The organism is Spongiactinospora sp. TRM90649, assembly GCF_029382225.1.
Taxonomy (GTDB): domain Bacteria; phylum Actinomycetota; class Actinomycetes; order Streptosporangiales; family Streptosporangiaceae; genus Spongiactinospora.
Genome location: NZ_JARLTC010000017.1, coordinates 55,812 through 112,836, shown reverse-complemented (window position 1 = coordinate 112,836; position 57,025 = coordinate 55,812). Strand labels below are relative to the sequence as shown.

General features: G+C 69.1%; 52 protein-coding genes (2 of these 52 only partly in view). 21 read left to right on the top strand and 31 right to left on the bottom strand.

Annotation, left to right across the window (positions count from 1 at the left end; all coding sequences use genetic code 11):
- Together P3X83_RS21620 and P3X83_RS21615 are read left to right on the top strand one after the other, a co-directional pair.
- Positions 1–1,142, top strand: the 3' portion of a protein-coding gene (locus tag P3X83_RS21620; protein WP_277306974.1) for an HAD-IC family P-type ATPase. 49 nt of this gene lie to the left of the window's left edge; the window shows 1,142 of its 1,191 coding nt (coding positions 50–1,191); the start codon falls outside the window, past its left edge; its stop codon occupies positions 1,140–1,142.
- Positions 1,027–1,971 carry an HAD-IC family P-type ATPase gene (locus P3X83_RS21615; protein ID WP_346742731.1) on the top strand — a complete coding sequence of 315 codons (945 nt, stop codon included), beginning with the start codon at positions 1,027–1,029 and terminating at the stop codon, positions 1,969–1,971. Before P3X83_RS21620 ends, P3X83_RS21615 begins: the two co-directional genes overlap by 116 nt.
- A 224-nt stretch (positions 1,972–2,195) precedes the next feature.
- On the opposite strand, the gene P3X83_RS21610 is transcribed toward P3X83_RS21615, so the two are convergent.
- The 4 genes from P3X83_RS21610 to P3X83_RS21595 all read right to left on the bottom strand — a co-directional run bounded on the left by P3X83_RS21610 (position 2,196) and on the right by P3X83_RS21595 (position 7,728).
- Entirely contained in the window at positions 2,196–3,266 is a 1,071-nt protein-coding gene (locus P3X83_RS21610; RefSeq protein ID WP_346742727.1) for a nitroreductase family protein, read from the bottom strand.
- A gap of 600 nt (positions 3,267–3,866) precedes the next feature.
- Positions 3,867–4,637, bottom strand: coding sequence for a pyruvate formate-lyase-activating protein (gene pflA / locus P3X83_RS21605; RefSeq protein WP_277306971.1), 771 nt, complete (start codon positions 4,635–4,637; stop codon positions 3,867–3,869).
- Positions 4,634–6,880, bottom strand: coding sequence for a formate C-acetyltransferase (gene pflB, locus P3X83_RS21600; protein ID WP_277306970.1), 2,247 nt, complete (start codon positions 6,878–6,880; stop codon positions 4,634–4,636). The genes pflA and pflB overlap by 4 nt, the downstream gene beginning before the upstream one ends.
- Positions 6,881–7,029: 149 nt before the next feature.
- Positions 7,030–7,728: a CBS domain-containing protein gene (locus tag P3X83_RS21595; protein WP_277306969.1), complete on the bottom strand. Its 699-nt coding sequence runs from the start codon at positions 7,726–7,728 to the stop codon at positions 7,030–7,032.
- 786 nt (positions 7,729–8,514) lie between these two features.
- On the opposite strand from P3X83_RS21595, the gene P3X83_RS21590 reads away from it, so the two are divergent.
- Positions 8,515–9,111, top strand: coding sequence for a CBS domain-containing protein (locus P3X83_RS21590; protein ID WP_277306968.1), 597 nt, complete (start codon positions 8,515–8,517; stop codon positions 9,109–9,111).
- 32 nt (positions 9,112–9,143) lie between these two features.
- Here P3X83_RS21590 and P3X83_RS21585 read toward each other — a convergent pair whose 3' ends face one another.
- Genes P3X83_RS21585 through P3X83_RS21565 form a run of 5 tightly spaced genes read right to left on the bottom strand, consistent with a single transcriptional unit; the run spans position 9,144 to position 13,541 of the window.
- Entirely contained in the window at positions 9,144–9,599 is a 456-nt protein-coding gene (locus P3X83_RS21585; RefSeq protein WP_277306967.1) for a hydrogenase maturation protease, read from the bottom strand.
- Complete coding sequence (locus P3X83_RS21580; RefSeq protein WP_277306966.1) at positions 9,589–10,878, bottom strand: nickel-dependent hydrogenase large subunit; 1,290 nt, start codon at positions 10,876–10,878, stop codon at positions 9,589–9,591. The genes P3X83_RS21585 and P3X83_RS21580 overlap by 11 nt, the downstream gene beginning before the upstream one ends.
- The gene (locus tag P3X83_RS21575) at positions 10,868–11,680 is read right to left on the bottom strand and encodes an oxidoreductase (protein WP_277306965.1); all 813 of its coding nucleotides are present in this window, start codon (positions 11,678–11,680) and stop codon (positions 10,868–10,870) included. Before P3X83_RS21575 ends, P3X83_RS21580 begins: the two co-directional genes overlap by 11 nt.
- Complete coding sequence (locus tag P3X83_RS21570) at positions 11,677–12,483, bottom strand: FAD/NAD(P)-binding protein (RefSeq protein ID WP_277306989.1); 807 nt, start codon at positions 12,481–12,483, stop codon at positions 11,677–11,679. The genes P3X83_RS21575 and P3X83_RS21570 overlap by 4 nt, the downstream gene beginning before the upstream one ends.
- Positions 12,480–13,541: a 4Fe-4S dicluster domain-containing protein gene (locus P3X83_RS21565; RefSeq protein WP_277306964.1), complete on the bottom strand. Its 1,062-nt coding sequence runs from the start codon at positions 13,539–13,541 to the stop codon at positions 12,480–12,482. The genes P3X83_RS21570 and P3X83_RS21565 overlap by 4 nt, the downstream gene beginning before the upstream one ends.
- A 198-nt stretch (positions 13,542–13,739) precedes the next feature.
- Here P3X83_RS21565 and P3X83_RS21560 point away from each other — a divergent pair, with 198 nt between their 5' ends.
- Both P3X83_RS21560 and P3X83_RS21555 read left to right on the top strand, forming a co-directional pair.
- Positions 13,740–16,502, top strand: a complete 2,763-nt coding sequence (locus tag P3X83_RS21560; protein ID WP_277306963.1) for a cation-transporting P-type ATPase — start codon at positions 13,740–13,742, stop codon at positions 16,500–16,502.
- Positions 16,503–16,539: 37 nt separating this feature from the next.
- Positions 16,540–17,406 (top strand): universal stress protein, encoded by an 867-nt coding sequence (locus P3X83_RS21555; protein WP_277306962.1) that lies wholly within the window; start codon positions 16,540–16,542, stop codon positions 17,404–17,406.
- A gap of 196 nt (positions 17,407–17,602) precedes the next feature.
- On the opposite strand, the gene P3X83_RS21550 is transcribed toward P3X83_RS21555, so the two are convergent.
- Entirely contained in the window at positions 17,603–18,268 is a 666-nt protein-coding gene (locus P3X83_RS21550) for a TetR/AcrR family transcriptional regulator C-terminal domain-containing protein (RefSeq protein WP_277306961.1), read from the bottom strand.
- A gap of 88 nt (positions 18,269–18,356) precedes the next feature.
- On the opposite strand from P3X83_RS21550, the gene P3X83_RS21545 reads away from it, so the two are divergent.
- The 3 genes from P3X83_RS21545 (at position 18,357) to P3X83_RS21535 (ending at position 21,022) form a co-directional block, all read left to right on the top strand.
- Positions 18,357–18,854, top strand: coding sequence for a hypothetical protein (locus P3X83_RS21545; protein WP_277306960.1), 498 nt, complete (start codon positions 18,357–18,359; stop codon positions 18,852–18,854).
- Between the two features lie 406 nt (positions 18,855–19,260).
- A complete protein-coding gene (locus P3X83_RS21540) occupies positions 19,261–20,250 on the top strand; it encodes an ABC transporter ATP-binding protein (RefSeq protein WP_277306959.1) in 990 nt (329 codons plus the stop codon).
- Positions 20,243–21,022, top strand: a complete 780-nt coding sequence (locus P3X83_RS21535; RefSeq protein WP_277306958.1) for an ABC transporter permease — start codon at positions 20,243–20,245, stop codon at positions 21,020–21,022. Before P3X83_RS21540 ends, P3X83_RS21535 begins: the two co-directional genes overlap by 8 nt.
- A 27-nt stretch (positions 21,023–21,049) precedes the next feature.
- Here the strand turns inward: P3X83_RS21535 and P3X83_RS21530 are convergent, their stop codons facing one another.
- The 7 genes from P3X83_RS21530 to P3X83_RS21500 form a co-directional block, all read right to left on the bottom strand.
- Positions 21,050–22,264: a cation:proton antiporter gene (locus P3X83_RS21530; RefSeq protein WP_277306957.1), complete on the bottom strand. Its 1,215-nt coding sequence runs from the start codon at positions 22,262–22,264 to the stop codon at positions 21,050–21,052.
- 13 nt (positions 22,265–22,277) lie between these two features.
- On the bottom strand, positions 22,278–23,570 hold the full coding sequence (locus P3X83_RS21525) for an ArsB/NhaD family transporter (RefSeq protein ID WP_277306956.1): 1,293 nt from the start codon (positions 23,568–23,570) through the stop codon (positions 22,278–22,280).
- Complete coding sequence (locus P3X83_RS21520; protein WP_277306955.1) at positions 23,567–24,010, bottom strand: CBS domain-containing protein; 444 nt, start codon at positions 24,008–24,010, stop codon at positions 23,567–23,569. Before P3X83_RS21520 ends, P3X83_RS21525 begins: the two co-directional genes overlap by 4 nt.
- 188 nt (positions 24,011–24,198) lie before the next feature.
- The gene (locus P3X83_RS21515; protein WP_277306954.1) at positions 24,199–24,663 is read right to left on the bottom strand and encodes a MarR family transcriptional regulator; all 465 of its coding nucleotides are present in this window, start codon (positions 24,661–24,663) and stop codon (positions 24,199–24,201) included.
- A gap of 14 nt (positions 24,664–24,677) precedes the next feature.
- Positions 24,678–25,025, bottom strand: a complete 348-nt coding sequence (locus P3X83_RS21510; protein WP_277306953.1) for an STAS domain-containing protein — start codon at positions 25,023–25,025, stop codon at positions 24,678–24,680.
- 11 nt (positions 25,026–25,036) lie between these two features.
- The gene (locus P3X83_RS21505; RefSeq protein WP_277306952.1) at positions 25,037–26,104 is read right to left on the bottom strand and encodes a PP2C family protein-serine/threonine phosphatase; all 1,068 of its coding nucleotides are present in this window, start codon (positions 26,102–26,104) and stop codon (positions 25,037–25,039) included.
- Between the two features lie 363 nt (positions 26,105–26,467).
- Positions 26,468–26,980 carry a class I SAM-dependent methyltransferase gene (locus P3X83_RS21500; protein ID WP_277306951.1) on the bottom strand — a complete coding sequence of 171 codons (513 nt, stop codon included), beginning with the start codon at positions 26,978–26,980 and terminating at the stop codon, positions 26,468–26,470.
- Positions 26,981–27,034: 54 nt separating this feature from the next.
- On the opposite strand from P3X83_RS21500, the gene P3X83_RS21495 reads away from it, so the two are divergent.
- From P3X83_RS21495 to P3X83_RS21485, 3 genes are read left to right on the top strand one after another with little or no spacing between them, the layout of a single operon-like run.
- On the top strand, positions 27,035–27,250 hold the full coding sequence (locus P3X83_RS21495) for a hypothetical protein (RefSeq protein WP_277306950.1): 216 nt from the start codon (positions 27,035–27,037) through the stop codon (positions 27,248–27,250).
- A gap of 17 nt (positions 27,251–27,267) precedes the next feature.
- Positions 27,268–28,719, top strand: coding sequence for an FAD-dependent oxidoreductase (locus tag P3X83_RS21490; RefSeq protein WP_277306949.1), 1,452 nt, complete (start codon positions 27,268–27,270; stop codon positions 28,717–28,719).
- Positions 28,716–29,321, top strand: a complete 606-nt coding sequence (locus P3X83_RS21485; RefSeq protein ID WP_277306948.1) for a TetR/AcrR family transcriptional regulator — start codon at positions 28,716–28,718, stop codon at positions 29,319–29,321. The genes P3X83_RS21490 and P3X83_RS21485 overlap by 4 nt, the downstream gene beginning before the upstream one ends.
- 128 nt (positions 29,322–29,449) lie before the next feature.
- On the opposite strand, the gene P3X83_RS21480 is transcribed toward P3X83_RS21485, so the two are convergent.
- Both P3X83_RS21480 and P3X83_RS21475 read right to left on the bottom strand, forming a co-directional pair.
- Entirely contained in the window at positions 29,450–30,595 is a 1,146-nt protein-coding gene (locus P3X83_RS21480; RefSeq protein ID WP_277306947.1) for an FAD-dependent monooxygenase, read from the bottom strand.
- Positions 30,592–31,065 (bottom strand): transcriptional regulator, encoded by a 474-nt coding sequence (locus P3X83_RS21475; protein WP_277306946.1) that lies wholly within the window; start codon positions 31,063–31,065, stop codon positions 30,592–30,594. Before P3X83_RS21475 ends, P3X83_RS21480 begins: the two co-directional genes overlap by 4 nt.
- Before the next feature lie 373 nt (positions 31,066–31,438).
- On the opposite strand from P3X83_RS21475, the gene P3X83_RS21470 reads away from it, so the two are divergent.
- On the top strand, positions 31,439–32,806 hold the full coding sequence (locus P3X83_RS21470; protein WP_277306945.1) for a potassium transporter TrkG: 1,368 nt from the start codon (positions 31,439–31,441) through the stop codon (positions 32,804–32,806).
- 257 nt (positions 32,807–33,063) lie between these two features.
- On the opposite strand, the gene P3X83_RS21465 is transcribed toward P3X83_RS21470, so the two are convergent.
- Genes P3X83_RS21465 through P3X83_RS21455 form a run of 3 tightly spaced genes read right to left on the bottom strand, consistent with a single transcriptional unit; the run spans position 33,064 to position 36,857 of the window.
- Entirely contained in the window at positions 33,064–34,209 is a 1,146-nt protein-coding gene (locus tag P3X83_RS21465) for an FAD-dependent monooxygenase (RefSeq protein WP_277306944.1), read from the bottom strand.
- 18 nt (positions 34,210–34,227) lie between these two features.
- A complete protein-coding gene (locus P3X83_RS21460) occupies positions 34,228–35,235 on the bottom strand; it encodes an NAD-dependent epimerase/dehydratase family protein (RefSeq protein ID WP_277306943.1) in 1,008 nt (335 codons plus the stop codon).
- Positions 35,229–36,857, bottom strand: a complete 1,629-nt coding sequence (locus P3X83_RS21455; protein WP_277306942.1) for a CocE/NonD family hydrolase — start codon at positions 36,855–36,857, stop codon at positions 35,229–35,231. Before P3X83_RS21455 ends, P3X83_RS21460 begins: the two co-directional genes overlap by 7 nt.
- A gap of 171 nt (positions 36,858–37,028) precedes the next feature.
- On the opposite strand from P3X83_RS21455, the gene P3X83_RS21450 reads away from it, so the two are divergent.
- Together P3X83_RS21450 and P3X83_RS21445 are read left to right on the top strand one after the other, a co-directional pair.
- Positions 37,029–37,487: a helix-turn-helix domain-containing protein gene (locus tag P3X83_RS21450; RefSeq protein WP_277306941.1), complete on the top strand. Its 459-nt coding sequence runs from the start codon at positions 37,029–37,031 to the stop codon at positions 37,485–37,487.
- Between the two features lie 1,082 nt (positions 37,488–38,569).
- A complete protein-coding gene (locus tag P3X83_RS21445) occupies positions 38,570–38,830 on the top strand; it encodes a MerR family transcriptional regulator (protein ID WP_277306988.1) in 261 nt (86 codons plus the stop codon).
- 115 nt (positions 38,831–38,945) lie between these two features.
- Here the strand turns inward: P3X83_RS21445 and P3X83_RS21440 are convergent, their stop codons facing one another.
- Positions 38,946–39,329, bottom strand: coding sequence for an STAS domain-containing protein (locus tag P3X83_RS21440; RefSeq protein WP_277306940.1), 384 nt, complete (start codon positions 39,327–39,329; stop codon positions 38,946–38,948).
- A 347-nt stretch (positions 39,330–39,676) separates the two neighbouring features.
- A complete protein-coding gene (locus P3X83_RS21435) occupies positions 39,677–40,651 on the bottom strand; it encodes a helix-turn-helix domain-containing protein (protein ID WP_277306939.1) in 975 nt (324 codons plus the stop codon).
- Positions 40,652–40,961: 310 nt separating this feature from the next.
- On the opposite strand from P3X83_RS21435, the gene P3X83_RS21430 reads away from it, so the two are divergent.
- Both P3X83_RS21430 and P3X83_RS21425 read left to right on the top strand, forming a co-directional pair.
- Positions 40,962–43,142 carry a S8 family serine peptidase gene (locus tag P3X83_RS21430; protein ID WP_277306938.1) on the top strand — a complete coding sequence of 727 codons (2,181 nt, stop codon included), beginning with the start codon at positions 40,962–40,964 and terminating at the stop codon, positions 43,140–43,142.
- A gap of 906 nt (positions 43,143–44,048) precedes the next feature.
- Positions 44,049–47,525, top strand: coding sequence for a TIR domain-containing protein (locus tag P3X83_RS21425; protein WP_277306937.1), 3,477 nt, complete (start codon positions 44,049–44,051; stop codon positions 47,523–47,525).
- 328 nt (positions 47,526–47,853) lie between these two features.
- Here P3X83_RS21425 and P3X83_RS21420 read toward each other — a convergent pair whose 3' ends face one another.
- Positions 47,854–48,294: a hypothetical protein gene (locus P3X83_RS21420; RefSeq protein ID WP_277306936.1), complete on the bottom strand. Its 441-nt coding sequence runs from the start codon at positions 48,292–48,294 to the stop codon at positions 47,854–47,856.
- Between the two features lie 473 nt (positions 48,295–48,767).
- On the opposite strand from P3X83_RS21420, the gene P3X83_RS21415 reads away from it, so the two are divergent.
- Positions 48,768–49,001: a hypothetical protein gene (locus tag P3X83_RS21415; protein ID WP_277306935.1), complete on the top strand. Its 234-nt coding sequence runs from the start codon at positions 48,768–48,770 to the stop codon at positions 48,999–49,001.
- A 44-nt stretch (positions 49,002–49,045) separates the two neighbouring features.
- On the opposite strand, the gene P3X83_RS21410 is transcribed toward P3X83_RS21415, so the two are convergent.
- The 3 genes from P3X83_RS21410 to P3X83_RS21400 are packed head-to-tail and all read right to left on the bottom strand — an operon-like array spanning position 49,046 to position 50,139.
- Positions 49,046–49,420, bottom strand: a complete 375-nt coding sequence (locus P3X83_RS21410) for a pentapeptide repeat-containing protein (RefSeq protein WP_277306934.1) — start codon at positions 49,418–49,420, stop codon at positions 49,046–49,048.
- Between the two features lie 48 nt (positions 49,421–49,468).
- Positions 49,469–49,888 (bottom strand): hypothetical protein, encoded by a 420-nt coding sequence (locus tag P3X83_RS21405; protein ID WP_277306933.1) that lies wholly within the window; start codon positions 49,886–49,888, stop codon positions 49,469–49,471.
- Positions 49,885–50,139, bottom strand: a complete 255-nt coding sequence (locus P3X83_RS21400; protein WP_277306932.1) for a type II toxin-antitoxin system CcdA family antitoxin — start codon at positions 50,137–50,139, stop codon at positions 49,885–49,887. Before P3X83_RS21400 ends, P3X83_RS21405 begins: the two co-directional genes overlap by 4 nt.
- 170 nt (positions 50,140–50,309) lie before the next feature.
- Between P3X83_RS21400 and P3X83_RS21395 the strand changes: the two genes are divergently transcribed.
- The gene (locus tag P3X83_RS21395; RefSeq protein WP_277306931.1) at positions 50,310–50,852 is read left to right on the top strand and encodes a hypothetical protein; all 543 of its coding nucleotides are present in this window, start codon (positions 50,310–50,312) and stop codon (positions 50,850–50,852) included.
- Positions 50,853–51,306: 454 nt separating this feature from the next.
- On the opposite strand, the gene chrA is transcribed toward P3X83_RS21395, so the two are convergent.
- The 3 genes from chrA to P3X83_RS21380 form a co-directional block, all read right to left on the bottom strand.
- Positions 51,307–52,638: a chromate efflux transporter gene (gene chrA, locus P3X83_RS21390; protein WP_277306930.1), complete on the bottom strand. Its 1,332-nt coding sequence runs from the start codon at positions 52,636–52,638 to the stop codon at positions 51,307–51,309.
- A gap of 83 nt (positions 52,639–52,721) precedes the next feature.
- A complete protein-coding gene (locus P3X83_RS21385) occupies positions 52,722–53,153 on the bottom strand; it encodes a chromate resistance protein ChrB domain-containing protein (RefSeq protein ID WP_277306929.1) in 432 nt (143 codons plus the stop codon).
- Positions 53,150–53,593: a Chromate resistance protein ChrB gene (locus P3X83_RS21380; RefSeq protein ID WP_277306928.1), complete on the bottom strand. Its 444-nt coding sequence runs from the start codon at positions 53,591–53,593 to the stop codon at positions 53,150–53,152. Before P3X83_RS21380 ends, P3X83_RS21385 begins: the two co-directional genes overlap by 4 nt.
- 287 nt (positions 53,594–53,880) lie before the next feature.
- Between P3X83_RS21380 and P3X83_RS21375 the strand changes: the two genes are divergently transcribed.
- The 3 genes from P3X83_RS21375 to P3X83_RS21365 all read left to right on the top strand — a co-directional run.
- Complete coding sequence (locus P3X83_RS21375; RefSeq protein ID WP_277306927.1) at positions 53,881–55,812, top strand: amino acid transporter; 1,932 nt, start codon at positions 53,881–53,883, stop codon at positions 55,810–55,812.
- A 285-nt stretch (positions 55,813–56,097) separates the two neighbouring features.
- Positions 56,098–56,412 carry a hypothetical protein gene (locus tag P3X83_RS21370; RefSeq protein ID WP_277306926.1) on the top strand — a complete coding sequence of 105 codons (315 nt, stop codon included), beginning with the start codon at positions 56,098–56,100 and terminating at the stop codon, positions 56,410–56,412.
- 171 nt (positions 56,413–56,583) lie between these two features.
- Positions 56,584–57,025: the start of a PP2C family protein-serine/threonine phosphatase gene (locus P3X83_RS21365; RefSeq protein WP_277306925.1), read on the top strand. Its footprint extends 809 nt past the window's final position; the window shows 442 of its 1,251 coding nt (coding positions 1–442); it begins with the start codon at positions 56,584–56,586; the stop codon falls past the right edge of the window.

The following is a 57,025-nucleotide window of genomic DNA, read 5'->3' as shown; positions in this document are numbered from 1 at the left end:
TCCGGCTGCGGCTGGTCTTCGACCGGCGCGAGAGCGGCGAGTGCACCTCCCGGGTGGTCTTCCCCGACTTCGGCATCAGCCGGTCGCTGCCCGCCTTCGCCAGGAGCGTCGTGGAGCTGGATCCCCGGCAGGCCGGGGAGTACCGCTTCTCCTGCGGTGAGAATATGGTGCACGGCCGGTTGATCGTCGAACCGGACGACAGCCGCTCGCCCACGCCACCCCAGTCGCCACAAGCGCCGTCCCGCGTGCCCGAGCCGGCCCCGCCGCCTGTCTCGGCGGTTTCCCCGCCTGGGCACGAGCCGCCAGACACCGAGGCTGCCGAGCGGCGTGCCGAGATCGGTGACCTGTCCCGGCGCGTGCTGGCCGGCGCGGTGCTCACCCTACCGGTGGCCTTCGCCGTCATGGCGCACGAGGTCTTCGGCGCGACCTGGCTGCCGGCCCTGCTGCTGAACCGCTGGACGCAGCTCGTCCTGATCACGCCGGTGATGTTCTACACCGGATGGCCGATCCACACGGTGGGCTGGCTGGCCCTGCGCCACCGCTCGGCGGAGATGAACAGCCTGATCACGCTTGGCACGAGCGCCGCCTACGGCTACAGCCTGCTGGTCACCCTCGCGCCGGGCGTGCTGCCCGAGCAGGCGCGCGAGGTCTACTTCGAGGCGGTCGGGGTCATTCTCACGCTGATCCTGCTCGGCCGGCTGCTGGAGACGAGGGCCAGGGCGGGCACCGGCGAAGCCATCCGCAAGCTGATCGGCCTGCAGGCGCGCACCGCCCGGGTCCGCCGTGAGGGCGGCGAGGCCGAGATCGGCATCGACCAGGTGCTGCCCGGGGACGTGGTGGTCGTGCGGCCGGGCGAGAAGGTCCCGGTCGACGGGGTGATCCTGACCGGCCGCTCGACACTGGACGAGTCGATGGTCACCGGCGAGTCCATCCCGGTCGACAAGGGGCCTGGGGATGAGGTGGTGGGCGCCACGGTGAACCAGAGGGCGCCTTCACGACACCCACCCACAGGCCGACCCACACGGCATCTGGACGGCGCAGGAACTGCTACGCCTGGCCGCCACGGCCGAACGCGTCTCGGAACATCCCCTCGCACGCGCGATAGTGGACGCGGCCACCGGACGCGGCCTGTCGCTCGATGACCCCGCCGACTTCGAATCGGTCACCGGACAGGGCATCAGTGCCACGGTGGACGGCTGCCACGTGCTGGTCGGCGGCCCCCGCCTGCTGGCCGTCCACGGCATCGACGCCAGCGTACTCGCCCCGGCCGCCGAGCGGCTGGCCCGCGGCGGCCGCACTCCGATCCTCGTCGCCGTGGACGGCCGGCCCGCCGGCCTGCTCGGCGTGGCCGACACCGTCAAGGACGACTCGGCGGCCGCCGTCGCCGCGCTCCAGCGGCTCGGCCTGCACGTCGCGATGATCACCGGGGACAACCGGCGCACCGCCGAGGCCATCGCCCGCCAGGTCGGCATCACCGCCGTGCTCGCCGAGGTGCTGCCCGATCGCAAGGCGGCCGAGATAGCCCGCCTCCAGGAGCAGGGCAAGAAGGTGGGCATGGTCGGCGACGGCCTCAACGACGCCCCGGCGCTGGCGCAGGCCGACATCGGCTTCGCCATCGGCACCGGCACCGACGTGGCCATCGAGGCATCCGACATCACGCTCATCTCCGGCGCCCTGTCCGGCGTGGTGACCGCGGTACGGCTGTCACGGGCCACGATGCGCAACATCCGGCAGAACCTGTTCCTGGCCTTCGTCTACGACATGATCGGCATCCCCATCGCGGCCGGCGTCCTGTACCCGCTCCTGGGACTACGGCTGTCACCCGTCATCGCCGCCGCCGCGATGGCCGCATCCTCACTGTCGGTCGTCGGCAACGCCAACCGGCTACGCCGCTTCACCCCGCCGGCCCCGCATCCCACGCCACAGCTCCCGGCCGATCCGGCCGCTGATCGCCATACTGACAGGCAGTGACCAGCGGACGAGCCAGACCGGCCCTCCGCTCGCAGGGTAGCCCCGGTGCATTGCCGCACCGGGGCCCCCTCAGAACGGTGCGTGCCACTCGTCGCGGCACACGGCTCAAGCAAGCCGCGACGAGCGGTTCAGCTGTGCTGTGCTCGGCTCCTGCGCAGGCGGGCGAGGTGGCCGCGACGGCAGGAGGCGTGAGCAAGGCGGGTCTGGCGTCAGATGGGTATGGTTCATGTGGGAAGACGCAGATCACCTACCGGGCGGCGTGGCGTGGCGGTGACCTGGGGGCCGTAACCCAGCCGGATGATCATTTGTGGGTGGCCGCGCCGGTGGTGGGGATCGGTGCGGCGGCGCATGTCGCGCAGATCCAAGGGCTGGTTGAGGAATGATGCCGAGACGCCGTACCGGGCCGCGGTGAGTAGTGTGCGCTGCAGCGCCTGGCCGGCCACCAGCCAGTCCAGTGGCCGGTTTCCGGGCGTGGTCAGTACCGCGAGCTGCGGCCGTGCCTCGAAGGCCATGCTGTGGTCGTGCGCTCCGTAATCGCGGATCGGCGGGGGATCGGTGAGCGGGCGCGGCCCGTGCGAGGCGAGGGGTACACCGTCGTATCGGGCCCTGCGCATCGTCCAGGCCGCCAGTTCGGCCCGATAGTCGAGGTCGGCCGCCAGTTCCTCCTCGGCGATCGCCACCTGTTCAAGGGTCTGCGCCGCGGCGTGCCTGCCCAGGAAGATCAGAGTCGCGCCCTCCCGGGAGGCTGCCGTGCGCAGCGCGGCCATGACCTCCGACGGCAGGCGCCGCTCATCGAACGGTTCCCGGCAGGTGTGCCGCAGCGGTATCAGGTCGTACAGCTCGCGGGTACGCCGCCCGGCGGGTTCCCGCTTCGCCAAGTGGACAACGGCCAGCAGATACGGATCGTCCTCGGATTCGGGCAGCAGCCGCAGAGCCGGCCGCGCCCCCGCTGTGCGGGCGGCGAGTCGTAGGTTGAGGAGGGCGGCCCCGCAGCTCACATGCATCGACCGGCCCCGCGGGTCACTCACCGGCAGTCGCCGGTCGAGATCGGCTGACAGCGACAGCAGCTCCCCGTGCAGCACGTCGAAGCGCCACGGCTGGGTGTTGTGCACCGACGGTGCTTGGCCGGCGGCGGTCAGCAACCGCCGCACCTGAGCTTCGGTGGCCGACGATGAACGCATGGCCCACCTCCTGGTCGTCCGGCTCCAGTTTTCCGCGCACGACGGCGCGACGGCAGAGCCGGACGACTCGTGGCTTCGGGACTTTCGCCATTCGAGTGGCGAAGGCACACTCATCCGATGTCGCGGTGCCGCAGCGCGAACAGGCCTGTGAGGATCCGAGCGTCACGGTGCCAGCGAAGGTGACACCGCCTCGGACTATCGAATCAGGAACCGCGCTACCGTCGGCGAAGGAAAAATACCGCCGACCAAGCCGACGATGAACCCAATAGCGACGATCAGTGCGATGCCTAGTGTGCGGATGATGTACTCGTTCGAGTTAGGTCCGGGCATGGCTGGGCCTTTTCAGATCGGCCTGAGGGGCCACGCGTCCAGATGGACACGGCCATGGTCTCACCTCGGGTGTCCGGTCGGCACTGGCACCGCTACCGCGTTGGTACACCCGTGCCTGGGCGCGGGTCAACGGAGGTGAGGGCCGCAGGTATCAATGGCTGCTGATCAGACGCAACCCGACCACCGGCGAACCGGCGTTTTGCCCCGTGACACTGTCCGAATCCGTCGGCTACTCACCGTCTTCACGTTGATCCAGCACCGCTCCATCGCGAATGTTCTGTGCTGGTCAGATTGGTGCCGCCGACATCAGACGGCAACTCGTCGCTGCCACTTTCAGCGCATATCCATGTCCTGGAGTGTTTGAAGGCGTTTTTCTGCGCGTGATCAGGCGGTGACAACTCCGTGGGCACGGAACTGGGCGTGGATGCGATTCAGCAGTACCTCGCAGGGCGGTGCGACGTCGGCGAGCGGAAAGCGCAGCCCCAGCCGCTGGTACTTGCCCATGGCCATGCGGTGGAAGGGCAGGATGTCGACGCGTTCGACGTTGGCCAGGGTGGAGACGAAGCGTGCGAGGCCGTCGACATCGTCGGGGGCGTCGGTGAGGCCGGGCACGACCACGAACCGGATCCAGACCGGCGTTCCGAGGTCGGCGAGGCGACGGGCGAAGCGGAGCGTCGGTTGGAGCGGGCCGCCGGTGAGGTGCCGATAGACGGCCGGGTCGAAGGACTTGATGTCGAGCAGCACGAGGTCGGTGTCGGCGAGCATGGCGTCGGTGGCGTTCGCGCCCAGCAGGCCGGAGGTGTCCAGGGCGGTGTGCAGGCCGGTGTCATGACAGCGGCGCAGGACTTCGGCGGTGAAACGCGGTTGCAGGAGCGGCTCACCGCCGCTGATGGTGATGCCACCGCGGGTGACCGAGATGAAGCGCCGGTAGCGGTCGATCTCGTTCATGACCGCATCGGCGGTGATCCGGCGGCCGTCGCGCATCCGCCAGGTCTCCGGGTTCTGGCAGTACAGGCAGCGCAGCGGGCAGCCGGCGGTGAAGATCACGAACCGGGTGCCGGGGCCGTCCACGCCGATGGACAGGTCCCATGAGCTGATGACGCCCTCGTCCGGCGCCCGTCGTGGGCACCGGACGAGGGGCCGGGTGGTGCTCATCGCGAGCCGTGGAATGTGCGGTTGACGACGTCGCGCTGTTGCTCGGGGGTGAGGCGGACGAAGTTGACGGCGTAGCCGGAGACGCGGATGGTCAGTTGCGGGTAGCGGTCGGGGTGCTCCATGGCGTCCAGCAGGACGGCTCGGTCGAGCACGTTGACGTTCATGTGGAAGCCGGCCGCGTCGAAGTAGCCGTCCAGCACCCCGACCAGGTTGGCCGTTCGTTCCTCGGGGGTACGGCCGAGGCCGTCGGGCGTGGTGGTGCTGGTCAGGGAAATCCCGTCCAGAGCCTGGTCATAAGGGAGTTTGGCGACGGACAGGGCGGAGGCGACGAGGCCATGCCGGTCGCGGCCGTTCATCGGGTTGGCGCCCGGAGCGAACGGCTCGCCCGCGCGGCGGCCGTCGGGGGTGTTTCCGGTGTGCTTGCCGTACACCACGTTGGAGGTGATCGTGAGCACCGACTGCGTGTGCTCGGCATCGCGGTAGGCGGGATGCTTGCGGATCTTGGACATGAACGACCGGACCAGCTCGACGGCGATGGCGTCGGCGCGGTCGTCGTTGTTGCCGTAGGTGGGGAAGTCGCCCTCGACCATATAGTCGACGGCCAGGCCGCTTTCGTCGCGGATCACCAGCACCTTGGCGTGCCTGATGGCCGACAGACTGTCGGCGGCCACGGACAGGCCCGCGATGCCGCAGGCCAGCGTGCGCTTGACCGGGTAGTCGTGCAGCGCCATCTCGATGCGCTCATAAGCGTACTTGTCGTGCATGTAGTGGATGATGTTGAGCGCGTTGACGTAGGTCCGCGCGAGCCATTCCAGCATTCGATCGAAGGCGGCGGCGACCTCGTCGTAGTCGAGGACATCGCCGCTCAGCGGTGGGTGGGCCGGGCCGACCTGATCGCCGGTCACCTCGTCGCGCCCGCCGTTGATCGCGTACAGCAGGGTCTTGGCCAGGTTGACACGGGCGCCGAAGAACTGCATCTGCCTTCCGACGGGAGCCGCCGACACGCAGCAGGCGATGGCGGTGTCATCGCCGAAGCGTGGACGCATCAGATCGTCGCTCTCATACTGGATCGAGCTGGTCTCTATCGACAGCGTCGCGCAGTACCGCTTGAACGGCTCTGGCAGGCGGGGGGACCACAAGACGGTCAGGTTCGGTTCGGGGGCGGGGCCGAGATTGCGCAGGGTCTGCAGGTAGCGGAAGCTGGTCCGGGACACCAGCGGGCGGCCGTCGGTCCCGATACCGCCGATCGACTCGGTCACCCAGGTGGGGTCACCCGAGAAGAGCTGGTCGTACTCCGGCGTGCGCAGGAAACGCACGATGCGCAGCTTGATCACGAAGTCGTCGATGAGCTCCTGCGCCCGTTCCTCGGTGATCCGGCCTTCGGCGATGTCACGTTCGAGGTAGATGTCGAGGAAGGTCGAGGTACGGCCGAGCGACATGGCCGCGCCGTTCTGCTCCTTGATCGCGGCCAGGTAGGCGAGGTAGAGCCACTGGACCGCCTCCTGGGCGGTGGCGGCCGGTCCGGAGATGTCGTGGCCATAGGAGGCGGCCATCCGCTTCAGCTCACCCAGCGCCCTGATCTGCTCGGCCAGTTCCTCCCGGTCGCGGATCGCCGAGTCAGTGGCATCGGCGTCGTCCAGGGAGCGGAGCTCGGCGTGCTTGGCCTGGACGAGACGGTCCACGCCGTACAAGGCGACGCGGCGATAGTCGCCGATGATCCGCCCCCGGCCGTAGGAGTCGGGCAGGCCGGTGATCACACCGGCCTTGCGGGCGCGCCGGATCTCCGGGGTGTAGGCGTCGAACACGGCGTCATTGTGGGTCTTGCGGTACTTGGTGAAGATCTCCTTGACCGCCGGGTCGAGTTTGTGACCGTAGGCTGCCAACCCTGTCTCCACCATGCGCAGCCCACCGGCGGGCATGATGGCCCGCTTCAAGGGGGCATCGGTCTGCAGGCCGACGATGAGTTCCCGGTCGGGGTCGATGTAGCCGGGCGCGTGTGCGGTGATGGACGACGGGGTGGCGGTGTCCACGTCGTAGATGCCACGCCGCCGCTCCTCGGGGAAGAGCGACGTCACCCTCGCCCACACGGCACGCGTTCGCTCGGTCGGCCCCGAAAGAAAGCGCTCATCACCGGTGTAGGGAACGTGGTTGCGCTGGATGAAGTCACGGACGTCCACCTTCGTTCGCCAGTCGTCGCCCAGAAAGCCGCGCCATGCCTCGAACCCGGTCGCCGTGGCCGTCATCGTTCCCCCTTCGCGTCTGATGTTCGATCCCAGGGTCCTTCGTACGGATGGCGCAGGCAGCGGCCGAAGGGCGTCCAAGTACGGGACCAAGGGCTCTCCCTTGCCCGCGCCGCGCCACCGCGGCCGGCCCGCGCTGTAAGGGTGACGGCTCACCGGGCCGTCACGGCGGCGGTGTCGTTCTCCTTCCACAACAGTTCGTCCATGACATCGACGACGCCGGCGACCTGCCGGGTCAACTGGACGGCGAGCCGAGCGTCACTCCGCAATTCGACCCATCCGCTCAGGGTCACCACACCCTTATGGACGGCGATACGGACCCCGGAGGAGTTCACCCACGGGATCTGTTTGAGAATGTCCCCGCGGATCTCGTCGGCGATGGCCGCGTCGTCACGGACGAACACCTTGAGCAGGTCGCGACGGCTGACAATCCCCGCCAGGCGCCCGTCCGCGTCCACGACGACCAGTCGTTTCACGCCGTGCTCGTCCATCAGCCGAGCGGCATGAGCGATGGTGCCATGCGGGCTGACGGTGCGGGCGGGTGAGGTCATCAGTTCCGCTGCGGTGTCGCCGGATGCCTTACGGCGGACGGAGCCCTCGGCCGACAGGCGATGGCGGAGCCGCGCGTGCAGCGGGGGTTGATATCCCTCTCGGTAGTACTGCTCGCGAAACTCCTCCTTGACCAGCAGATCGGCCTCGGAGATCACGCCGATGACACGGCGGTCGGTATCGATCACGGGAACCGCACTGATGCCGTGTCGCACGAGAATCTCGGCGATGTCCTTGAACCTGGTGCCGGCGCTCACCGAGACGACGTCGGCTGTCATCACGTTCTTGACCAGGGTACGCATGGGCTGCCCCTTCGGCGTGGACGGTTCCGGTACCTCCATGACATCTCGGACAGGCACACCCACGTAGAGGCGAAGGTCCCAGGCCGACCGGCCATTTGTTCACCCGTTCGGTCATCGTTCCCCAGCGCGGTTGCTCGAAGAACCCGTAGACGAGCAGGAAACCTCTACCTCGAAATGGACACCTGTGATTCCGTCACCGTTGGCCCCTTCGGGGAGGTCAGCGCCGTGTGGATGGCATCCGCCCGGATCGTGACGGAGGGATCGCCAGAGCGGCCAGCGCCCATCCCAGGGGGGCGGCAACGTGCTACCGAGCACCGCGACGATGGCCGCGACGGCGAGAACGACGGAGGCGAAGGCCGCCCGGAGGTCCGCCCCCAGCAGGGCAGGCCCGGGAGCGGTGCCGAACTGCCGGCCGACCAGCGACAGGACGCCAAGAAGTGCCCCATTTCGGCGAGTGCCTGTGCCGGACCGAGGACAACGAGGTCACGGACGAGCAGCTTCTTGTCGACAAGATCGCCGCTGCGCACGGAGCTCCGCATCGTACGCGGATTGGCCGGCGCCACCCAGGCGAGGGCAGACATCTAGAGAACACTCAGCGCCAGCGGGATGGCGCCGCCGGCCAGCGCCCAGACGCCGAACGGGGTCACCTCTGGACGAGATGGAAGGAGCCGACCTCGACCGCGCGTCGTGCCGTCGCTCCGTCACGAGGGTCCGGCCAGGGGCGGCGATCAGCGGACGTGGGTAGTTCCCAGGATGACGAAGGCGTTGTGCCGTGGGAGGCCGGACATGCTGGTTCGTGAAGTGATGACCACGCAGGTCATCATGCTCCACCGCGATGACGCGATCCGCCATGCAGTCCGGGTGCTCTATCGTCACGGCATCACTGCCGCGCCAGTGGTGAACGACGCCGGTGACCTGATCGGTATCGTCAGCGAACTGGACCTGCTCGGCGGCGAGTTCGAGCCGGACCCGCGCGCTCACGCCGTCCCGGTACATCCGGCCGGCACGCGCCCACCCCGGCGGGTCGCGGAGGTGATGAACCGTGATGTGGTGACCGTGATCGAGACGACGGACATCGTCGATCTCATCAACATCATGATCACTGAGCGGATCAAGAGCGTCCCCGTGCTCAGCGGCGAACGTGTGGCCGGGATCGTCAGCCGCCACGACGTGCTGGGCATGCTGGCGCGTTCCGATGACGAACTGCGCGACGACGTGGTGGCGGTGCTGCGTGAGCACTATCCGTCGGGGCCGGGCTGGCAGGTCGACGTGCGGGAGGGCATCGCCCGCCTGCACGGGCATGCCGCGGATCGTGTCGACGTCATCGCCGATCTTCTCACCCAGACCGTGCCGGGCGTCGTGCGCGTGGAACACACCGGCTGATCTTCGATTCCCGATGACGAGCGTCATCGGGGTCACCCCGCGGCGTCGTTCAGCCTCGCGCGGATGGCGACCGCCGTTTCGCGGATCGCCGTGCGTACCGGCGGAGTGATGGGGCCCTGCACGGAGAAGTCACCGCCCTCGATGCCGTATACGAGCAGCCGGCCGGGGAGCAGGCCGAGCGCGGTGGCCAGGTCGAGGGCGTCGGTCAGGCCCAGTGCGTGCGTACTGCCGCGCCGGAGCTGGGCGCGGCGGGGGTCGATGTCGTGGTGGACGGTGCCGGGCGGCGCTCCCGAGGAGACGGCGTCGATCACGATCGCCAGCCGGGTGCCGCTCCACGTGCTGATCAGGTGCATCGGGTCGCCGGAGCTCTCCGTGATGAGCACCCCTGCCGGCGCCCGCACCAGCAGTCGCCGGACCACCTCCAGTCCGGCCGCGTCGTCGCCGCGGGCGTCGCTGCCGAGCCCGATGACCACCCTTTCAGCGGGCATCGAGGCGCAGGTCGAGGAAATGGGCCGAGCATGAGATGCAGGGATCGTGGTTGCGTATCGCGCGTTCGCACAGCCCGGTCAGCTCGGGGAGGGGGAGGTCGAGCCGGGGTCCGATGAGTTCGCGCAGGTCCAACTCGATGCGGGTCTGGTTCTGCGAGGTCGGTGGCACGATGTCGGCTTCGCCGATCAGGCCGTCCGCGTCGAGACGGTAGCGGTGGTAGAGCACCCCGCGCGGTGCCTCCGACGCGCCGTGCCCGACGCCCGGGACGGGCTCGACGGGTACGGCGGGCGCATCCGGCTCGGTGTAGCCCTCGATGATCCGCAGTGCCTCGTCGCAGGCGTGCACGACCTCTACCGCCCGGACCACGATGCTCTGGAACGGGTTGCGGCAGACGCCGTCCAGGCCCGCGTCCCGCGCGGTCGCCTTGGCCAGCGGCGAAAGCCGGTCGAAGTTGATCGCGTACCGGGCGAGCGCGCCGACCAGATAGCCGGGTGCGCCATCCAGCCGGGCCTTGCGCGCCGTCGAGTACGACACCTGCTCCTCCACCACCCGTGTGGGCCATTCCCACAGGTCGAAGCTGGTGCCATCACTGATCGTCGGTCTGCCCGACAGGATGGCGTACTCCTGCGGATGCCTAAGGGCGAAGAACCGGTAGTCGTACTCCACATCGGGGAAGTCGAAGGCGGCCACCCAGGCGGCGGTGGCCAGGGCGTGTTCGCGCGCCCGCCGCAGCCCTTCCGCCACCGGTATCAGTTCCCGGGGGTGGGGCACCCGATAGAAGCCCCCCAGGCGCACGTTGACCGGGTGGATGGCGCGACCGCCCAGAGCCGCCACCAGGTCGTTGCCCGCCTTCTTGAGAGCCAGGCCGCGCTCCAGGTGTTCCCGGTGAGACGTGGCCATCGCGAAGCCGCTGTCGAATCCCAGGAAGTCGGGTGCGTGCATGAGGAAGATGTGCAGGGTGTGCGACTCGATCCATTCGCCGTAGTACAGCAGCAGGCGCAGGTCGCGGAGCGGTCCCGTCACCTCAACCCCACAGGCCGCCTCGATGGCCTGACAAGCGCTCATCTGGTACGCCACAGGGCAGATGCCGCAGATGCGGGCCGTGATGTCCGGCGGCTCGCTGTAGGACCGGCCGCGCAGCAACGCCTCGAAGAAGCGCGGTGGTTCGTAGACGCGCAGTTCCAGGTCGGTGACACGCCCGTCGCGGGCGCGTACCAGCAGTGTGCCTTCCCCCTCGACCCGGGCGAGCCCGCCGAGCCGGATCGTCTTATGCGTCACCTTCGGTCCCCACTGCCTCTTCGGCTTCTTCCGACGCGCGGAGGAACGGCTCCTCGGTTGCGTTGAAGGTGCGGTAGACACGCACCAGATCGGCATCGCTCATGCCCAGTTCCCGCAGCCGGGCGTCCAGGGCCCTGCTGTTGGGCGTCTCGGTGGGGCCGAAGCAGCCGTAGCAGCCCCGGTCGCTGGCCGGGCAGAGCGCGCCGCAGCCCGCCTGGGTGACCGGGCCGAGGCAGGGCGTGCCGTGCGCCACCAGAACGCAGACATTGCCGCGGATCTTGCACTCGACGCACACGCTGTGACCTGGGACGACGGGACGCCGACCGGCCAGGAACGCGGTGATGACCTCGATGAGCTGCCGTTTGTCGATCGGGCATCCGCGAAGTTCGAAGTCGACCGGTACGTGGGCGGATATCGGAGTTGAGCGGTCGAGCGTGGCGATGTACTCCGGGGCGGCGTACACGACGGCCGCGAACTCCCGCACGTCGGCGAAGTCGCGCAGCGCCTGGACACCACCCGCCGTGGCACAGGCCCCGATCGTGACCAGCCGCCGCGAGACACGGCGCACGTGCTGAATACGCTGCGCGTCCTGCGGCGTGGTGATCGAACCTTCCACCAGCGACAGGTCGTAGGGGCCCGGCCCGACGGCGCTCGACGCCTCCAGGAAGTAGGCGATGTCCATGGCGGACGCCAGTGGCAGCAGGTCCTCCTCGCAGTCGAGCAGGGTGAGCTGGCAGCCGTCGCAGGAGGCGAACTTCCACACCGCCAGCCGGGGTGTCGCACCTGGCGCGGTCCGTTTCACAGCTCGCTCACCGAGAGCAGAGCGGCCGCCCGGTCGTACGTGACCACGGGGCCGTCGAGGCACAGCAGCAGTGGTCCGAGCTGGCAGTGACCGCAGCGGCCGACACCGCACTTCATGTTGCGCTCCAGCGACATCGCCACCCTCGCGGGTGACACGCCGCGTCGCACCAGGTCGGCGGCGATGGCGCGCATCATCACCTCGGGCCCGCACACGTAGGCGGCGGTACGGCGCGGCTCGAAGACGATCCGGCCGACGAGCGCGGTGACCATGCCGACGGGCCCCTCCCAGGCGTGGTCGGGGTGGTCCACGATCACCTGGACGTCGATCCCCGCGCGCCGCCAGGCGTCCAGCTCACGCGGGTAGAGCAACGTCATCGGAGTCCGGGTGCCGACGATCAGGCTGACCCGGCCGTAGCGCGAACGGCGCGCGGCCAGTTCCCGGACGACGGGCCGCAGTGCCGCCAGCCCGAGCCCGCCCGCCGCGACGATGACGTCCATCCCGGCCGCGCCCGGTACGTCCCAAGCGGTGCCGTAGGGTCCCCGGAGTCCGACGAGGTCACCGCGACGGGCATGGCACAGAGCGCGGCTGACCGCCCCCACTGCTCGGATCGTCTGCTGGTAGCCGCCCGAACGGGCCCACCCGCTGATCGACACCGGGATCTCGCCCACGCCCCTCGCGTAGATCATCGTGAACTGGCCCGGCAGGAACGGCGGGCACGCGCCTTCGACGGGGGCCAGCGTCAGGCTGACCGTGTCGGCCCGCACCGGACGGCGTGACCGCACCCGGTACGGCAGCGGCGTCATCGGATGCACGCCAGTTCCTCGGTGACGTCGATGCCGGTCGGGCACCAGGTGATGCATCGGCCGCAGCCCACGCACCCCGACATGCCGAACTGGTCGTACCAGGTCGCGAACTTGTGGGTCAGCCACTGCCGGTAGCGGGCGAGTCCCGACCCGCGCACGTGGGTGCCGCTGACCTCGGAGAAGTCCAGGGTGAAGCACGAGTCCCAGCGTTCGGAGCGTTCGACGACCTCTCCGGTGAGGTCGGTGACGTCCTCGACCGTGCTGCAGAAGCAGGTGGGGCAGGCCATCGTGCAGTTGGTGCAGCTCAGGCAGCGTGCCGCCACGTCCGTCCAGCGTGGGTGGTCGTGGGCGGCGGGGAGCCAGTCCTGGATTCCCTCGGTGTCCACGTGGCGTCCCATGCGGGCGGTCGCCGTCCGGGAGACCTCCCGTGCGGCTTCCACGTCGGCGTCCGTGGCGCCGCCGGTGGGGATGCGCGCGATGATCTCGGCGCCGCGTTCGCTTCCCGTCTCGATCAGGAACCGGTGCGGCGCCGACAGTTCCGTCAGGGCCAGGTCGTAGTGGCTCATGGCCCTGGGACCGGTGCCCATGGAGGCGCAGAAACAGGTGCCCCCGGGCACCGCGCAGTTGACCGCGACGAGGAACAGCGCCTCGCGCCTTTTGCGGTAGACGGGGTCGGGATGTCTTCCCCCAAGGAAGACCCGGTCCTGCACGCCGATGGCGGCCAGATCGCAGGCACGGATCCCCAGCAGTGCGATTCTGGGGGGTTCGGGCTGGTCCTCCTCGAAGTCCTCACCGTGCGTCCGGACCAGCGGCTGCCGCGGCGGCTGAGTGTAGCGCTTGGCCGAGTCGGGACTGGCCGCGAAACCGAACAGCATGTCGTCGCCGCTCGCCGTCAAACCGTAGCGGCCGGGCTCCTGCACGTCCGTGACCCCGGCCGGTAGTTCCGCGGCCGAGGACAGCTCTGCCATCCGGATCGCCCCGGACCTGACGGTCGGACCCACCACGGCATATCCCGCCGACAGCAGCGCCTCGATGAGCGGCTGGATCGACGGTGTCACGACGGTCTCCACGAGCGGCCCCCTCCGCCTTCGGACAACGGCTTCGGTATTCCCTGTTCGGCCAGTCTGGATGCGGTGACCTGCGGTGATTCGAAGCTTTGACGCTTCCAAGGGGTCGCTGAGGGATTCTCCGTGATTGCGCGGGGCGATACAAGAGACCGCGATGTTCTGCACGGTGTACGGCGGGGGCGATTCGCGATGCGCAGCCGGCACCGGTCATGGGCCGACCCCCCGGGAGTGGACCCCGAGGAGGCGGCCGAGTCGCTCCTTCGGGATCTGCGCACCTCGTCGCGAGGGCTTTCCGGCATGGAGGCGCGGCGGCGGCTGCTCCAATTCGGCCCCAACGAACTGCGCAGGCGCGGTGCCCGGCGACTGCCGCGCGAGCTGGCCCGCCAGCTGACTCATCCACTGGCCGTGCTGTTGTGGGTGGCCGCGGCACTGCTGCTGATCGTCGGATCGAAGGTGGTCGCGGCGGCCGTCGTCACGATCATCGTGCTGAACGCCGCCTTCGCCTTCGCGCAGGAGCTCCAGGCCGAACGGGCGGTGGAGGCGCTGGCGGAGTACATCCCCCAACGCGCGAAAGCGGTACGCGACGGCAAAGTCAGTGAGATCGACGCGACCGAACTGGTGCCGGGCGACATCGTCGTCATCGCGGAGGGCGATAAGGTCGCGGCCGACGTACGGCTGCTTTCGGGCGCCGTCGAAGTGGACATGGCCGCGTTGACCGGAGAGTCCGTCCCCACCCTGCGCTCGGCCGCCGAACAGGACGTCGGGGTGCCTCCGCTGAGCGCGCACGACCTGGTCTTCAGCGGTACGGCGTGCACGGGCGGCGAGGCGCGCGGGGTGGTGTTCGCCACGGGTATGGCGACCGAACTCGGCCGCATCGCGGCTCTGTCCGAACGGGGCGAACAGGAACCCAGTCCGCTCGAACGACAGGTCAGGCGGGCCGCATGGCTCATCGCCGCGGCCTCGGTGGCACTGGCGGCGGCGTTCGTCCCGCTGGCCGTCTTCAGCGCGCACCTGCCTCCGGTCGACTCCCTGGTCTTCGCGGCCGGATTGCTGGCCGGGATGGTCCCGGAGGGGCTGCTGCCCGTCATCACGCTGGCACTGGCGGTGGCGGTGAAGGCCCTCGCCGCGCGCGGGGCCCTGGTCAAGCGGCTGAGTGCGGTGGAGACCCTCGGGTCCACGGATGTCATCTGCACCGACAAGACGGGCACCCTCACCGAGAACCGCATGCGACCGACGGCCGTCTGGACCCTGGCGGAGACTCGGGAGTTCGACGCTGACCAGGACTCGCCGCCGACCCCGCCGGGCGGTTGCCTGCGATCGGCGGCCCTGATCGCCATGGCCTGCAACAACGCCCGCCGCGAGCCGGACGGCCGGCTCGTCGGCGATCCGACCGAAGCGGCGGTGCTGCTGGCCGCCCGCGAACTGGGAGCCGATCCCGACCCGGCGCGGCGGGAGGCCGCGCGCCGCTGGCAGTTCCACTTCGATCCCCAGCTCAAACTGATGTCGACCGTGGATCAGCACGGCGAGTCCGTCGCCGTGCACACCAAAGGCGCCCCCGAGGCGCTGCTGCCCAGATGCGCGACCTTCCTCGACGCGGGAGGGCGCGTCTCACTTCTGAGTGAACACGATCACGACGTCATCTCCCGCAAGGTCGTCGAGTTCGCCTCCAAGGGGCTTCGGGTCCTGGCCCTCGCCGAACGGACCATACCCGCCGGGGAGGAGCCGCCGCACCGTCGCGCTGACGCGGAACGCGACCTGTGCTTCGTCGGCCTGGTGACCATGCTGGATCCGCCGCGCCCCGAGGTGGCCGACGCCGTCTCCCGATGCAGGACGGCCGGAATCCGGATCATCGTGATCACCGGCGACCACCCGCTGACGGCCGCCGCCATCGCCAGGCGCGTCGGCATCGTGGGCGACCATCCCCGGATCGTCACCGGGGCCGAGCTCGACCGGCTGACCGAGCGGCAGATCGGCGACCTGGTGCGGGACGAGCCGGAAATCCTTTTCGCCAGGGCATCACCCGAGGCGAAACTGCACATCGCCGATGCCCTGCGCGAGCAGGGGCACGTCGTGGCGATGACCGGTGACGGTGTCAACGACGCCCCCGCCCTGCGCAGCGCCGACATCGGGGTCGCCATGGGGCGTTCCGGCACGGACGTCGCCAGGGAGGCCGCCACCATGGTGCTCACCGACGACAACTTCGCCTCTCTCGTGGTCGCCGTGGAGGCGGGGCGGCGCATCTACGACAACGTGCGCAAGTTCATCGTCTACATCTTCGCGCACGCGACACCCGAGGTCGTGGCCTTCGCCGTCTTCGCGCTGGGCGGGGGGCTGGTGCCGTTGCCGCTGACGATCATGCAGATCCTCGCCTTCGACGTGGGCACCGAGACGTTTCCGGCACTGGCGCTGAGTCGTGAGCCGGCCGAACCCGGGATCATGAACCGTCCGCCCCGGCCGAGGACCGAGGGAGTCATCCGCCGCTCGATGCTGCTGCGGGCTTGGTTCTTCCTCGGCGCCATAGTGGCCGTCCTGCAGCTTTGCGGCTTCTTCTATGTCCTCATCCGGGCGGGGTGGTATCCCGGAGCGCCGACGGGCCCGGGAACGCCTTTGCATCACGCGTATCGCCAGGCGACCACCATGGCTTTTCTCGGCATGATCGCCGGCCAGGTCGGCACGGCCTTCGCCGTCCGGACCGAGCACGCCGCACTGCGGTCGGTGGGCGTGCTGTCCAACCGCTACCTGCTGGCGGGCATAGCCGGTGGCCTCCTGCTCGCCGCCGGGTTCGTCTACCTTCCGCCCTTCCAGGCCCTGCTCGGCACCGCCGCCTTGCCGCCTGTCGACCTTGCGCTGCTCCTGCCGTACCCCTTTGTCGTGTGGGGCGCGGACGAGGTCAGGCGCCACCTGGTCCGTCGCAGGAAGGCACGGAGTTCCCAGGTGAGCGGGTGTGGGTAGCTAACGGAGTGCTGGGCATCGCATTCGGGGGACTGAGATGACTGGACATGTCACCGTGGGCACCGATGGCTCGCGGCAGGCGACGATCGCCGTCAAATGGGCGGTCGAGGACGCCGTACGGCGCGGAGTCGGGCTGCGGATCGTCCACGCCTGCGAAGACTGGGCGTATGACCTTCCCTACCGTCCCGTCCCGAAGGCCCCCACCGCGATGTCCACCTACTGCGAGGGGCTTCTCACCGTGGCCGCCGACCTGGCCCGCGGGCAGGCCCCGGGGCTGGAGGTGACGACCCGCCTGGTCGCCGGTCCCGTCGTCGGCGTCCTCGCCGAGGAGTCCGAGCGCGCCGCGCAGATCGTGGTCGGCGGCCGTGGGGCGGGCGGGTTCGTCGGCATGCTGCTCGGTTCGGTCGGCAACGGGCTCGCCGGGCACACCGTGTGCCCTCTGGTCGTGGTCCGTGGCGCCCAGGACAGCGTGCAGGGCCAGATCGTGGCGGGGTTCGACGGTACGGGACACTCCGAGGCCGCTCTGGAGTACGCCTATGAGGAGGCGGAGCGGCGGGGTGCGGGGCTGCGGGTGGTGTTCGCCTGGCAGGCCGCGATCCTGGCCCCCTACGCGAGCGGCTACGCGCGGTACCTCGACGACCTCTTCACCATGGGGGAGCGCACGATCAAGGAGAAGCTGGCCCCCTGGATCGAACGTCACCCCCGGGTGCCGACGATCATCACGGCGGTCTGCGATCATCCGGTCACGGCCATCTGCGCCGCGTCCAAGGAGGCCGATCTGGTCGTGGTGGGCACCCGCCAGATGGGCCGCTTCGGTTCGGCGCTGCTGGGCTCGGTGAGCCGTGGCGTCCTGCATCACACGAACTGCCCGGTCGCCGTGGTCCCGCACCAGCGTCCGAGCTGACCGCGCTCAGCCGACGATCATCCGCTGTTCGGGGTACTCCTGGCGGGGGACTGTCTTCGCCTCTGGCCCACGTCGGTGGTGACGTGTCGTGGTCAGCCGAGCAGGCATTCGGTGCCGTAGGATGGCGAATCCGGCGAGCGGCCGGAATGGCCCGCTGTCGCGCGACGGTGACGGCATAGAGATGCCATGACTGTCGTCACGGACCCGACGATGTCGGGGAGTGGATGTGCGTTTCCAGCCCGGCCAGCAGTGCTTGGAGTCCGAACTCGAACGGGTCCCCAGGCGGGGTCATGGCGGAGTCGATGCGGGCCCGCAGTCGGGGCAGGGTCTGGGCGATCGCCACTATTTCAGCCATGATCCCTTGGAGCTCTTTGTCGGCGTCAGCGCCGCTTCGTCGTAGGTGCGCCTCCCAGGCTGCCTGCGCCGCGTGGCCCTGCGCGGCGCCGATCACGAACATGAGCACGGTAGCGGCTGCCTGGTCGGCCTCGGCTTGGGTGAACCCAGCCGACTCGTAGATTGTCAGGGATTTCTCGTCGAAGCGGGCCTTGTTGGGGCCGTAGATGAGGTGCGTGCTCATCGCCGGGATCAACCAGTAGTGCCGCACGACCATGGTGTACGCTCCACGCGCCAGCGATGCGGCGGCTTCCCGCCATCCAACTCCGGCGGTTTCGGGCAGTGGAATCTCGCCGAACACGTGGTCGGCGGCGAGGACCACCAACTTGTCCTTGCTCTTGACGTGGTAATACATCGCCGATGCGGCCGACCCAAGGTGTGTGCCCAGACGGCGGATGTTCAGCCCGTTCACGCCTTCGGCGTCGAGTACCTCGACGGCTGCCCGGACGATCTGCTCCTTGGTCAGCATGCCACCCAGCCTAGCGATGGTTGATCTTAGATCGAGATCTCCGCTACGATGTTGAACTAAGTTCAAAAGCGCCGAGAGGAGATCTCCCGTGTTCCTCGTTGCCGCCCTGCAGTTCCTGCTGGCCCTGACGTACCTGGTCGTTCCGTTGGCTGGTCACAGGTATGGGGCCGCCGCCCAGAAGGCGGCTGATGCAGAGATCCAACGACAGGGCCACAGCCCCGCCGTATTGACCAAGCACGGCCTCGACTTCACCGCTGGCAACGCCAGCGTGATGGTGTCCGTGGCGATCGCCGTAGGTTTGGCGACGCTTGCCGTGCTGAATCTGTTCGATCGGCCAATGATCACCTGGATCCTTCAGCCCATCCTGCTGATCGCCGGCGGCTTCGTCACCACCGCCCAGGTTTTCGTCGTCCGCTATGTGGAGGCCGCCTTGCGCAAGTCCGGCACAACCGACATCGATGCCAAGTCGCTGATTGAGTCGGCGAAGGTCGCTTTTCCCGGCTGGTTCCATCCGCTAGTCCTGGCGCGATTCCTCCTCACGACCGCAGGCTCGCTGGTCATCCTGCTCTTGCTTGCTGTTTCCTGACTGGGGTTGAGGGGCCCTGCCGGCGAGTAGCAATTCTGTGGACTGCAACGCGGGTCGGACGCTCGGGCTACATGACGCGCGATCATCAAGGGCTGGACGCATCGCGCGTGGCCGGTCTGGCGGGCTGGTGCTACATTCCAGGCAGCAGAGAATCGCGCCCCTGCCGGGGCACAAATGTCGGTGAGCCGGGAAGCCTGGTCGGCCCGCGACCTGCACAGGTCGCGGAGCTAGGAGGTCACTTCCCGATGCGCAGGACCGCGATCTTTCTCACTCGCAGGGATACTCGCCCCGCTCAACGGCGGCACCCGGCCCCGTCGGCGCCTGCGGCGTCACAGGGGCGGACGAGTCGGCACCGGCGACTAGGGGGCCCGGCCCGGCACCCGGTACAGATCAGGGCGGGCGCACAATGAACGGCGCGGCAGGACCGGTCATCGAGGTGGCCGGGCTGAGCAAACGCTACGGGGACGTGCGCGCCGTCGTCGATGTCGGACTGACGGTGCAGGCGGGCCAGATCTATGCTCTGCTGGGCCTCAACGGCGCCGGCAAGACGACCTTGATCCGCATGCTGCTCGGCATGATCGCACCCACCACGGGAACGGTGCTGGTGCTGGGGGCCGATGTCCCGGCCAGGGACCGCTCCGCCTGGGCGAAGGTGGGATATGTGGTGGAGGCGGCCGCCGCCTATCCAGAGCTGACCGTGCGCGAGAACCTGGAGGTGGTTCGTCGGCTCCGCTGTCTGCCGGGCAGTGCCGATGACATCATCGAACGGCTGGCGCTCGCCCCGTACGCCGACCGCCGGGCCCGCACCCTGTCGCTCGGCAACCTGCAACGCCTGGCCCTGGGCAAGGCCCTCATCCACGCCCCCGCGTTGCTCATCCTCGACGAGCCCGTCAACGGCCTGGATCCCGCCGGCGTCGCCGAGATCCGTACCCTGCTCGCCGACCTGGCCCACCGGCACGGCACCACGGTTTTCCTGTCCAGCCACCTGCTGGCCGAGGTCGCCCGCCTGGCCACCCGCATCGGCATCCTGCACCACGGCCGCCTGCTAGGCGAGCACGACGCCGACCAATTGGACCGGCACCGCCGCCGTCACCTGCGCTTGGCCACCCGCGACGACGCCAAGGCCCAAGCGGTCCTGGCAGCGCACGGCTACCGGTCAGATTCCGCCGCCTCGGCCGGCCTGGTGATCACCGACCCACGCGCGCTGGCCGGGCCGGAGGTGATCGCCACCATCCTGGTGCAGGCGGGAGTGCCACCCACCGACCTCCACCTGCACGAGGAGGATCTCGAAACGTTCTTCCTGCGCACCATCGACCTGAACCCGCAGGCCGCACCCAGCCCAGGCACAAGCGCAGGCACTCGATCAGAGGATGGAAAGGGGGCCGCAGGTGCGTGAAGCACTGTGGGCGGAACTGCGCAAGGCACGGCGTAGCCGCCTGCCCTGGATCACCACGCTGGCCTTCACCATCGCCGCGCTGGTGTGCGGGATGTTCATGTTCATCCTGGCAGATCCCGCCCGGGCCCGGGCGCTCGGACTGCTGGGCGGCAAGGCCCAGCTGGCCGGGGCTGATGCCGACTGGCCCGGCTATCTCGCCCTGCTCGCCCAAGCCGTCGCGGTGGGCGGCCTGGGCGTCTACGGCCTGATCGCCATCTGGCTGTTCGGCCGAGAGTTCAGTGACCGCACCGCCACCGACCTGCTCGCCCTGCCCACCTCCCGGACCGCCATCGTTGCCGCCAAGTTCACCGTCGCCGCAATCTGGGCGCTGCTGCTGGCCTTCCTGCTCGCCGGGCTCGGCCTACTGATCGGCGCGCTGCTGGGCTTGCCCGCCTGGTCGGCGCCGACGGCGATCGACGGCCTCATGCGCCTCTTCGCGGCGGCCGCGCTCGCGGCGCTCACCACCACGCCGCTGGCCTTGGCCGCGAGCATGGGGCGCGGATATCTGGCCGCCGTCGGCGTCCTGTTCGGCCTCGTCTTCGCCTCCCAGGTGATCGCCGCGCTTGGCTACGGCGGTGTCTTCCCCTGGTCGGTGCCCGGCCTCTACGCCGGCATCACCGGATCCGGTCAGGACCCGCCGGGCCTGCTCGGACTGCTGCTGGTGGCGCTCACCGGAGCGGCCGGTGCCGTGGCGACGGCCGCGTGGTGGAACCGCGCCGACCATACCCGCTGACCCGGTGGCGGGCGCGGCCCTCTGACCTCAGCCGCGCCGGCGGATCCTGCGGGTGACGGTGCCGTACCAGGCCGGGACCTCACGCTCGTCGTCGAACCAGCGGGCCACCACGATGTCGGTGGAGGAGTGCAGCAGGATCGAGGCGACGATGGTGACGGCGACGACCTGGAAGACCTGCTGGGCGGTGGCGATGCCGGAGGCCAGGACGAGCAGGCCGTAGACGACGGACGCGAATCCCTTCGGGCCGAACCAGGCCACCGCCGCCTGTTCGCGGACCGACAGCCCCGAGCGCAGGAACGACAACCAGATCGCGGCGGGCCGGGCCACGATCAGCGCGCCGATGGCGAACAGCCAGCCCTGCCAGCCGACCGCGCCGAGCAGCGCGGGACTGATGAGCGCGCCGAACACCAGCAGCGCGGCGAGTTTGAACACTTCGGCGATGAGCTCGCCGAAGTGCTCGAACGACTGGCGCTGCCGTGGTCCGAAGGTGGCGACGGTGATACCGGCCGCGAACGCGGCCAGGAACAGGTTGCCGTGCGTGGCCTTGCCGAGCGCGAGCACGAGCAGCCCGATGGCCAGGGCGTTGAGCGGCTCGTACTGGGTGGAGGCGGAGAACCAGCGGGTCTGTTCCAGCTTGATCGCCGCCCACGGGACGGCGATGCCGATCACGATGCCGAGGCCGAGTTCCAGTCCCAGCTCGCCGAGGTGCAGGTCGGCCGAGCCGGAGGCGACGGCGAGGAAGAGGATGACGAACGGCAGGGCCAGGCCGTCGTTGACGCCGGATTCGACGTTGAGCAACTGCCGCAGCCGGGGCGGCACCTTCTCGTTGCCCACCAGGGCGGCGGCGAAGACCGGGTCGGTGGGGGCCAGGATGGCGCCGACGAGCAGCGACTCGATCCAGCCGAGGCCGAGCAGCCAGTGCGCGCCGAGGGCGGTGATGACCAGGGTGAGCGGCAGGCCCCAGCCGAGGGCGCGGCCGGGCAGCCGCCAGGCGCTGCGCAGATCGGCCCAGCCGACCCGCATGCCGTCGGTGAACAGCACGGTGAACAGCGCCAGTTCGGCCAGCGTGGCGACCAGGTCGTCGCCCGGTCGCAGAGAGATCAGGCCGAGCACGCCGTCGCCCAGGACGAACCCGGCGACCAGGAACAGCGCCGCGGTGGACAGGATGGTGCGGTGGGCCAGGCTCGACAGCAGCACCGCGACGAGCAGCAGTCCGGCGAAGGCCGTCAGCAGGGTGATCACAAGGGGTGTCCTTCTAGGCCAGGTAGCGGAACCACAGGTAGGGCACGCACATGGCGATGGTGATGGGGGTGATGATCAGTCCGTATCTGGTGAACTGCCAGAAGCTGATCGGGGTGCCGTTGCGCGCGGCGATGCCAAGTACCACCACGTTGGCCGCGGCGCCGACGGCGGTGGCGTTGCCGCCCAGGTCGGCGCCGAACGCCAGCGCCCACCACAACACCTGCGCCGGGCCGTCGCCGCCGTTGGCGCCGACCAGTTCGGCGACGATGGGGCTCATGGTGGCCACATACGGGATGTTGTCCACGATCGCCGACAGCCCGGCCGATGCTCCCAGCAGTCCCATGGTGGTCAGGCCCAGCCGGTCTTCGGTGGCGCCGGCGGCGGCTTGGGATATCTGGCCGATGACGCCGGTGTTGACCAGCGCTCCGACCATGACGAACAGCCCGGCGAAGAAGGTCAGGGTGGGCCACTCGACCTCGGCGATGGCCTCGTGGGTGGTGACCTTGGTGGCGGCCACCAGGATTCCGGCGCCCAGGACGGCCACCACGGAGGGCTCATAGTGCAGGACGGGGTGCAGCACGAACGCGGCCATGACGACGGCCAGCACGACCAGGGACTGCCACAGGAGCCGCCGGTCGCTGATCGCCTCCCGCTCGTTCAGCGTCATGATCTCGGCCGCCCGTTCCGGGTCGTAGCGGAACGCCTTGCGGAAGACGATCCGGCACAGTCCGATGAAGGCGGCCATCAGGACGATGACCATCGGCGTCATGTGGATGAGGAAGTCGTTGAAGCTCAGCCCGGCCCGGCTGGCGATGATGATGTTGGGCGGATCGCCGACGAGGGTGGCGGCCCCGCCGATGTTGGAGGCCATCACCTCGGCGATCAGGAACGGGGCGACCGGTACCCTCAACCGATCGCAGACCAGGAAGGTGACCGGCGCGATCAGCAGGACGGTCGTGACGTTGTCGAGCAGGGCCGAGGCGCTCGCGGTGATCACCACCAGGAGCACCATCAGCCGGTATGGCCGGCCGCGGGCCTTCTTGGCGGCCCAGATCGCCAGGTACTCGAAGACCCCGGTCTGCTTCAACACCCCGACGATGATCATCATGCCGAGGAGCAGGAAGATGACGTTCCAGTCGATGCCCGTGGACTCGGCGAAGAACGCGGTCTCGGCGTCGGTGGCGTGGATCAGCAGCATGAGGCCCGCGCCGCCGAGGGCCGCGGCCACGCGGTGGATCTTCTCGGTGGCGATCAGGGCGTAGGCGCACAGGAAGACGGCGATCGACAGCCAGGCGACCACGCTCACTGGGCGATGAGCCAGTCCATGAGGGCCTGCAGGGTGACCGCGCCGAGCAGCCGTCCGTCCTCGACGACGGCGACGAGCGGGCTGTGCGTGCGGGCCATCAGCGCCGCGAGCTCCAGGACGGTCGCGTCCGGGTCGGCGATCGGCAGCTTGCGTTTGTCGCGTGGCAACGCGGCGCTCACCTGCCGGTCGGCCAGGGCATCGAGGAAGCGGTCGGCATGCGCCTCGTCCACGACCCGGGCCAGCGCCGGATCGTCCAGGCAGTACTCGGGCACGGCCAGCCGCAGGACCTGGGGGCCGGGCAGGATGCTGACCGGGCGGCCGGCGCCGTCGACCACGATCAGGCCGGGCAGGTCCTGGTCGGCGAGTAAGCGGGCGGCCTCGATCACCGGGGTGTCGGGGGTGACCGTGGGGAAGTCGGACAGCAGCGCGCGTGCATGCATGACGGGTGTCCCTATGGGTCGACGGCATGATCGCCGACCAGACTTCCCGGCACACCTATCGATACCGTATCAAGACCCGCCACCATGCCAATGGTTCGCGCGGGCGATACTCGATCAAAGCCCGGGCCGCACCGCTGTCGCCGGATGGCGCGCTCTGGCCTGCGACGCCGAGTTCGACCAGGTCGAACCTACGGCCAGCCGAGCGGGTGGGAACCGTCCGCAGGCTGTTCACCTGCGGCTTCGTTGAAGGCGGCCATCGCCTCGATCAGCGCCGTGCGATGCTGTGGGGCCATCCGGGAGACGATCGAATCGATCTCCTCGCGGCGCCGGGTGGTGACCTCGTCGACCAGGCGCCGCCCATCGGCGGTGAGCCGCATCAGCGTTTCGCGGCGGTTTACCGGGTTCACTTCGCGGACGATCAGACCGGCCGAGGCGAGGCGATCGGCCATCCGCATGGCCGTCGAGGAATTGACGTCCAGCAGTTCCGCCATCGTGACGAGTTTGGTCTCGCCGTGCCCGGACAGCACCACCAGCATGCGGAACTGCGGCAGCGTCACTCTTCCCTCGACCGCCGCCAGGGAGCGGGCGGCGATGCCGACGAGCACCCGCGAGCCGGTCAGCACACCCGAGGTGACCTGGTCGAGCTCCCGCATGAGCCATTTCTATCTCATTCCATGCGGTCCAGGGCCTCCGGTGTGGTCGTGAAGATCTGGAATCGCGCGTTCAGGCCGGTGACGGCCAGCAGTCTGGCCAACTGGCCGCCGACCGCGGACAGCGCCAGGCTGCCGCCGGCGGATTCGGCCAGGGATAGGCCGCTGAGCAGGACCGACAGGCCGCTGGAGTCACAGAAGGTGAGGCCGCCGGTGTCGACCACCAGCGTCGGAGAGCCGAACTCGGCCAGCGCCACGCCCAGGCAGTCACGTAGCGTCGGCGCGGTGGCCAGGTCCAGTTCCCCGCTGAGGCGGATGACCACGGCGGTGCCGTGCCAGTCGATGTCGACGGTGAAGTTCTCCATGGTGGTGTCCTTCAGTAGCCTTGCCGCCGCAGGAACAGCATGGCCGCGTCATCGGCCAGCGGCCCGCCGGCATGATCGAGCAGGTCTTCGCGGAGCGCGTCGAGGGCCTGCTGGGGATCATCGCCGCCCAGCGGCCCAAGACGCTCGGTCAGCGGGTAGAACCGACCGGCCGGATCACGGGTCTCGATCACGCCGTCGGTGTAGAAGAGGATCTGGTCCTGCTCGCCGAAGCCGCAGTTGTACGGCTTGGGCGTCGCGGGGGCCAGCGAGGCGAGGCCGAGCGGCAGGTTCTCCTCCGGTGGGACGATCACGGTGATGTGCCCGTCGCTGCGCAGGAGGATCGGGGCGGGATGGCCGCAGTTGAGCAGAGTGATCTCATCCTCGGTGACCTCGGCCAGGATGGCGGTGACGAAGGATTCCGCGCCGAGGTGGCGGGCGAGGGTGGCCTCCAGGCGCTGGGCGACGCCGATCAGGTCGGCTTGGTCGTATGCGGCTTCGCGGAACGCGCCGAGCACCCACGCGGCGGTTTCGACGGCCTGCAGTCCCTTTCCCTGCACGTCGCCGACGATCAGCCGGACTCCGGCCGGGGTCGTGACCACTTCGTAGAGGTCGCCTCCGATCCGAGCCTCGGCGGAGGCGGAGGTGTAGGACAGGGCCAGCCGGAGATCCCCGGCGCGTCGCGGGACCGGTCGTAGCAGCACCCGCTGGGCGGCCTCGGCTACCAGCTTGAGGTTGGCCAGTTCCCGCTCACGCTGTAACCGCAGGTGGCTGGCGAGCATGCTGGCGCAGGTGACGCTGAGGATGGTGGCGATCGTCAGGTTGTTCTGCCACTTCAGTAGCGTGCCGTTGTAGGCGGCCAGCGGGATGCAGAGGGCCAGCGCCGTCGCGCCGATGAACGCGGTACGGCGGACGCTGCCGAACACGCACGCGAACGTCGGCCCCAGGATGAGCAGCGGCAGGAAACCCAGCGAGGGCCCGGCGATCAGGTCGCACGCCGCCACCGCCGCCATGGCGGCGAAGGGCAGGACGCGCAGCACCGTCTGCGACCGCGCCGGTCCGCGTCGCCTGGAGGTCGCCAAGATGATTAGCCCCTGCTCATCGCGGCCAACGCCTGCTCGACAGTGGAGCGGTCTTCAGGACGGTGGTACGGTCCACGGCTCTGCGTTCGACCGGACAGGAGTTGCCTCTGGCGGCGTCACGTGTCTTCGGGCGGCGTGGCGGGGGTGATTCCACCGGGAACCTCCGGGCTGCGGGCATGCTTCTGCGTCCGCCGACCAGACTTCCCGGCACCCCTTGGGGGTCTACCGTAGCGAATTATTGCCCAGTGCAACAGTTCACGCCGGGCGCCGCACCCGGTCTCGGACCGCGGTGTGGGGTGGCACCAGCCGGAGCCGTCCGATGCGGGCGCGCCTCAAGCGCCTCACCTCAGTCAGTACGTGGTTCTATCGGGCCGTGGCGGCTCCGACCACATGACTGAACCCGCGAAAGGAGCGGCGGTCCACCCGCTCGATGGCGAACCCGGCCGCCGATATGGCCCTTAGCGGGACACGGTCGAGGTGACACCCGCCTCCGGCCAGCGCCCACAACGGGCTGACCAGGCTCTGCGTCAACGCCAGGGGGGCGACGGCCGATCGTGCGTGCTCGTAAAAGCGCAGCTGCCCACCTTGCCGTAGCAGCCGGCGGACCTCCGCGAGGGTCTGAGCCACGGGCGCGCGGCACAGCACCAGCGAGCACACGACGGCGTCACACGACCCATCGGGCAGCGGCACCGCCGCCGGAGTGCCGTCGATGATCTGAACGGTACGCGGCAGGGTATCGGCGACCTGCTGGGCGGCGGATCGAAGGTAGAAGTCCGGCTCGACGAGGATGATCTCGTCGACGGCCTCCGGGTAGCACAGGAGCTTGACTCCGTCTCCCGCGCCGAGCTCGATCACCCGCCCGGCGAGACCTCGCATCAAGCCGTGTCGTTCGGCCGTCGGTGTGGTTCCGGCTCGAATCGGCCTGGGGTGGTGGAACTGCTCCATCCCGGCACCCATGACGGCACTTATGAGCGCACCGTCGTCCGACGGCTGAATGGGGGCGAACGCCATCATGGGTTCACTATCGGCCATGATCCTTTCGCGCGCCAGAGCCATGGCTCGATGGTGAAGATCGCGGCCATGTCGGCGGCCAGTGACCTGCCTGTGGACGGATCATTTTATTTACGATACCGTTTCGTAAAATAAAAAATGAGGTGAGGCCAGTGGACACGGATGTCCTGGTGGTGGGCGCGGGGCCGGTCGGCCTGGCGCTGGCGTGCGCTCTGCTGCAGCACGGCGTACGAGTGCGGGTGATCGACAAGGCCGCGGGGCCGGCGACCACTTCGCGGGCGAACTTCGTGCACGCGCGCGGCTCGGAGGTGCTGGACCGTCTGGGAGCCCTGAGCGGCCTGCCGGAGGAGTCGGTTCGGGCGATGACCATCACCACCTACGCCGGTGACCGCCCGATGATGAGGATCCGGTTCGGCGACCCCGGGCTCGGCACGGCCGCCCCGCCAATGGTGATCTCCCAGGCCCGGGTCGAGGCGCGGCTGCGTGAACGGCTGGCCGAACTGGGCGGCCACCCGGAGTGGGGCTCGGCGCTGGTCGAGGCCCGGCAGGACGCCACCGGCGTCACCGCGACCGTCGCCGACGGCCGTAGCATCCGTGCGGGCTGGCTGGCAGGCTGCGACGGAACCGGCAGCACCGTGCGCAAGCTGGCGGGCATCGGCTTTCCCGGCGTCAAGGTCAGCGAACGGTTTCTGCTCGTCGACGGCCGTCTGGACCCCGGGCTGGACCGCTCGGGAACCAGCGGCTGGGCCCACCCCGACGGCGTGCTGGGCGCCATGCCGATGCCGGGCGACCAGTGGCGCCTGCTCGCCTACGACGCCGGCTTCCGCGACGACAAGCCCTCCGAGGAGCAGATCGCCGACCGGATGCGGCACATCCTGCCCGCGCGCACCGGCCTGTCCGGCATCCGCCTGTACGACGTCACCTGGGCGTCGCTGTTCAGCGTGCACCGCCGCCTGGCCGACACCTACCGCGCCGGGCGCGTCCTGCTGGCCGGCGACGCCGCCCACGTGCACGCGCCATTCGGCGGGCAGGGCATGCTCACCGGCCTCGGCGACGCCGAGAACCTCGCGTGGAAACTCGCCCTGGTCGTGCGAGGCCGCGCCCAGGAGGCGTTACTCGACACCTACCAGGCCGAACGCCGCCCGCTGGCCACCGCGGTACTGCGCGGCAGCACCGCGGCCACCAAACTCAACATCGCCGCCGGTCCCATCGGCCGGTTCCTTCGCGACCAGGTGCTCATGCGGATCTTCAGCCGGCCCTGGATCCAGCGCTGGACCACCTACTCGACCTCCCAGCTGTGGGTGAGCTACCGGCGCGGCCCGCTCGGCGGGCGGGGGCGAAAGCCCCGCCCCGGCGACCGTCTCGCCGACCTGCCCTGTGAACGGCCCGACGGGGGACGCACCAGGTTGCACGCGGAACTGCGCGGCCGCTGGGCCGTCCTGGGCGATCGGGCGGCCTTCGAGGCGGCCCGGCGGCGGCTCGGCGACCGGGTGGTCCACCTCCAGCGACCGGGACCGGCCATGCTGGTGCGCCCGGACGGGCACCTGGCCGGCAAGGGCGGTCCGGCCGACTTCACCCGCTGGCTCAACGAGGCCCTCGGATGACCGCCGTCCGGGGACGCGGACGCCCTCGTGATCCCGAGACCGATGCCGCGATCCTGCGTGCGGCGCTGGACCTGTTCGTCGAGCACGGCGTCGAGGGCACCAGCATGGAACAGGTCGCCAAGCGCGCCGGGGTCGGCAAACTCACCGTTTACCGCCGCTGGAGCAGCAAGGAAGAGCTGATCGCCCAGGCCGTCGAGCAGTGGGTCGACGCCGAAGTGGTCCCGTCCGCCGCCGACGTGGACGCGCTGCGGCCACAGGACATCATCGAGCATGTCCTTCCGGCGGCGGCCCGGATGACCGCCGATCCCGGTTTTCGAGCGCTGGTCGCCCGCATCATGGGCAGCGCCGTGAGTCATCCATCGCTGATGGCCGTCTACTGGAGGCGCTACATCCTGCCTCGCCGTGAGCTGGCCGCCGCGATGCTCCGGCGGGCCCAGCAGGACGGCGCGGTGGCGCCGGACGCCGACCTGGACGTGATCATCGACATGATGGCCGGCGCGGTGACCTACCGCGTCCTGCGACCCGACCCCCCGGACTCCGAGGAGATGCTGCGCTACCTCACCGCCGTCTACCGTCAAGCCGGCCTTCTCCCCACACGCTGAACGCCCCTCGATTCGGGCAGATGAACCGGGCCAGGACAGCCGCCGTCAGGGCGCCTGGGCCGGGCTCGCCAGCTTGACGAGGTGCCCGCCCGTGACCGCCTCGTGCCGGGGCCGCGACACCAGGTCGGTCATCCGGCGCGCGGCGACAGGGCCGGCGGGCGCCATCGCCAAGTGGCGTTGCCATCGGCGGCGATTCCCGCACGCCACAGGGGCGCGGGCGTCAGGCCGATCATGGTCACCATCGCGCGGTAGGCCGCCCTTGAGGTGGTCCGCCGCCCGTCGGCGCGTGCTCCGCGGGCGATGGCCTGAGTACGTGGGCGGCGTTCGGTGTCATAGCGGCGCAGCGCGGCATCGATCGAGCTCTCACCGGCGAGCGACGCCGCGAGCACGACGGCGTCCTCCAGCGACTGCCCGGCCCCCTGCCCCCGATCGGGGCTCATCGCGTGCGCCGCGTCCCCGAGCAAGGCCACCCTGCCACGGACATAGCCGGGCAGCGGATCCAGGTCCCGGATATCGATGTGGATCACCGCGTCGGCCGGTGTGGCCTCGATCAGCGCGGGGATCGGATCGTGCCAGCCGTGCAGTCTGCGGGTGAGGTCGTCCTTCTCGCGATCGCAGCGGACGCCGGGAGCGTCGGCAACGGTGACATAGGCCCAGTAGGCCCGCCCGCGTGCGACGGGGTGGATGAGGAAGTAGCCACCCGGACCGAGCGTGATGCTGCCCGGAAGATCCGCCACCTCGGCGATGCCCAGCCAGGCCGTACGCCCCAGGAACCGCGGTGGCGTCTGCGGCCACACATGACGGCGGATGGCGCTGTTGATGCCGTCAGCGGCGATGACCACGTCGGCGCTCATCTCGGTCTCGCCGTAGCGGACGCTCGCCCGCGTGCCGTCCTGGCGCACCTCGGTGACCTCGCGATCCGTGCGGATCCAGCCGGACGGCACCGCGTCGGCCAGCACCCGGTGCAGGTCGGCGCGGTGAAACGCCACCATCGCGGTTGGGTCATCGAGCCGGGCGCGTTGCAGGTAGCGGCCGTCCGGGGTGCGCAGGTTACCTGAGGCGTGGGTGGGCACGCCGACGGCGCGGGCCTGCTCTCCGACGCCGAGTTCGGCCAGCGCGCGCATCGCGTTGGGGGCCTGGGACATGCCCGCGCCGATCTCGCGCAGTTCGGGCGCGCGCTCCAACACAACGGCCCGCCAGCCGATTCGATGCAGGGCCAGCGCGGCCGCCAGCCCGCCGATGCCGCCGCCTACCACGATCGCCTGCCCGCTCATGTGGTCTCGCCGTCCTTCCCGTGGCCCGGCCGCAGCGCGGGCGCCTGATCGAAGACCGCGGCCATCCACTCGAAGGCCGCGTGCGCCTGACGGATCCGCGTGGCGCGTTCTCCGGCCTGTCCGACCATGTCCAGGCCCTGTTCGGTGATGTCGAGGAACGCGGTGATCCCGGCGATCTGCCGATGGATCACGACCGTCCAGGCGTCCTCGGCCATTCGGTAGTAGACGGTCCGCTCTCCAGGGCGGGTCCGCCACGTCAGGAAGCCCATGCCGGTCAGCAGGCGGAGGTTGGAGGTCAATGACGCGCGACTGGCGCCGATGGCCGCACTGATCTGACCGGCCGACTGCTCGGGCGGGTCACAGGCCATCAGCCAGCCCAGCACCCGTCCAGCGATCGGCGGCACACCGTCACGCGCCAGGTACATCGCCACCCGTTCCACCCAGTGCAGCAACGCATCCTGATCGGTCATGCCCACCCCCTATTTCAGTTGTTTCAGTATTAACTGAAACTCATGTATCGATCAACCCTGGTTTTGGGCTGGGGCACGCGGCGAAGGGCGTGGCTGACCGGTCGGCGGCGCGCCCAAGCGTCTATCGCGCTGGACACCCGATCAGCGGCCAGCTCGGAGAGGCGCCCTGATGGTCCCGGATGCGGCGTCAAGAAGACGTCAAGAACGCGCCGTATCCGCAAATGGCCCTATATCGTCCTGGCTGCTCCCGTGACGGGAGCTGATCGTCCACGTGCGACCGATGGGAGGCCGACATGCGACCAGGATCCGCCGACCGGTCCATCCAGCAGCGGCCCGGCCCAGCCTGCCGCATGAAGACACAGCGGCCAGCCCCGTGGCCATCGATGCGAACCGGACGATCGGCGTGCTGAACGCCCTGGTCGGACGGCGTCCGGCCCGAGCCGTCGCGATCGGCTTCGGTGCCGCCGTACTGCTCGGCACGGGGCTGCTCGCGCTTCCCATCGCCACCTCTGAAGGGGAATCAGCGGGCTGGCTGACCGCTCTGTTCACCGCGACCTCGGCCGTCTGCGTGACCGGGCTGGCGACCGTGGACACCGGCTCGCACTGGTCGGTGTTCGGCCAGTTGGTGATCACCGCGCTGATCCAGGCGGGCGGGCTGGGCATCATGACCCTGGCCACGCTGATCACTCTGGCCCTCTCCGGCCGGCTCAGACTGCACTTCCGGCTGTCGGCCCAGGCCGAGGCCAAGACCTCCAGCGCCGACGGCCTGGGCCGCACTGTGCGCAAGGTCGTGCTGTTCAGCCTCACCTGTGAGGCGTTACTGGCCGTCGTTCTGACCGGCCGGTTCATCCTCGGGTACGGTGAGTCGCCCGGCCGGGCCGCCTATCTCGGGGTCTTCCACGCGGTCTCGGCGTTCAACAACGCCGGATTCGCTTTGTGGCCGGACAGCCTGGTCAGGTTCGTCGCCGACCCCTGGATCTGTCTGTCCGTGGCGTCCGCCGTCATCGTGGGCGGGCTGGGCTTTCCCGTGGTATTCGAATTGTTGCGCTCCTGGCGGCGGCCGCGGCACTGGACCCTGCTGACACGGCTGACCGTGACCCTCACCGGCATCCTGCTGGTGGCGGGAACGTCGGCCTTCCTGTTCGGTGAATGGAACAACCCCGGCACTCTCGCGCCGCTGGATGACGCGGGCAAGCTCCTGGCCGCCTTCTTCGCCGCCGTGATGCCCAGGACCGCCGGTTTCAACACGCTGGACGTCTCCCAGATGTCTCCCTCCAGTTGGCTGGTCACCGACGTGTTGATGTTCATCGGCGGCGGCACCGCCGGAACCGCGGGCGGGATCAAGGTCACCACGCTCGGTGTGCTGTTCTTCATGGCCTGGGCCGAGTTGCGTGGGCGGCCTCGGGTGGACATCGCCCACCGCTCGCTGGGCGCGGCGACTCAGCGGCAGGCCGTCGCGATCACCATGTTCAGTGCCGGGCTGGTCGCCGTGTCCACGTTCATCCTGGTCGGGCTCACCCCGCACAGTCTGGACGCAGTACTGTTCGAGGCCGTCTCGGCGTTCGCGACCGTCGGCTTGTCCACCGGGATCACGGCGGACTTGCCCACCGCGGGCCACCTGCTGCTGACGTTGCTGATGTTCACGGGCAGAGTCGGCCCGCTCACCCTGGGGACCGCACTCGCTCTCAGAGAGCGGGGCCGTCGCATCGAGTATCCCGAACAGTCAATGATCGTCGGTTGAGAACGCCGCGAGCCGAGTCCGAGCGCTCGCCTTGTCGTTCAACCTCTGGTACGCGCACGTGCCCTGATCGGGCGATTGAAGCTGGAGGCCCTGTCCTGTGGTGAGCTGAACGTTTGCAGGGCTCGCCGGTGGCTGGGACACGGCCGACGTCGTGGCGTGAGGCCCGGCGGTCGGCGGAGCCGGGCCATCGTCCGGCATCGGGCCGGGTGGGTTTGGAATGCGGCATCAGCTCGTTGGCCCGGCCACCTGCGCGGTGCTCAGCCCTTGATGAAGCGGCGGGTCATATACCGGCGGACCGGTGGCAGGGAGGCCAGGCGCAGCGGGAGCAGGCTCAGCCACAGCAGCAGCGGGTTGGCGGGGGCGTAAACGCCTTTGACGCGCCTGCCGAGCTTCTGCTTTTTGGTCACCTCAGGGCGTAGCGCAGTCTCCCACGCACGCAGTGCCGCGCTGATGTCGTCCGGGTGGGCGGCCAGTTCGGTGCCGAGCAGGTCGGCGCCGCCGACGGCCAGTGAGGAGCCGTACCCGGCGAACAGGGTGACACACCAGGCGGCGTCGCCGAGCAGCACCACCCGGCCGCTGCTCCAATGCGGTGCGACGACCTGGCTGATGGTGTCGAAGTAGACGGAATCGGCCCGCTGGAGGCCGGCGAGGGCTTCGGGGATGACCCAGCCGAGGTCGCCGTAGACGCGTCCCAGCTGGGTGGCGACGTCCTCCTCTGGGCGGGCGTGGCTGGTGCGGTAGCCGAAGAAGGCGACGTTGCGGCCGTCGCCGACGCTGATGACCGCCGCGGTACGGCCGTTGGACGACAGTGTGCCGGTCGCGCCCGGCGCGATGGTCGCGGGCCGATGGTCGAGCATGAAGACGGCGACCTTGTGCTCCAGGTCGAGCAGGAAGTCCTCCTCCGGACCGAACAGCAGGGCGCGGGTGGCCGAGTGCAGGCCGTCGGCGCCGATCAGCAGGTCGCCCTCCTCGATACTGCCGTCGCTCAGGGTGACGCGGACGGCGTGCTCGTCCTGGTCGACGGCGGTGAGGGTGGTGCCGAAGCGGATCTCGGTGTGGGCATGGACCTTCTCGTACAGGACGGCTTCCAGGTCACCGCGCAGGATGGTGATCGAGCGCGGCCCGGTGGTGGCGGCGATGGTGGCACGGTCGAGGGAGAAGCGGCGCGATCCGTCGCTCTTGTGATAGACGAGCTCGGTGGTGTCGAACGCCTTCGCTCGCAGGTCGTCCACGATGCCGAGGCGTTCGGCGGCGTCGTAGCCGATGCCGCCGAAGGTGACGGCGTAGCCGCCGCCGCGCCGCTGCGGGGCACGTTCGACGATGAGGGCGTCCCAGCCGATCTGGCGCAGGCGCAGGGCGGTGGCCAGGCCGGCGATGCCGGCTCCGATGATGATGGCGCGCATGAAAGTCTTCGAGTTCCTTTAGTGGGAGAGCTGGTCGAGCAGCCGCTGTTCGGCGGCGGCGTCCAGCCAGGTGTCGGGGGAAGGCGCGTCCGCGCGGGGTGCCGGGTCGCCTTCGGCCTGGAGCCAGGCCCAGGTGTCGGCGAGGGTCTCGCGCAGCGGGCGCGTGGTGAGTCCTTCGGCCAAGGCCGCGCGGACGTCGGCGTCGTGCATGCCGCTCGGGGCGCTGCCGTCGGGCATGCGCAGTCCGAGCTCCATGCCGAGCGGCAGGCCGTGCCGCAGCAGCAGTTCCCGCGGTGCCCACACCAGTTCGGTGTCGAAGCCGGTGACCTCCAGCGCCGTGGTGAGCAGGTCGCCGAGAGTGATCGCGCCGGGTGGGCCGGTCACGGTGAAGGCCCCGCTCAGGCCGCGTTCAGCCGAGCGCAGCATCCAGGCCGCCAGATCCCGGACGTCGAGATACTGCAGGGGCGTGTCGGCGGGGGCGGGGGCCAGGACCCGTCCGCCCTTCTCCAGGCGGCGCAGCCACCACGGGATGCGTCCGACGTCTTCATAGGGGCCGAGGATCATCCCGGCCCTGGCCAGCAGCGCCCGCTCGCCGAAGGATTCGGTGACGGCGAGCTCACCGCCGCGCTTGGCGGCGGCGTAGTCGGCGTAGTCGGTGCTGCCGGGGTCACCGTCGACCAGGGGCGCGTGCTCGTCGGCGCCGGGCGGCCAGGGCCAGCGGTGCACGCCGCGGCTGGAGACGTATCCGTAGTGTCCTGCGCGATCGGCCAGCAGACGGGCGGACTCTCGCACCACGTTGGGAGCCCAGGCCCAGGTGTCGACGACCGCGTCCCATTCCGCGTTGCCGAGCGCCCGCCGGACGGACTCGGCGTCGGTGCGATCAGCGATCAGCGCGCGCACGCCGGGCGCGGGGGCGCGGCTGAGGCCGCGGTTGAGGGTGCTCACCTCATCGCCGCGCTCCAGCGCGGCCTCCACGATGGCGCGGCCCACGTGGTGGGTGCCGCCGAGAACGAGTATTTTCACCATGCTCCAGGGGTGAGGGGCAGCCACAGGGCTGACGGGTTGCTGCGGTCGTGGAAGATCTCGTGCTCCGAAGAGCGCAGCTCGCGCCCGGTCGCGAGCGGTTCGCCGGTGCCGGGGTTACGGCCGAAGCGCGGGTGAGCCCCGCTGGAGACCTGCAGCCGGATGCGGTGGCCGCCCCGGAAGCGGTGGGCCATCGGCCACAGGTCGATGTCGGCCACACGGATGTCACCGGCCTGGATAGGGCCGGCTTCTTGCAGCCGGACGATGCCGTCGCACACGTTGACCGACCGGCCCCGCGGGTCCACTTCGCAGACCCGGGCGAAGTAGTCGGCGTGCGGGTTGGCCGAGCGCACGTGCAGGCGGACGCGGACCGGGCCGATGGCCTCGACGTCTTCGTCCAAGGGCGCGGTGGTGAAGGTGAGCACGTCGGCTCTGGCCTCGACGCGCTGGTTGTCCTTGGCTCCAGCCGACATGCCGACCTGCGTGCCGCCGACCGTGGGGGTGGGGTCGGCGGGGTCGTAGCGGTAGCGGCTGGGAGAGCTCTGGCAGTCGGGCGGGGTACGGCTGAGCCCGCCGCCCGGGTTCAGGAACCAGGCAGTCGCCTCGTGCGCGGGCGGCCAGGCGGGCACGTCGATCCAGCGGCCCCCGCCGGTGACGAACAGCCGTACGCCCGCAGGCGCCTGCCGTCCGAGCAGGACGGCGTCCAGCATGGCGAGCGCGTCGGCCAGCCCCTCGCGGGTGTAGAGGCCGCGGCCGTGGCTCCACGGGCCGACCAGCAGCCGCACGGTCCGCCCGGCGGCGGACAGAGAGGCGTAGTCGGCCAGCATCCCTGGCAGGAAGAAGTCGTGCCAGCCGCCCTGCAGGTGCACCACCGGCGGCATCCGCACGACGTTGGCGCGGTGGTCGGTGCTCGCCCAGTACGGCTCGCCGGGACCGTGGCGGACCCAGTCCCGGAACCAGGGCACAGGGTGGCCGGTCAGCCCACGATCGGCCTCCTGCAGCGGAAGGGTGAGCGTGGCACGCGACAGCCGCCGCGCCGCGCCGGCCAAGCCGAGCATTTGGCGGATGGTGCTGTAGCCCCCAGTGAACATCCGCTCCACCAACTGCACCCAGCCCAGCGCGTTACCCGTCGCGAACGCCCCACCCGGGTACATGAAGACATCGGCGAAGGAGGACGGCGCGTCTTGAACCAACGCGATCTTCCATTCCGGGATGTCCCGGGCGGCCAGCTCCCACTGCGCGAATCCGAGGTAGCTGGCCCCCCAGGTGGCCAGCTCGCCACCGAACCACGGCTGGGCGCGCAGCCAGCTCAGTGTGCCGTCGCCGTCGGCCGGGTCAATGACGAACCCGTCGAAACGGCCAGCAGACCCGGCGGTGCCGCGCAGGCTCTGATAGAGCACCTGGTAGCCGCGCTCGGCCAGCAGCGCCGGGAGCCGGTCCAGGGCATTGCCCCGGCCGTAGGGGCTGCGCAGCAGCACCAGCGGAGACCCGCGCCGGGTCACCGGGTAGTAGTGCGTGGCCAGCAGCCGCACACCATCGGCGGCCGGGATCTCCACGTCCCGCCGTACCCGCACCCGGTGACGAAGCGCGGGGCGCACGCCGAGCAAACGGCTGAGCAGGGTCATGGCCGGTCAACTCCCGTCAAATGCTGAGGAGACGTCACATCGCCGACCAGGCTTCCCGGCACACCATCGAGCTTCCGGTGGAAGCCCGATGTCAGCAATATACCGACTTTTCAGAAATTTCTGAAGACGTTGGAAGTTCGGTATCCTGCTTCCCCTGAAGGAGGCGAACACGTGGACGACCGGTACGAACAATGGCAGGCGGCGGAACGACTGGCCCTGACGCTGATCGAGGGCGGGCTGCAGCGCATGGCCGCGCGAACCCTGGCGGTCTTCCTGTTCACCGAGCAGGACGGCGTCACCGCCGGTGAGATCGCGACGCGGCTGGAGGCCAGCGCGGGCTCGGTCTCGGGCGCGATCAAGTCCCTGCTGACGGTCGGGCTGATCGAACGCCTGCCGTCGCCCGGCAGCCGCCGCGAGCACTACCGCCTCCGTGACGACGCCTGGGCCACCCTGTTCACCAGCCAGAACGCCGTTATCCAAGCCATGCTCCAGGCCGCGGCCGTCGGGATCGCCGTCACCGCTGAGGACGATCCGGCCCATCAGCGCCTGGCGCGGATGTACGCCTTCTACGAATTCCTCCTCGGCGAACTTCCCGCCCTGCTGCACCGCTGGCACCAGCGGACCGGCTGACCCAGCTCGAGACCGGAGAAGCGGCAGCCCGCCTTCAGCCCGCGAGGAGGAACTCGCGGATCTTCAGGGCGATGCGAGGACAAGCCAGGGCCGAATCAAATCATGCGGCTGTCGGCCCGGCCGTTGGCTGCGGTACGGAGCTCACCAGGTCCAGACGGCATCTCCGGTGGCGGCCTGGGACACCGGCCACAGTCGTTCGCGGGCGGCATGGTCGTAGGCGAAGGCCGGGGCGCGGACCGGGCGGAGAAAGAGATGGGGGTCTCGCGGGTTATCCGCACGCTGAGGAGGACCTCGCACCGGCCGGACCGCTCGCGCCGCCAGCGGTTCCCGGTCACCCTGCCTACCAGCAGATTCTCACCGTTATCCCGACCATGACCTCAAATTGACGGCGCCGGATGCGAGACCAGGGGCCAGCCCTCTCGGCCCACTTGTCGCCGATCCGGTAGCCGAGCGTCGGTCAAGCTTGATCGTCTATCGAGCCAGGCCCAGAGCGCCTGCCGCGACCATCGCAAAAAACCTGCAGCGGCGACTGTAGACATCCGCGAGTGTGGGCGCTAATCTTTCTTACATCGCAAGGGACGGATCGACCGGGTAGCGAGCAGAACAGCACCACGATGAACTGCCCGGACATGGTGGATGAGTCAGAGATGGAGGCAGAAGGTCGGACGTTGACGGGCCAGCGCAGTATCGAGGGGTCCGTCCGTGGACACGCTGCCACCGAGGAAGAGTTCGCAGATAAGAGAAGGGAGGGGTGACGCCATCGGGATCGCCCGCCGCAGGCCGAAAGCGCCGCGCGGGTGCCGCAGTTCCACAGTAAGGAAGGTGGTCTACGGTCACGCACTCGCGATCCCCGCTTCCCCGCCGCGCTGTACGGCGGAAGCGGACAACGATAGGTCGGCCAGATGGCCGGTAGATGGTGTTGAACCTCTTCGGGGCCCCGGCAATATGTGCCGGGGCCCCTGGCCGCGTGATGAAAGGCATGTATGGATCGAACGCATCCAACCGCCGGTGCCCACCCGCACGGGCAGGGATACGGCAGCGCCGATGACAGGTTCGCCGATGAGGATTATCCCGCCTACAGCATGGGCTCGGCTGCGGAGATGCTCGGCGTCACTCCGGCCTTCCTGCGTTCTCTGGGCGCAGCCGGGCTGATCGAGCCGCAACGCTCCGACGGTGGACACCGCCGCTACTCCCGTTACCAGCTCCGCCTGGCCGCCCGCGCCCGCGAACTGGTCGATGCCGGTACGGCGCTGGAAGCCGCCTGCCGCATCCTCATCTTGGAAGACCAGCTCGCCGAAGCGTTGCGCATCAACGCCGCACGCGAGAACCAAGCCCCCGACTGACCTCGGCTTCCCAGGTCGAACCAGCGGCCTGATCTGGTGGCCTGATCTGACGGGGACGCCGATCAGGCCGAACCGGCAGCTCACCCCCGGCGTTGGACATGCGGCGGCAGGGAGTTCACAGCCGAACCGAGGACTTCACCGCTTGGATCGCTTGCTCCACCGAGGGTGTCACCTGGAACTGGGTTTGCAGCCCGGTGATCGATAGCATCCGTTCCAGCCGAGTTGTGGTATTGCACAGCACCAGGGGAGAGTGCTCTGCTCGGCTGTGCTTCAGCAGCAGCACCAGCACACTCAGGCCGGTGGAATCACAGAATGTCAGCTTGCTGAAATCCAGCACCAGTCCGGCCGACGGGGTGGACTGCCACGCCTGTTGGACCTGGCGGCGCATCGCCTCAGCGACCCGGCGGTCCAGCTCCCCGATCGCGCGTGCCACGATGACATCATGGTCAAGACTGATTGACATGGTGAAACGCTCGGTGGAATCGGTACCCTGAGCCATGCACATCCTCCTTACCCCAAAGGGTACAAGGAGCGATTACAGGGCATTCCAAGCTTGATCACATAAGTCCAGCCGAGTACCGAAGTGGGCTGCGATCCGTGTCGTGCTCAGTTCCACGCCGGAGTGAAGGTCACCTATCAGCGGCTCGGGGATGACGCCGGCGTCCAGCCCGGCCGACTCGACGATGCGGGTGAGCGCGTCCTGTTGGGCCGGCGCGAGGGCTGCGCGGCAGGCCTTCACGGACGGCCACCCGCCCGCCTCGCCCAGTACCGTCCAGGGCAGCGGCCACGCGCCGGCCCGCTTCCGAGCCACCCCGCCCCCACGCCGCATGCGGCCCAATGACGCGATCAGGTGTTGCCGGTGAGGGCGGCGGTGCGGTAGTCGCTCGGTGAGCAACCGGTCTCGCGGCGGAACAGGCGGCTGAACTCCGCAGCCCGGGTGAAGCCCCAGCGCCCCGCGATGGAGACGATCGTCACCCGGCATTGGGCGGGGTCGGCCAGGTCGCGTCGGCAGTGGTCCAGGCGGCGGGCCCGCACGTGGGCGCTGACCCCGGCGTGGTGGTGTCGTTGGAAGATCCGGTGCAGGTAGCGCACGGAGATGTGGTGCGCGGCGGCGATGGCCGCGGTGTCGAGGTCCGCGCGGTGCAGGTTCTGCTCGATGAACGACAAGATCCGCAGGTACAGCAGGTGGGCCTGGGAAACCGGCGACGGGGCGTCGGCCTCGAGGTGGTGGGCCAGGACCGCGACGGTGAGATCGATCGCGGTGCGCTCCAGGCGCAGCGCGTCGGCTTCGGTGCAATCGATCCGGTCCTCGGCCAATGTGATCAGGAATTGAGTGAGCAGACGGCCGATACCGCGGGAGGCCGGAAGCGGGACCGCGAGCAGCCGAGTGATCCGAGCCGCTGGCAACGGCAGGAGGGCTTTGGGGAACTGCAGGACCACCGATCGCCCCTTCACGGTGTTGCTGAGGCACGACGCCTCGAACGGCTGGGAACTGTCGTAGACCACCAACTCGCCAGAGCGGACAAGGTTACGCGTTCGGTTCTGCTCGATTCCCTGCAATCCGGTTCGGACGACGGCCATCTGGTAATGCTCGGGGTCTGATTGTCGGATCAACTTAGGTGTCCGGTAAGAGAAGAGCTTGGTATATGACATGGCCGTAATATGTGCCGCACCTAACGATTTCACCTCCAGTTGCGCGGCGAACACAGGCGGTTCCGGGAGGTGAATTCTTGTGGGTATCAACGCGGATGAAGTGACGTGCCGCCACGCCTCCGCACGCTCCTGAACTGGTAGTTCGATGCTGTTGAAGACCGTTTGCATGAGTCCTCCCGGTCCTGCTCCCCTTGCCTGGGAAATGCTGTCATGCCGGGACAGGAGGGCGCTAGTGCGCTCATAGCGCAGAGCTGTGCACAAATTGCACACGACATACGCCCCGGCACGGTCGAGAATCTATTACAAGCCGCAACCGGCCAAGGTCATACGACCAGTTGCCGTACGAGTCGCTGCGCTCTCTGCGATTGTGCGGGGCCTCGGAAGAGAAGCCGGCGACTTTTTCGGTCGCCCGCCCGATGGAAACCTTGCACTCCAATGCCCCGCCTTCGGCCCCCCAATTTCCGAAAGGAAGGCATCCATGCGACTGGCTCGCATCCTGCTCACCCTGGCCACTCTGGCCTCCAGCCTGGCCATATCGGCGGGCCCCCGCAGCGTGGCCGCCGCCGCCTCACCTGACCCGGCCCGACCGTGGGTTGAACCCGGGCTGGCGGACACGCTGGCGGCCGAAGGCCCCGGCGGCACCGTCCGGCTGAACGTGGTGACCAAAACCCGCGCCGACCTCCCCGCCGCGGCAACCGCGGCCGGCGAGGTGCTGGAGAGCTACACGTCGTTTCCCGTGATCACTCTGCGGGCCGACCGGGCCGCCCTGGACAGGTTGAGGCGCCTGCCGGGGGTGGTCAGCATCTCCGAGGACGGCTCCGCCTCTGCGGAGCTTGAGGAGAGCACCGCGCTCATCGGCGCGGATCGCACCCGTGCCGCCGGTCACACCGGCGCCGGCACCACGGTTGCCATCCTGGACTCGGGGGTGGACGTCCGGCACCCCTTCCTGTGGCCCCGGGTCACCGGCCAGGCGTGCTTCTCCACCAACGACGGCGACCACACCAGCCTGTGCCCGAACGGCAGCGAACGGCAGATCGGGGCAGGCTCCGCCGACGTCGGGAACCCGGAGGCCCCCTGCGCCCAGGACGAGAAGCTGGACTGCGGTCACGGTACCCACGTGGCCGGCATCGCCGCAGGCAAGAACGACGATGCCCGAGGCGACGCCAAGGCCGGCGTCGCCCCTGGGGCGGAAATCCTCGCGATCCAGGTCTTCAGCAGAAGCAATTCCGACGAAGTCTGCGGAGACGACCCTGTGCCCTGCATCAGAACCGTCACCAGCGACCAACTGAAAGCGCTGGATTGGATTCACACCTCATGGACAAGTGGAGATGGGCCGTTAGCGGCGGTGAATCTCAGCGTGGGCGACTCGAAAAGACACCCCACGCCCTGCGGCGGTGATCCCCGCAAGGTGGCCATCGACCTCCTGCGCCAGGACGGGGTGGCCACCGTCATCTCGGCCGGCAACGACGAGTTCGATAACGGCGTCAGTTCCCCTGCCTGCATCTCCTCGGCCGTCACCGTGGGCAGCACCACTGACGCGGATGAGGTCTCCGACTTCAGCAACCGCGGCCCGCTGCTGGACGTCTTGGCCCCCGGCAGCGACATCGTCTCCTCGGTCCCCAGTACCACGGACGACAAAGGCGGCCGCACCGACAGCCGGGAAGTCATGGAGGGGACTTCCATGGCGGCCCCGCACGTCACCGGTGCCTTCGCCGTGCTGCGCCAGGTCTTTCCGGCCGCCACTGTCGGGGAACTCGAAGCAAAGATCAAAAACTCCGGTTGGCCCATCTACTACCAAAGCGCCGGCACCACCATCACCACGCCACGGTTACAACTCGACGCCGCCGTCGGCATGCCCACACCGGCGAGATCTCACGCCGACTTCGACCTCGACGGCATAGCCGACATCCTGGCCCGCGCGGCGAACGGCGACCTCTATCTGTATCCCGGCACCGGAGCGCCCGGCTTCAAGCCCCGCTATCGCGTAGGTACCGGGTTCGGCGGCATCAACGCCCTGGTCGCGGCCGATTTCACCTTGGACGGAAAAACGGACCTGCTCGCTCGCAGGACGGCCACGGGAGAGCTGGTGCTCTACCCTCACAACGGCAACCCCGCCGCTCCCTTCACCGGCAACGGAACCGTCGTCGGCACCGGCTTCGGCGCCATGAACGCCCTGGTCGCAGGCGACTTCGACCTTGACGGCAAGATGGATCTGATCGCGCGCACGGCTGCGGGAGAGCTCCTGCTGTACGACCACAGCGGCAACCCCGCCGCTCCCTTCACCGGCAACGGAACCGTCGTCGGCACCGGTTTCGACACCATGAACGCCCTGGTCGCAGGTGACTTCACCAACGACCGTAAACCCGACCTGATCACCCGCAGAACCAGCAACGGAGACCTCCTGCTGTTCCGCCACACCGGCGACCCCGCCTCCCCCGTGCAACGCGCAGGAACCCCCATCTCCTTCGGCTTCGGCACCATGAACGCCTTCCTCGCAAGCGACTTCAACGACGACGGCCGAACGGACCTGATCACCCGCAAGACGGGCACGGGAGAGCTGCTGCTCTACGCCAACACCGCCAGACCCGCCTACCCCCTCCCTCTCCCCGAGACCGCAACCGTGATCGGCACCGGCTGGAACGATCTGCTTCTCGGCTGAACTCGCCCAGGTGACCGCGCCGGGCCGGTTGCGGCCGTTGGCGGCTGACGGTCGAGCTGATCACGTGACGGACGGGCCGGCGACCTCCATCGCCCGGCCCGTGCCCACTTCGAGCGGCGATGGTCACCGGCGTAGGTTACGCTCGGCCGGTTTCCGGGCGGCGAGGCGCACCTGCGCCCTGGGTAGTCATGTCGGCCGGGTCCGCCGGGCACGCCGCCGTGGAGTGCCCGGTCGGCGCCCGCTCGCCAGCAGCTTGAGATTCGGCATCGCCTCGCGAACGGCACCGGCAATGACCAAACCCAGGCATACGCTGCCGAAATGGAACACGTCCCTACCGGTATTCAGACGACCCACCCGACGAATACCCACAGGCCGTGATGAACGCCCCGATCGGCGAGGTAACCGCCATCAACGTGTGATCGACGGTAAGGACTGCACCGTCGGGATCCAGCCGACCCACCGGCTCACCCCTGACGAAATCAAGACCGGCTGGCACGAGCTCCGCGCGCCCCTTCAAGACACAAGGCCCAAGATGGCCGAAACGGAGCGCCCCTCCCGCCCATCCTGACCAGCCACCGAACCCCGAGAGCCACACGAGCGCTCGACGCCCCGTAGCGGCCCGATCGCGGTCCGTGAGAGAGGCTAAATGTAGCCTTTTCCTTACGTACTCTGAACAGTTCATAGCGCCAGTGCGCATTCGACCGCTGCGGCGACTCCGAGTTCCGGCGCGTCCGCTACACGCTGACCGTGTTGGTCGTGCTCCTGATCACCTCCGCGGGACCACTCCGCAGCAGTGCGGCCCGTACAGGTGAATTATGCAACCGATTGATCGATTGACCTCGCCACACCGGCGCGTGATGATGCCGGAAACAGCCCAGTGACCGAACGGCGACCACGAGGATCCTCATGTCCGTAGCTGGGAATGGATGGAACGCCGCTTCGACTGCGCCCGCTCCCGGCCAATCAGCACGGTACGCGGCCTTCATCTCCTACAGCCACAGCGCCGATCGTATCCTCGCGCCAGCGCTACGCGACGCCCTTCATCGCCTGGCCCGGCCCTGGTATCGTCAGCGGGCCCTGCGGATCTTTCTCGATGAGAACAGCCTCTCCGCCAATCCTGGCCTGTGGTCATCTATCGAGAATGCGCTGGATTCATCGGAATTCCTCATCCTGTTAGCGTCGCCGGAGGCTGCTGCGTCGCCTTGGGTCGACCGGGAGGTACGGCGCTGGCTCACCCTTCGGTCCGCGCAGACGTTGCTGATCGCACAGACCGGTGGAGAGATCGTCTGGGACACCGCGTGTGGCAACTTCGACCCGACCGCGACGACCGCATTGCCGCCTGCCGCGTACGGGAGGTTTCCCGAGGAGCCGCGCTGGATTGACCTTCGCGGTTTGGCAGACCGGGAGGACTACTCACTACGACTGCCGGTTTTCCGCGAGGCCGTCGCGGAGTTGGCCGCGCCGCTGCACCGCGTCGATAAGGACGAGATCGTTGGCGAAGACATTAGCCAGCACCGCCGGACAATGCGTTTGGTCCGCGTCGCGGTGGCCGTGCTGGTGACGCTGACATTGCTGGCCGTCACAGGGGCGGTGGCCGCCGTCCGGCAGGCCGGCATCGCTGACGCGCAGCGTGCCGTAGCCGAAGACCGCCAGCGCCTGGCGACCAGCCGCCAGCTCGCTACGCAGGCGGACAAGTTGCGCGTTACCGATCCTGCCGTGGCGATGCAGCTCGCCTTGGCCGCGTACCGCACGGTGCCGACGGTAGAGGCCCGCAGCAGTTTGCTCAGCTCATTTGCCCGACCGTATGACACCAGGGTGCCCGGCAGTCCGCACGGCACCCCTATTACGGCGGTGGACCGCACCGGACGCTTCGTTGCCACCGTCAATGACGAGGGCGGCTTGACGATGGTTGACATGCGGCACGTCCCTCATCCGGCGGCGGCCGTCGGACGGTTCGCGGTCCAGACAAAGGTCAGCAGCGCCGCCTTCAGTCCCGTTGCGGACATCTTGGCCACTGGCGCCTACGACGAGACGGTGCGACTATGGCGACTCGATCTTGGGTCCGGCAAACTGAGGCCGCTCGGTGAGCCGCTCCCCGCCGTCCGCGGTCAAGGTTTGGTGGCATTCTCCGCCGACGGGCGTCTCCTGGTCGTCGGCGTCGGGGGTGGTCTGCGAGTCTGGGACGTCGCCGAGCCCGGTAAGCCGACCCGGCGGGGCGCGGTCGACGACACCGGCCAGCGATTCGTCATGGGCATGGCCTTTCAGCCCGGCGGGATGCTGCTGGCCACCGGCGGCCTGGACGGTTCGGTGAGGCTGTGGGACCTTTCCGACGCGAAGTCGCCCAAGGCGATCGGTGTCGCGCTGCGGGGTCATGCCAAGACAGCTTGGGCGATCAAGTTCTCTGCGGATGGGACGACGTTGGCAAGCGGTGGTCATGACACTGTCAGGTTGTGGGACGTGAGTGATCCGGCCAAGGCCAAGGTCAAGACCAAGGGCGACCCGCCAAGGTTCCCGAGCACCGTGACCGCCGTGGCCTTCAACCGCACCGGTTCGCAGATCGCGGTGGCATGTGAGGACGGCACGGTCTCGCTGTGGTTGACCGCCGACGCTGAGAGTGCGATCCTGCGGCTGCGTCATCCCGCTGGTGTGATGAGCACCTGGTTCGGCCAGGGCTATCTCGGCTCCATCACCTCCGACGGCGCTCTTCGCAAGTGGCCGTTGCCCCATCCGGCGCTCGTCGCGCACGGCGGCACGATCAAAGACGTGGTGTTCGCGGCCGACGGCCGGACGGTCCTCGCTGCGGACAGCTCGGGCACCGTCGGGGTGTGGAACACCGCCAACCCGCTGCGGCCGGCCCCGAAGATACAAGCCGTACGTGCACACGCGTCATCACTGACGCGAGCGTCGCTTGTCACGGCAGCGCGCAGGATGCTGCTCTCCGTGGACGAGGAAGGGATCATGGCTACCTGGGATCTCGGTGACTTGGCCCGTCCGGCGCTGACCGCCATCACGCGGGCGACTCCCGATGGAAGGCTCGACCAAGCCGCCTTCGCCAGGGACGGGAAGTCGCTGGTCACCGCTTCTGTCAGTGATGTAGGAGGATCCTTACGCCAATGGGCGATCGACGACCGGGGTATTCCGCGTGCGGTGGGAAGGACGCTGACGTTGGCCTCGAGTTTGAGCGCCATGGAAATCGCGCCTGGCATGCCGATGGCGGTGGCCGGCACTCCCGACGGACATCTCAAGGTGTACGGGCTGAACTCGCAGGGACCCGCCGAGGTGGCCGACGTCGCTATCACCGTGCGTAACGCTGTGACCGGAATCGCGTTCGGGCCAGGAGCCGAGACGTTCGCCACGGTGACGGCCGACCAGGTGCTGGAGCTGTGGACCCTGCGCCCCAGCGGGCAAGTGCAGGCGCTGAGCCGGATCTCCACCGGGCACGCCGACGCGGCCACTGGCATCGCCTTCAGCGCGGACGGCACGATGGTGGCCACGACTAGCCGGGACGCGACCATACGGGTGTTCACCGTTACCAACAGGGGTAGAGCCGAACTGTACGCCGTGCTCACCGGCCATGAGGAGTCCGTCGAGTCAGTCGCCTTCCGGCCCGGCGGCGGAGGCTGGCTTTTCACGGGCAGCTCCGATCAGACCATTCGGATGTGGCCCCTGTCGGTGGCCGTCGCAGCCGGATCGATATGCGCCTCCGCCGGTGCGCCGCTGAGCGGTGAGGAGTGGCAGCGGTACACGGGCGACGTGCCACAGGTGCCGCTGTGCGGATCGGGCCACTCGCCCTCGGTCTCCGACGTCAACCCCTCCGTCCCGCCGCGGATCGACCTGCGCGCCTGCCTCGTCGGCCGGTGGCAGGAGGACTTCAGCGTGGAGACGATCCGGCGGACGGGCGGTCCTTTGCTGTCCACCACCACGGGCATACAGCGCGAGTTCACGGCTGACGGCCGAGAGATGGTCGACCTCACCCGGGCGACGGCCACTGTCGGCGTCCAGGGCGAACGCAAGGTATATCGCCTGCGTGGGCAGTACACGATGCGGTATGTGCTCACGGGAAACCGAGCGACGTACACCAGAGTGGAGTCGACCGCCCGCCAGACCTTGACCACCGACGGGCAGTCCACTGAGGAGAGCGCGGTCAACGTGCCGGCAACGGCGAGCGGGACGTTGACGTGCACGAAGGGCAGGCTGACGATAGAGGACGCGCAGCGCGCGGCCGACGGCAGGATCTCCTCGTTCTACCGCATTGAGTTGAGGCGGATCTCGGCAGGACCGTCGGCCCCCCCAGCGCCGTCTGCCGTTTCTTCGCCGGCTGCTTTCACGACGCCGTATGTGACCGGAAGTAAGCTCCTTCAACGCGGTGATTCACTGCCGTGACCGACCGGCCCCGCGGATCCACCTCGGATTTTCGGTGGCAAGCACGGGCGGACCTGACCCGGGGGCTGGACCAAAGCGCACACGGCCCGGAGGAGCAGGAGATCTCATGTGCGTGGCCGATGCAGGACCGGCTGTCTTCGTGAAACCGTGAATCTGCGGACAGTCTGTCCAGCAGGCGTTGGTCCGGCGAGTGCGGTTCGGGTCCGCTGACGTCGCAGAGAGTCTCGGACGGCACCGTACCTGGGGCGATCCCACGCGCCTGTCCGGTGGACCTGTCCGGCGCCGGACAAGTGACCCGGTGCAAGTGGTGCTCAGATGCGGCGGGCAGTCACCGACTTACTACGGCGCTTTCAATCTGGTCTTGCCCGCGCTGTTGCTGAACTTGGGGGGATCGTGCCGCGCAGGATGCGAGCGGTGTGAGCCAGAGCGTCTGGTACGACGCGAAATCCGGACGCTCCATACCGAATGTACGTTCGACCTGGCCGGCCCCATCCTGGAGGCGGGATTGCGCAGCGGCGATGACGTGGTCCAGCGTGTCCCGCTTGATGTGGGCCGCGCCGCACACCTCCGCCCAGCTGGGCAACCGGCCCACCGCGCGGTCGTGTCGTACGGCCCCGTAGGTGACGTCTTGCTCATCGAGCAGGTCGCCGGGATGCTCGCGCGTGCCCTGGGGCCAGACGGGCAGTTCCCGGCCGTCACGTACGGCCTTGACGTGGGCGCGGTCGAAGGAGCAGCGTCTTACGGCCGGGGTTGAGGAGGCGGAGCCCATGGGCCTTGCCGCCGCCCTTGTTGCCCCAGGTCTTGTAGCTGATGCCCAGGATCTCGGCGGTGCCCCACTGCGGTGAGGGGGAGGCTCGAACGTGCGGTGCCGTAGGCGATCGGGAGTTGCGCGCCCGGCGGCTGGCAAGAGCGCCGGGCTCGTAGGGGTCCTTGTCACGGCCAGGGGTGGGTGGCTCAGGCGTAGCGCTGGATGGTCAGCACCCAGTTCTGCACGCCGGCCTCGATGATGGTGCCTCCGGCGTACTGCAGGCGTACCTGGGCGGTGGCGTTGACCACCGGGATGGTCGGCGGGATCTCCGCGATGCGGACCGTGGTGATGCTCTTCCACTCGGTGCCCTGGTTGAGGAGGAGTCGAAGCGGTGGTTGGTGTCGATGGGGTGGGGGTTCTGCCCGCCGAAGGTGATGTCGAGGAAGACCACGCCGTTGTCGCCCTGGATCTTGACCAGGGACTCGGCGGAGAAGGTGGCGACGAACAACGCGCCGAAGCTGGGGGTGCCCTGGCCGACGCTCAGGGGGATGGTGGCGCCGGGCAGGTCGATCCAGGTGCCCGTGGTGGTGGTGGTGAAGCGGTCCGATCCCCAGATGGTGGCGAGTTGGATGGGGGCGGCGTTGCGCACGACGGGGCTGGTGGGGTTGTCCGACACGACGACTCTAAAAGGGAGAGGGGAGTGGAAAAACGGTGATCAGTTCTTATAGCTACGCTTCCCGCCTGCTTTTTTCAAGCCCTTGAAATCAGTCCATCAGCGGAATCTGGTTGTCGCATCGACCCTGGCCACCGCGCGTATCTGCTGTTCGGATAGCCCTCGTACGTCCTCCAAGTAGGCGCCACGTAGATCTGCGCCGACCAGGTCTGTCTTGTCCAGATTGGCGCCGCTCAGGGTGGTGCCCCTCAGGGTGGCGCGCCGCAGGTTCGCCCCGGATGGATCGGCGTGAAAGAGGTAGGCGCGGGCCAGGTAGGCGCCGCTCTCAGGTTCGCATCCGACAGGTCCGCATCCCCCGGGAAGGCGGGCGGGCCGTTTGAGCAGACCGCGCTCGCGTAGCCGATCTAGGATCAGGTTCAGGATGCGGGCGGGGCGCTCATCGGCGGCGCACCGGTCGCGAAACTCGCTGAGCACCGAATGATCGAAGCGGGGATCAGTTCACCGACGCGTGCGATCCGGGGGCTAATCTGGTGGGTCTTCGATCGCGATGATGTGCAGTGGCTCGTCGAAAGCACGGGCTGCGGCCGTCCAGTGGGAGCCGTTCAGCGTGAGCACCGGGCAGACCGAGGTGTCGGCCAGGGCCGCGACGTGGGCGTCGCCCCAGTCGAGCTCCGTTCGCCCGAGCACGGATGCCAGGGCGATGCCGTGTTCGGTCTCGCGCAGCCCGGCCACCGTGATCTGGTCCATGGTGGCGATGCCGAGCAGCAGGTCGGTGGCGTCCTTGGAACCGGCGTCCCGAGCGGCCGCGGCCACGGCGACGACGGACATGACCATCGGCTGGCCCTGCTCATCCCAGCGCGCCACCATCTCCATCACGTTGAGGTCGCCGTGCGCCAGCTCGACCAGGACGCCGGTGTCGAGGATGAGCGGCGGCAGCGTCACTGCGCGGCCTCGCCAGAAAGGCCGGCGAGTTGCTGCGCGACATGCGCCATGCGGCGCTCCACCAGAGCGTGGTCGGCGTTCTTGTGGGCGCGGTCGCGGTGGGCGTGCACGATCGCCCGGAGGCGGCGGTCTTCGCGGACCTTGTCGGCCAGGGCCTGGTTCACGTAGGCGGACAGGGAGCCGGTCTGGGTTCTGGCGTACTCGACCAGCTCATGGTCAAGGGTGACGCTGATGGTGTCTTTCGCGGCCATGCTCGCATCCTAATACCACGGTAAGATCTTTTAATGGTCTCCGGGACGCCCGACACGTCGGGCTCAGGGAAAAGGGCCGTCTCCCAGTGCGTCTTTGGACGCACGTTCTCCGGCGTGATTGGGATGTACTTCCCTGCGGACAGGGGGCCGATCACTCATCAAGGAGAACCATGAGACTCAAGCGCGCACTCACCACGGGGGCTCTGCTCGCCCTTCCCCTGATGGCCGTGTTCGCCGGCCCGGCGATGGCGGCCACCAGCGTGAGCGGCGTCGGCGGCCAGCTCACGATCAACTCGGGAGACGCCGGCGACGAGATCAACATCAGCCTCGAAGGGGGATTCCTGGTCGTCCGGAACTTCAAGGACACCATGAACACGCCCAGCTTCAACTGCCAGCGGCTCGACAGCCGCACCGTCCGCTGCCCCAGCGCCGGGATCTCCAAGATCCAGGTGCAGACACAGGGCGGCGCCGACGTCGTCCGCAACAACACGGCGCTGCCCGCTCGGGCCTTCCTCGGCCCGGAGGGCGATCAGTACTTCGGTGGCAGCGCCCGGGACTTCGTCAACGGCGACGAGGGCAATGACCTCATCGACGGCAACGGCGGCAGCGACATCCTCATCGGCGACAGCGGGGGCTTCGACCAGGTCTTCGGCGGCGCGGGCATCGACCTGTGCGACGCCGAGGCGGAGAACTCCTGCGAGCAGCAAGCCTGAAGAAGCATGTATTGAAGATCAAATACGCCGTGGCCGGTGCGGGCCCGTTCGATGTGCAGCAGGGCGATGCCCGCCGCCCGCGCTGGCCGGCGATTGGGGCCAAGGGCGGCCGTGCGACGCGGGTCGGTCAAGGGCGCGACGATACGACCGCCTTCGGCCGTGGCCGAGGAGGAGGTCGCCGCGTACGGGGCCGGTGCCTCCCTGGAACGGATCGCCGCATCGCGGGGGTCGGCTCGGCCACCGTGCGCCGCCACTTCCCGACCCGCCGGGCGCTGCTGGAGGCGGTCTCTCGGCAGCGGATCGACGCCCTGGCCGCTCGTGCCCGCGAGCTGACGGGCAAGGGGCCGACCTGATCGCGCTGATCGTCGGCATCGTCCTGGCGACGGAGCACCATCCTGACCCGGCCGCCCGCGCGGATCGGCTGTTCCGCCCCCACCGCGCCATAGCCGCCGGGCTATCGGAGCAGGACGGTGGCGAGGCCGAGCAGGGCACAGATGCCGAGGACGCGCAGCATCGGCCACTTCAGCACGAACGTCATGACCAGCGCCGCCACCGTGATCGCCAGGGCGATGAGGTTGAGCGTGCCGGGCTCGGGGACCTGAACGGTGAACGGCCCCCATGCCCAGGTGAAGGTGTCGCCGAACAGGGTGTGCTCGGCGAAGTAGAGGGCCAGGTTGGCGATGACGCCGACGACCGAGGCGGTGATGCCGGTGAGGGCGGCGCTGATCGCCGTGTTGTGGCGCAGCTTCTCCACGTAGGGGGCGCCGAGGAAGATGAACAGGAAGCATGGCACGAACGTCACCCAGGTCGTCAGCAGCGCCCCCAGCAGCGCGCCCGCCCACGGCATCAGCGCGCCGGGGTCGCGGTAGGCGCCGAGGAAGGCGACGAACTGCACCACCATGATGAGCGGTCCCGGGGTGGTCTCGGCCAGCGCGAGTCCGCGGACCATCTCCGCCGGCGTCAGCCAGCCGTAGACCTCTACCGCGCGCTGGGCGACGAAGGCCAGCACCGCGTACGCGCCGCCGAAGGTGACCAGCGCGGTGCCGGAGAAGAACAGCCCTTGGGTGGTGAAGACGCTGCCGGTGCCGAACAGCAGTGCCACCGCGGCCACCGGCACCCACCACACGACAAGCCCGATCGCGAGGATCCTGCCCGCCGAGCGCCATGAGGGCCGGGCGTGGTGCAGGGCGTCGTCGGGGATCAGCGGCGCCGGCCCGCCGTCACCGCCGTGCCCGCCGCCGGGTTTGAAGACGTGCGGAGCCAGCCGGTGAACCAGCCATCCGGCGAGCGCCGCGGCGGCGACCACGACGGGGAAGGACACGGCGAACAGCGCGAGCGCGGCGAAGGCGGCCACGGCCAGGCCGATGAAAATGGGATGGGTGAGCGAGCGCCTGGCGACCCGGATGACGGCCTGGGCCACGATCGCGAGCACGGCCGGTGCGATGCCGGCGAACAGGGCGGTCACCATCGTGGTGTCCTGCCAGATCACGTAGACCGCCGACAGCGCCAGCAGGGCGAGCATGCCGGGCAGCACGAACAGCGTCCCGGCGACCAGGCCGCCGCGGGTGCCGTTGAGCAACCAGCCCACGTAGATCGCGAGCTGCTGCGCTTCCGGGCCGGGCAGCAGCATGCAGTAGTTGAGGGCGTGGTTGAAACGCTGCTGGCCGATCCAGCGTTTCTCCTCCACCAGCGTGCGCTGCATGACGGCGATCTGCCCGGCGGGGCCGCCGAAGGTCTGCAGCGAGATCCCGAACCAGGCGCGGACCGCCTGGCGGAAGGGGATCACGTCCTCGCCGGCACCCGGCTGTGCGGCAGGTGCCCCGCCGCGGCTAGGCACCGCTTCTCTCGGGAGGTCCATCGCTTCTCCGTTCACGCCGGGGGGCGGCCGAGCAGGAACGCCCGCCGGTAGTACTCGTACAGGCCCTCGAAGACCGGTCCGGTGATCTCCAGGACGCGCTCGTCGTCGCAGATCATCGACAGCCCGCGCAGGATCACGTCCACGCCGGGCGCCTCTGGGGCCTCGAAGCGCTCGTCGTCGATGTCGGCCTCGTGCACGATCTCGGCGATCTTCCACAGCACCGGATCGTCCAGCTCGTAGCGGCGCAGGATCGTCTCGAAGCTGCAGTCGCCGCCGTGATGGGACAGCTCGGCTCCGCGCATGTCGAACGGCGTCGCGTCCGCAGGCATCGCTGCGGGGTCGTCGACGAACACGAACTCCGGGGCGGGATCGAGGTGGCGGCGGATCAGCCAGGCACACGCCGCCCGGTCGATGTGCACGCCGGCGCTCGTGGCCCACCTCATCGCACGCCCCCGTTCGCGTCGGCGTCCGCGCTGGTGTCGGCGCTGGTGTCGGCCAGCGCCCGCACCGCGCGCCGCGCCGCCTCCCGCTCGGCGGGCGGGAAGTAGTCGCGCCGGCCGATCCTGCGCAGCTCAGCCCGCAGCCGTTTCGACGCGCGGCTACGCTCGCCCGGCCGCGCCCGGGCCGCCGTCTCGGCCTGCTCCAGCACCGCCCGATACTCGGCGGTCCGTGCGCTCCGCATCTCGGCGGCGATCGCCTTCTCCTGCGCGGCGCTGCCGGCGGCGGCCAGCCACACGGTGGAGCTGCCGCCCATCTCGCCGATCTCCTCGGCGATCCAGTCGATCTGTTCGCGGGTCCGGGCGTCGGCGGGCAGCGCGACCAGCCCGTCACCCAGCCGCGCCACCCCGAGCCGGTCCAGCTTGCGCCAGATCGTGATCCGCAACGTCGACGGCTGGCGCGGGATGCTGGACAGCCCGGGTATTGGGATGGCCGATATCCAGTACCTCCGCGCACACCTGCCTGCCCGATCTTGTCGGCGGCGCCTGGTACCAGACCCGATGGGCTGGTGAAGCGTCGAGCCGACTGGAGAGTCGGCGCAGTGAGGCGTGGACGCCGCATCGGGGCGCCTCAGGCCAATATTGACGTTTTCTTGACGCGTATGCAGGTGGATCGCGGAGTTTGCGACATTAGGGTGCGTTTGTCTTGACGCTTTCTTGATGGAGGACCCCGGTGGCTGAGCTGGACCAGCACGCGGCTGAGCCGCCAAGGCCGGTGCTGCGGCGGTGGCTGCTGAAGGGTCTGCAGCGTCCCGAAGGCCTCGCAACCCACCCCCCGTCCGAGGAGAACCAGGGCCACCAGCACAAGTGGTGGCAGGTGATGTGCCTCACGGGCGTCGACTACTTCTCCACCCTCGGCTATCAGCCGGGGATCGCCGCCTTGGCCGCCGGGGCGCTCAGTCCGGTGGCCACTCTCCTCCTGGTGACCCTGACCTTGTTCGGTGCGTTGCCGACCTATCGGGCGGTGGCCGAGCAGAGCCCGAACGGGCTGGGCTCCTTGTCGATGCTGGAACGGCTGCTGCCGGGCTGGGCAGGCAAGTTCCTGGTGCTGTTCCTGCTCGGGTTCGTGGCCACCGCGTTCATCGTCACCATCACCCTGTCGGCCGCCGACGCCACCGCGCACATCCTGCACAACCCGTTCGTCCCGCACGCGTGGGCGAACTCGCAGGTACCGGTCACCCTGGTGCTGATCGCCGCGCTCGGCGGGGTGTTCCTCGCCGGCTTCAGCGAGGCCATCTCCATCGCCGTCGTCCTGGTCGCCGTCTACCTCCTGCTGAACGTGGTCGTGGTGGGTACCGCCGTGCAGCGCGTGCTCGCTCATCCCGAGCAGGTGATCGGCTGGCAGAACGCGCTCAGCGCCGACTACTCCAGCCCCATCGCGATGGTGGCGGTCGCGTTGTACGTGATGCCGAAGCTCGCTCTCGGCCTGTCCGGCTTCGAGACCGGCGTGGCCGTGATGCCCTTGGTGAAGGGAGACCTCGCCCAGCGCATCAAGGGTGCCCGCAAATTGCTGACCACCGCCGCGCTCATCATGAGCGTCTTTCTCATCACCTCCAGCTTCGCCACCACCGTGCTCATCCCCGCCGAGGAGTTCGCCGAGGGCGGCTCGGCCAACGGCCGCGCCCTGGCCTACCTGGCTCACCTGTACCTGGGCGGCTGGTTCGGCACCGTCTATGACCTGTCCACGATCGCCATCCTGTGGTTCGCCGGCGCCTCCGCCCTGGCCGGGCTGCTCAACATCGTGCCGCGCTACCTGCCGCGCTACGGCATGGCCCCGGACTGGACCCGAGCCAACCGACCCATGGTGCTGGTCTTCACCGGTATCGCCTTCATCATCACGCTGATCTTCCAGGCCGAGGTGGACGCGCAGGGCGGCGCGTACGCCACCGGGGTGCTCGCGCTCATCCTGTCGGCCGCCGTCGCGGTCGCCCTGTCCGCCTGGACCAGAGGTCACAGGAGAGCCGCCGCCTTCTATGGGCTGATCACTCTCATCTTCGGCTACGCCACCGTCGCCAACATCATCGAACGGCCCGACGGTCTCGTGATCGCCCTGCTCTTCGTCCTGGCCATTGTGACGGTTTCGCTCATCTCCCGCGCCACGCGTTCCACCGAGTTGCGCGTCACTCACATCCGCCTGGACGACCACGCCCGCCGCTTCATCAACGAAGCGGGTGAGATCTATCTGATCGCCAACGAACCTCATGGGCGCGACGCCAAGGAATACGTCGACAAGGCTCGCGAGGCGTGGGAACTGCATCGGTTGCGAACGAGCGAGGGCCTGCTCTTCCTGGAGGTCACCATTCCCGACGCCTCCGAGTTCGCCGGTGAGCTGCGCGTCACCGGTGAGGAACGCCATGGCTTCCGCATCCTGCGTATGCAGAGCACCACCGTGGCCAACGCCATCGCCGCGCTGCTGCTGTACCTGCGCGACCAGACCGGCAAGACCCCGCACGTCTACTTCCACTGGGCCGCAGAAGGCAATCCCATTGGTGCCCTGCTGCGATATCTGATCTTCGGTGGCGGGGACATTCCGCCCCTGACCCGGGAAGTCCTCCGTCAGGCCGAACCGAACGCCGACCGCCGTCCGATCGTCCACGTCGGTTGATGGGCACGGCCCTCTCAAGCAGGTCTGGGATCCCGACTCCGCCCGCAGGGCAACCACTTGAGCGGCGTAAGCGGCGCTTGCTCCGGCCAGCAGACTTCCCAGCACCGCGGTCAGCAGCACGAGGACAGCGCCTAATGGCACTCGTCGAGGAGCTCTGCGACACCGTCGCCGTGATGGCCCGCGGGCGCGTTGTCGCCGAGGGCCCCCTCCAGGAGGTCCGTGTGAAGGGCGGTCCCGCGGGCAGGGGCTGCGGGAGGTATCCGATTCACGAGAGGGTGAGCGCTCATGCCGGCCGGATCGAGCCCGAAGCGGGAGCGTCAGTACGAGCACATCAAGGAGAGCGCGGAGAAGCGCGGCACCGGGGAGAAGCGGGCCAAGGAGATCGCGGCGCGGACGGTGAACAAGGAACGCGCCCGCTCCGGCGAGTCGAAGACCGCGAGCCGTACCTCCACCCACGACATCTCCTCCGGCCGCCGCGGCGGCCTGCGCACCCGCGCGGGCGGCCGTACCCGCGACCAGCTCTACGCCGAGGCCAAGCGGAAGGGCGTCAAGGGACGCTCCTCGATGACGAAGGCACAACTGGAGAAGGCCGTCGGCTGAGCGAACGGAAGGAGGCCCAAGCGCGCCACGGTCATCAACCGCACGCTCAAACCGTCTCCCGAGCCGTCCGACACCGGGTCGCCGGCCGCGCACCCGATGCCCGCGCCGTCCCAGTGACGCCATAACCGGCCGTTCCAGGCTACGCACGGGTCGCATGGGTAGGGGAGCGTCATGGTGAATACGAGCGGTCTGGAAAGGATGCTGACCGGGCTGCTGGAAGCCAGTCACCTGGTGACGCTGGACGATATACCGGCGGTGGTGAATCGTCACGCCGCCCAGGCGGGGCTGGGGGAGGTGGTCATCTATCTGGCCGATCTCCAGCAGAGGTTCCTGCGGCCGCTGACGGCGGACTCGGCCGCCCGGTTCTGCCTGGCGGCGAAGGCGCGTCCGCCAGACCTGGACGCCACGGACGAACTGCTTCGCGTGGACGGCACGCTGGCCGGGCGCGCGTTCCAGGAGGTTCGCCCGTTGCGGCAGCAGGACGAGGATGGGCGGCACCTGTGGTGGTTGCCGTTGCTGGACGGCACCGACCGACTCGGGCTGCTGCGGCTGCCCGGCCTTTCGGCGGAGCCTCCGCCGGCTGGGCAACACCTGGCCTCCCTGGTGGCGTTGC

Excerpts from the sequence above, each read along its gene's own strand:
- P3X83_RS21445 (WP_277306988.1), top strand. The coding sequence starts at position 38,570 with ATGGGCTCGGCTGCGGAGATGCTCGGCGTCACTCCGGCCTTCCTGCGT.
- P3X83_RS21485 (WP_277306948.1), top strand. The coding sequence starts at position 28,716 with ATGACCGCCGTCCGGGGACGCGGACGCCCTCGTGATCCCGAGACCGAT.
- P3X83_RS21610 (WP_346742727.1), bottom strand. The coding sequence starts at position 3,266 with ATGAGTGTGCCTTCGCCACTCGAATGGCGAAAGTCCCGAAGCCACGAG.
- P3X83_RS21480 (WP_277306947.1), bottom strand. The coding sequence starts at position 30,595 with ATGAGCGGGCAGGCGATCGTGGTAGGCGGCGGCATCGGCGGGCTGGCG.
- P3X83_RS21400 (WP_277306932.1), bottom strand. The coding sequence starts at position 50,139 with ATGGCCGCGAAAGACACCATCAGCGTCACCCTTGACCATGAGCTGGTC.
- P3X83_RS21435 (WP_277306939.1), bottom strand. The coding sequence starts at position 40,651 with ATGCAAACGGTCTTCAACAGCATCGAACTACCAGTTCAGGAGCGTGCG.
- P3X83_RS21515 (WP_277306954.1), bottom strand. The coding sequence starts at position 24,663 with ATGCGGGAGCTCGACCAGGTCACCTCGGGTGTGCTGACCGGCTCGCGG.
- pflB (WP_277306970.1), bottom strand. The coding sequence starts at position 6,880 with ATGACGGCCACGGCGACCGGGTTCGAGGCATGGCGCGGCTTTCTGGGC.
- P3X83_RS21455 (WP_277306942.1), bottom strand. The coding sequence starts at position 36,857 with ATGACCCTGCTCAGCCGTTTGCTCGGCGTGCGCCCCGCGCTTCGTCAC.
- P3X83_RS21570 (WP_277306989.1), bottom strand. The coding sequence starts at position 12,483 with ATGACGCCGCTGCCGTACCGGGTGCGGTCACGCCGTCCGGTGCGGGCC.
- P3X83_RS21475 (WP_277306946.1), bottom strand. The coding sequence starts at position 31,065 with ATGACCGATCAGGATGCGTTGCTGCACTGGGTGGAACGGGTGGCGATG.
- P3X83_RS21550 (WP_277306961.1), bottom strand. The coding sequence starts at position 18,268 with ATGCTGACCAAGGAGCAGATCGTCCGGGCAGCCGTCGAGGTACTCGAC.
- pflA (WP_277306971.1), bottom strand. The coding sequence starts at position 4,637 with ATGAGCACCACCCGGCCCCTCGTCCGGTGCCCACGACGGGCGCCGGAC.
- P3X83_RS21510 (WP_277306953.1), bottom strand. The coding sequence starts at position 25,025 with ATGGAGAACTTCACCGTCGACATCGACTGGCACGGCACCGCCGTGGTC.
- P3X83_RS21595 (WP_277306969.1), bottom strand. The coding sequence starts at position 7,728 with ATGCGTACCCTGGTCAAGAACGTGATGACAGCCGACGTCGTCTCGGTG.
- P3X83_RS21370 (WP_277306926.1), top strand. The coding sequence starts at position 56,098 with ATGCCGGCCGGATCGAGCCCGAAGCGGGAGCGTCAGTACGAGCACATC.
- P3X83_RS21395 (WP_277306931.1), top strand. The coding sequence starts at position 50,310 with ATGAGACTCAAGCGCGCACTCACCACGGGGGCTCTGCTCGCCCTTCCC.
- P3X83_RS21430 (WP_277306938.1), top strand. The coding sequence starts at position 40,962 with ATGCGACTGGCTCGCATCCTGCTCACCCTGGCCACTCTGGCCTCCAGC.
- P3X83_RS21420 (WP_277306936.1), bottom strand. The coding sequence starts at position 48,294 with ATGGGCTCCGCCTCCTCAACCCCGGCCGTAAGACGCTGCTCCTTCGAC.
- P3X83_RS21385 (WP_277306929.1), bottom strand. The coding sequence starts at position 53,153 with ATGAGGTGGGCCACGAGCGCCGGCGTGCACATCGACCGGGCGGCGTGT.
- P3X83_RS21585 (WP_277306967.1), bottom strand. The coding sequence starts at position 9,599 with ATGCCCGCTGAAAGGGTGGTCATCGGGCTCGGCAGCGACGCCCGCGGC.
- P3X83_RS21465 (WP_277306944.1), bottom strand. The coding sequence starts at position 34,209 with ATGCGCGCCATCATCATCGGAGCCGGCATCGCCGGCCTGGCCACCGCC.
- P3X83_RS21425 (WP_277306937.1), top strand. The coding sequence starts at position 44,049 with ATGTCCGTAGCTGGGAATGGATGGAACGCCGCTTCGACTGCGCCCGCT.
- P3X83_RS21440 (WP_277306940.1), bottom strand. The coding sequence starts at position 39,329 with ATGGCTCAGGGTACCGATTCCACCGAGCGTTTCACCATGTCAATCAGT.
- P3X83_RS21460 (WP_277306943.1), bottom strand. The coding sequence starts at position 35,235 with ATGGTGAAAATACTCGTTCTCGGCGGCACCCACCACGTGGGCCGCGCC.
- P3X83_RS21540 (WP_277306959.1), top strand. The coding sequence starts at position 19,261 with ATGAACGGCGCGGCAGGACCGGTCATCGAGGTGGCCGGGCTGAGCAAA.
- P3X83_RS21590 (WP_277306968.1), top strand. The coding sequence starts at position 8,515 with ATGCTGGTTCGTGAAGTGATGACCACGCAGGTCATCATGCTCCACCGC.
- P3X83_RS21555 (WP_277306962.1), top strand. The coding sequence starts at position 16,540 with ATGACTGGACATGTCACCGTGGGCACCGATGGCTCGCGGCAGGCGACG.
- P3X83_RS21560 (WP_277306963.1), top strand. The coding sequence starts at position 13,740 with ATGCGCAGCCGGCACCGGTCATGGGCCGACCCCCCGGGAGTGGACCCC.
- P3X83_RS21500 (WP_277306951.1), bottom strand. The coding sequence starts at position 26,980 with ATGCGAGGTCTCGCCGGGCGGGTGATCGAGCTCGGCGCGGGAGACGGA.
- P3X83_RS21520 (WP_277306955.1), bottom strand. The coding sequence starts at position 24,010 with ATGCATGCACGCGCGCTGCTGTCCGACTTCCCCACGGTCACCCCCGAC.